56 protein-coding genes and 1 pseudogene (2 of these 57 cut by a window edge) are annotated in these 57671 nt (G+C 33.1%); 19 read left to right on the plus strand and 38 right to left on the minus strand.

The window, feature by feature from the left end; genetic code table 11:
* The 3 genes from RTX21_RS13695 to RTX21_RS13705 all read left to right on the plus strand — a co-directional run.
* On the plus strand, window positions 1–293 hold the 3' portion of the coding sequence (locus RTX21_RS13695; protein WP_002977301.1) for a hypothetical protein. 184 nt of this gene lie to the left of the window's left edge; the window shows 293 of its 477 coding nt (coding positions 185–477); its start codon lies off the left edge, out of view; the stop codon is at window positions 291–293.
* 109 nt (window positions 294–402) lie between these two features.
* The gene (locus RTX21_RS13700; RefSeq protein ID WP_002977302.1) at window positions 403–849 is read left to right on the plus strand and encodes a hypothetical protein; all 447 of its coding nucleotides are present in this window, start codon (window positions 403–405) and stop codon (window positions 847–849) included.
* A 433-nt stretch (window positions 850–1282) separates the two neighbouring features.
* On the plus strand, window positions 1283–2686 hold the full coding sequence (locus tag RTX21_RS13705; protein WP_002977303.1) for a hypothetical protein: 1404 nt from the start codon (window positions 1283–1285) through the stop codon (window positions 2684–2686).
* 654 nt (window positions 2687–3340) lie between these two features.
* Here RTX21_RS13705 and RTX21_RS13710 read toward each other — a convergent pair.
* From RTX21_RS13710 to RTX21_RS13820, 23 genes and pseudogenes are all read right to left on the minus strand, one after another.
* Complete coding sequence (locus RTX21_RS13710) at window positions 3341–4021, minus strand: hypothetical protein (protein WP_002977304.1); 681 nt, start codon at window positions 4019–4021, stop codon at window positions 3341–3343.
* Window positions 4022–4026: 5 nt separating this feature from the next.
* Window positions 4027–5391 carry a hypothetical protein gene (locus tag RTX21_RS13715; RefSeq protein ID WP_312768548.1) on the minus strand — a complete coding sequence of 455 codons (1365 nt, stop codon included), beginning with the start codon at window positions 5389–5391 and terminating at the stop codon, window positions 4027–4029.
* A 648-nt stretch (window positions 5392–6039) separates the two neighbouring features.
* Window positions 6040–7221 (minus strand): hypothetical protein, encoded by a 1182-nt coding sequence (locus RTX21_RS13720; protein ID WP_002977307.1) that lies wholly within the window; start codon window positions 7219–7221, stop codon window positions 6040–6042.
* Complete coding sequence (locus RTX21_RS13725) at window positions 7208–8023, minus strand: M23 family metallopeptidase (protein WP_002977308.1); 816 nt, start codon at window positions 8021–8023, stop codon at window positions 7208–7210. Before RTX21_RS13725 ends, RTX21_RS13720 begins: the two co-directional genes overlap by 14 nt.
* 26 nt (window positions 8024–8049) lie before the next feature.
* A complete protein-coding gene (locus RTX21_RS13730; protein WP_002977309.1) occupies window positions 8050–10032 on the minus strand; it encodes a type IV secretion system DNA-binding domain-containing protein in 1983 nt (660 codons plus the stop codon).
* An 80-nt stretch (window positions 10033–10112) separates the two neighbouring features.
* A complete protein-coding gene (traN, locus tag RTX21_RS13735; protein ID WP_002977310.1) occupies window positions 10113–11003 on the minus strand; it encodes a conjugative transposon protein TraN in 891 nt (296 codons plus the stop codon).
* A gap of 3 nt (window positions 11004–11006) precedes the next feature.
* Window positions 11007–12266, minus strand: coding sequence for a conjugative transposon protein TraM (traM, locus tag RTX21_RS13740; RefSeq protein WP_002977311.1), 1260 nt, complete (start codon window positions 12264–12266; stop codon window positions 11007–11009).
* On the minus strand, window positions 12263–12643 hold the full coding sequence (locus RTX21_RS13745; protein WP_002977312.1) for a hypothetical protein: 381 nt from the start codon (window positions 12641–12643) through the stop codon (window positions 12263–12265). Before RTX21_RS13745 ends, traM begins: the two co-directional genes overlap by 4 nt.
* Complete coding sequence (traK, locus tag RTX21_RS13750; RefSeq protein WP_002977313.1) at window positions 12643–13257, minus strand: conjugative transposon protein TraK; 615 nt, start codon at window positions 13255–13257, stop codon at window positions 12643–12645. Before traK ends, RTX21_RS13745 begins: the two co-directional genes overlap by 1 nt.
* A 2-nt stretch (window positions 13258–13259) precedes the next feature.
* On the minus strand, window positions 13260–14432 hold the full coding sequence (locus RTX21_RS13755; protein WP_002977314.1) for a hypothetical protein: 1173 nt from the start codon (window positions 14430–14432) through the stop codon (window positions 13260–13262).
* 11 nt (window positions 14433–14443) lie between these two features.
* Window positions 14444–15097: a hypothetical protein gene (locus RTX21_RS13760; protein WP_312768554.1), complete on the minus strand. Its 654-nt coding sequence runs from the start codon at window positions 15095–15097 to the stop codon at window positions 14444–14446.
* Between the two features lie 167 nt (window positions 15098–15264).
* Window positions 15265–15942 carry a hypothetical protein gene (locus RTX21_RS13765; RefSeq protein WP_050791097.1) on the minus strand — a complete coding sequence of 226 codons (678 nt, stop codon included), beginning with the start codon at window positions 15940–15942 and terminating at the stop codon, window positions 15265–15267.
* Between the two features lies 1 nt (window position 15943).
* The gene (locus tag RTX21_RS13770) at window positions 15944–16618 is read right to left on the minus strand and encodes a hypothetical protein (protein WP_002977317.1); all 675 of its coding nucleotides are present in this window, start codon (window positions 16616–16618) and stop codon (window positions 15944–15946) included.
* Window positions 16615–17274, minus strand: a complete 660-nt coding sequence (locus tag RTX21_RS13775) for a hypothetical protein (RefSeq protein WP_027383743.1) — start codon at window positions 17272–17274, stop codon at window positions 16615–16617. Before RTX21_RS13775 ends, RTX21_RS13770 begins: the two co-directional genes overlap by 4 nt.
* Window positions 17261–20321 (minus strand): annotated as a pseudogene (locus RTX21_RS13780) (TraG family conjugative transposon ATPase). The gene RTX21_RS13775 and the pseudogene RTX21_RS13780 overlap by 14 nt, the downstream one beginning before the upstream one ends.
* 12 nt (window positions 20322–20333) lie before the next feature.
* Window positions 20334–20639 carry a DUF4133 domain-containing protein gene (locus tag RTX21_RS13785; protein ID WP_002977321.1) on the minus strand — a complete coding sequence of 102 codons (306 nt, stop codon included), beginning with the start codon at window positions 20637–20639 and terminating at the stop codon, window positions 20334–20336.
* 3 nt (window positions 20640–20642) lie between these two features.
* The gene (locus tag RTX21_RS13790; RefSeq protein WP_002977322.1) at window positions 20643–20978 is read right to left on the minus strand and encodes a DUF4134 domain-containing protein; all 336 of its coding nucleotides are present in this window, start codon (window positions 20976–20978) and stop codon (window positions 20643–20645) included.
* A gap of 139 nt (window positions 20979–21117) precedes the next feature.
* Entirely contained in the window at window positions 21118–21654 is a 537-nt protein-coding gene (locus RTX21_RS13795) for a hypothetical protein (RefSeq protein WP_002977323.1), read from the minus strand.
* Window positions 21655–21660: 6 nt separating this feature from the next.
* Entirely contained in the window at window positions 21661–22047 is a 387-nt protein-coding gene (locus tag RTX21_RS13800) for a hypothetical protein (protein ID WP_002977324.1), read from the minus strand.
* The gene (locus RTX21_RS13805) at window positions 22035–22670 is read right to left on the minus strand and encodes a ParA family protein (protein ID WP_002977325.1); all 636 of its coding nucleotides are present in this window, start codon (window positions 22668–22670) and stop codon (window positions 22035–22037) included. Before RTX21_RS13805 ends, RTX21_RS13800 begins: the two co-directional genes overlap by 13 nt.
* Window positions 22667–24106 carry a relaxase/mobilization nuclease domain-containing protein gene (locus tag RTX21_RS13810; protein WP_002977326.1) on the minus strand — a complete coding sequence of 480 codons (1440 nt, stop codon included), beginning with the start codon at window positions 24104–24106 and terminating at the stop codon, window positions 22667–22669. The genes RTX21_RS13805 and RTX21_RS13810 overlap by 4 nt, the downstream gene beginning before the upstream one ends.
* Entirely contained in the window at window positions 24103–24477 is a 375-nt protein-coding gene (locus tag RTX21_RS13815) for a hypothetical protein (RefSeq protein WP_002977327.1), read from the minus strand. The genes RTX21_RS13810 and RTX21_RS13815 overlap by 4 nt, the downstream gene beginning before the upstream one ends.
* A 142-nt stretch (window positions 24478–24619) precedes the next feature.
* On the minus strand, window positions 24620–26269 hold the full coding sequence (locus tag RTX21_RS13820) for an AraC family transcriptional regulator (protein WP_164720332.1): 1650 nt from the start codon (window positions 26267–26269) through the stop codon (window positions 24620–24622).
* Window positions 26270–26612: 343 nt separating this feature from the next.
* On the opposite strand from RTX21_RS13820, the gene RTX21_RS13825 reads away from it, so the two are divergent.
* The 3 genes from RTX21_RS13825 (at window position 26613) to RTX21_RS13835 (ending at window position 28777) form a co-directional block, all read left to right on the plus strand.
* Entirely contained in the window at window positions 26613–26813 is a 201-nt protein-coding gene (locus RTX21_RS13825) for a hypothetical protein (protein ID WP_002977329.1), read from the plus strand.
* Between the two features lie 154 nt (window positions 26814–26967).
* Complete coding sequence (locus RTX21_RS13830) at window positions 26968–28479, plus strand: MauE/DoxX family redox-associated membrane protein (protein WP_002977330.1); 1512 nt, start codon at window positions 26968–26970, stop codon at window positions 28477–28479.
* Between the two features lie 28 nt (window positions 28480–28507).
* The gene (locus tag RTX21_RS13835) at window positions 28508–28777 is read left to right on the plus strand and encodes a DUF6520 family protein (RefSeq protein ID WP_312768567.1); all 270 of its coding nucleotides are present in this window, start codon (window positions 28508–28510) and stop codon (window positions 28775–28777) included.
* Window positions 28778–28787: 10 nt separating this feature from the next.
* On the opposite strand, the gene RTX21_RS13840 is transcribed toward RTX21_RS13835, so the two are convergent.
* From RTX21_RS13840 to RTX21_RS13850, 3 genes are read right to left on the minus strand one after another with little or no spacing between them, the layout of a single operon-like run.
* Window positions 28788–31280 (minus strand): prolyl oligopeptidase family serine peptidase, encoded by a 2493-nt coding sequence (locus tag RTX21_RS13840; protein WP_312768569.1) that lies wholly within the window; start codon window positions 31278–31280, stop codon window positions 28788–28790.
* On the minus strand, window positions 31280–32653 hold the full coding sequence (locus tag RTX21_RS13845) for a RagB/SusD family nutrient uptake outer membrane protein (protein ID WP_027383741.1): 1374 nt from the start codon (window positions 32651–32653) through the stop codon (window positions 31280–31282). Before RTX21_RS13845 ends, RTX21_RS13840 begins: the two co-directional genes overlap by 1 nt.
* 10 nt (window positions 32654–32663) lie before the next feature.
* Complete coding sequence (locus RTX21_RS13850; RefSeq protein ID WP_002977334.1) at window positions 32664–35672, minus strand: SusC/RagA family TonB-linked outer membrane protein; 3009 nt, start codon at window positions 35670–35672, stop codon at window positions 32664–32666.
* Between the two features lie 642 nt (window positions 35673–36314).
* Here RTX21_RS13850 and RTX21_RS13855 point away from each other — a divergent pair.
* A complete protein-coding gene (locus RTX21_RS13855) occupies window positions 36315–36575 on the plus strand; it encodes a helix-turn-helix domain-containing protein (protein ID WP_002977335.1) in 261 nt (86 codons plus the stop codon).
* 31 nt (window positions 36576–36606) lie between these two features.
* Here RTX21_RS13855 and RTX21_RS13860 read toward each other — a convergent pair whose 3' ends face one another.
* From RTX21_RS13860 to RTX21_RS13905, 10 genes are all read right to left on the minus strand, one after another.
* Window positions 36607–36756: a hypothetical protein gene (locus tag RTX21_RS13860; protein ID WP_002977336.1), complete on the minus strand. Its 150-nt coding sequence runs from the start codon at window positions 36754–36756 to the stop codon at window positions 36607–36609.
* A 28-nt stretch (window positions 36757–36784) separates the two neighbouring features.
* Window positions 36785–37339 carry a hypothetical protein gene (locus RTX21_RS13865; RefSeq protein ID WP_002977337.1) on the minus strand — a complete coding sequence of 185 codons (555 nt, stop codon included), beginning with the start codon at window positions 37337–37339 and terminating at the stop codon, window positions 36785–36787.
* 45 nt (window positions 37340–37384) lie between these two features.
* Complete coding sequence (locus tag RTX21_RS13870; RefSeq protein ID WP_002977338.1) at window positions 37385–37735, minus strand: hypothetical protein; 351 nt, start codon at window positions 37733–37735, stop codon at window positions 37385–37387.
* 24 nt (window positions 37736–37759) lie between these two features.
* Entirely contained in the window at window positions 37760–38110 is a 351-nt protein-coding gene (locus tag RTX21_RS13875; RefSeq protein WP_002977339.1) for a hypothetical protein, read from the minus strand.
* Window positions 38111–38114: 4 nt separating this feature from the next.
* Window positions 38115–38459: a hypothetical protein gene (locus tag RTX21_RS13880; protein WP_027383739.1), complete on the minus strand. Its 345-nt coding sequence runs from the start codon at window positions 38457–38459 to the stop codon at window positions 38115–38117.
* 48 nt (window positions 38460–38507) lie between these two features.
* Window positions 38508–38876 carry a hypothetical protein gene (locus RTX21_RS13885; RefSeq protein WP_002977341.1) on the minus strand — a complete coding sequence of 123 codons (369 nt, stop codon included), beginning with the start codon at window positions 38874–38876 and terminating at the stop codon, window positions 38508–38510.
* A 10-nt stretch (window positions 38877–38886) separates the two neighbouring features.
* Complete coding sequence (locus tag RTX21_RS13890; RefSeq protein ID WP_002977342.1) at window positions 38887–40002, minus strand: RHS repeat-associated core domain-containing protein; 1116 nt, start codon at window positions 40000–40002, stop codon at window positions 38887–38889.
* Window positions 40003–40010: 8 nt separating this feature from the next.
* On the minus strand, window positions 40011–41117 hold the full coding sequence (locus RTX21_RS13895; RefSeq protein ID WP_002977343.1) for a hypothetical protein: 1107 nt from the start codon (window positions 41115–41117) through the stop codon (window positions 40011–40013).
* Between the two features lie 10 nt (window positions 41118–41127).
* Window positions 41128–42561 (minus strand): transglutaminase family protein, encoded by a 1434-nt coding sequence (locus tag RTX21_RS13900; RefSeq protein ID WP_027383737.1) that lies wholly within the window; start codon window positions 42559–42561, stop codon window positions 41128–41130.
* Window positions 42562–43003: 442 nt separating this feature from the next.
* A complete protein-coding gene (locus RTX21_RS13905) occupies window positions 43004–43738 on the minus strand; it encodes a hypothetical protein (RefSeq protein WP_002977346.1) in 735 nt (244 codons plus the stop codon).
* A 305-nt stretch (window positions 43739–44043) separates the two neighbouring features.
* Here RTX21_RS13905 and RTX21_RS13910 point away from each other — a divergent pair, with 305 nt between their 5' ends.
* The 11 genes from RTX21_RS13910 to RTX21_RS13960 all read left to right on the plus strand — a co-directional run bounded on the left by RTX21_RS13910 (window position 44044) and on the right by RTX21_RS13960 (window position 53083).
* Entirely contained in the window at window positions 44044–44745 is a 702-nt protein-coding gene (locus RTX21_RS13910; protein WP_312768574.1) for a hypothetical protein, read from the plus strand.
* Window positions 44746–45019: 274 nt separating this feature from the next.
* Complete coding sequence (locus RTX21_RS13915; RefSeq protein WP_002977348.1) at window positions 45020–45703, plus strand: hypothetical protein; 684 nt, start codon at window positions 45020–45022, stop codon at window positions 45701–45703.
* A gap of 40 nt (window positions 45704–45743) precedes the next feature.
* The gene (locus RTX21_RS13920; protein WP_002977349.1) at window positions 45744–46733 is read left to right on the plus strand and encodes a hypothetical protein; all 990 of its coding nucleotides are present in this window, start codon (window positions 45744–45746) and stop codon (window positions 46731–46733) included.
* A gap of 61 nt (window positions 46734–46794) precedes the next feature.
* On the plus strand, window positions 46795–47496 hold the full coding sequence (locus tag RTX21_RS13925) for a hypothetical protein (RefSeq protein WP_002977350.1): 702 nt from the start codon (window positions 46795–46797) through the stop codon (window positions 47494–47496).
* Window positions 47497–47620: 124 nt separating this feature from the next.
* A complete protein-coding gene (locus tag RTX21_RS13930; protein WP_002977351.1) occupies window positions 47621–47743 on the plus strand; it encodes a hypothetical protein in 123 nt (40 codons plus the stop codon).
* A 79-nt stretch (window positions 47744–47822) separates the two neighbouring features.
* Window positions 47823–48353, plus strand: coding sequence for a hypothetical protein (locus RTX21_RS13935; RefSeq protein WP_002977352.1), 531 nt, complete (start codon window positions 47823–47825; stop codon window positions 48351–48353).
* 90 nt (window positions 48354–48443) lie between these two features.
* Entirely contained in the window at window positions 48444–49469 is a 1026-nt protein-coding gene (locus RTX21_RS13940) for a hypothetical protein (RefSeq protein ID WP_002977353.1), read from the plus strand.
* Between the two features lie 82 nt (window positions 49470–49551).
* A complete protein-coding gene (locus tag RTX21_RS13945) occupies window positions 49552–51297 on the plus strand; it encodes a DUF262 domain-containing protein (protein WP_002977354.1) in 1746 nt (581 codons plus the stop codon).
* Window positions 51298–51352: 55 nt separating this feature from the next.
* Window positions 51353–51802, plus strand: a complete 450-nt coding sequence (locus RTX21_RS13950) for a hypothetical protein (RefSeq protein ID WP_002977355.1) — start codon at window positions 51353–51355, stop codon at window positions 51800–51802.
* An 11-nt stretch (window positions 51803–51813) separates the two neighbouring features.
* On the plus strand, window positions 51814–52662 hold the full coding sequence (locus RTX21_RS13955) for a restriction endonuclease (RefSeq protein WP_002977356.1): 849 nt from the start codon (window positions 51814–51816) through the stop codon (window positions 52660–52662).
* Window positions 52663–52741: 79 nt separating this feature from the next.
* The gene (locus RTX21_RS13960; RefSeq protein ID WP_002977357.1) at window positions 52742–53083 is read left to right on the plus strand and encodes a DUF2511 domain-containing protein; all 342 of its coding nucleotides are present in this window, start codon (window positions 52742–52744) and stop codon (window positions 53081–53083) included.
* A gap of 16 nt (window positions 53084–53099) precedes the next feature.
* Here the strand turns inward: RTX21_RS13960 and RTX21_RS13965 are convergent, their stop codons facing one another.
* Together RTX21_RS13965 and dinB are read right to left on the minus strand one after the other, a co-directional pair.
* Entirely contained in the window at window positions 53100–56174 is a 3075-nt protein-coding gene (locus tag RTX21_RS13965) for a DNA polymerase III subunit alpha (protein WP_002977358.1), read from the minus strand.
* An 8-nt stretch (window positions 56175–56182) separates the two neighbouring features.
* Window positions 56183–57328 carry a DNA polymerase IV gene (gene dinB / locus RTX21_RS13970; RefSeq protein ID WP_027383735.1) on the minus strand — a complete coding sequence of 382 codons (1146 nt, stop codon included), beginning with the start codon at window positions 57326–57328 and terminating at the stop codon, window positions 56183–56185.
* 61 nt (window positions 57329–57389) lie between these two features.
* Between dinB and RTX21_RS13975 the strand changes: the two genes are divergently transcribed.
* On the plus strand, window positions 57390–57671 hold the start of the coding sequence (locus tag RTX21_RS13975) for a helix-turn-helix domain-containing protein (protein WP_027383734.1). It continues 495 nt past the right edge of the window; 282 of the gene's 777 nt are visible here — the first part of the coding sequence; its start codon is at window positions 57390–57392; the stop codon falls past the right edge of the window.

Here is a 57671-nt window from a genome sequence, read left to right on the forward strand (position 1 = left end):
AAGATGATTCTTTTGAAGGAAATGAATCATTTACCATTAAACTTAAAAATGACCCGGCTATTTTGAAAGATAAATTAGCGGACTGGATTAATTATGCTTCTCACAGGAAAATATATATTTTTACCTCTGACGAAGGATTGTATTATTCCAAGTTTATAAGAATTTATAATGGAAAATTACCCCTTTTCAGCCCTTCAAAAGAGTTGGCATATTATGTTTTCCAACGACAGAAAGCTGTTGAAATGGTTCAGAAACTTAAAAAAGACAAAATAAAATTGTCTATTGTGCTTTAAATAATTTGTAAAGCCGTAAAAATATGATTTATATTTTTCGGTTTTAGTTTTACATTTGTAATAATTTGTTGTCGTTGAATCGGCAAGTTGGCTAATAAATAAGCATTCTATGTGCGCAAAAAAAGCAACCAAAAACTTATTGGTAAAAACCGATAAGTCTTTAGTGGACAATTTTAAGATTTGCAGTTTTACTTATTACAAGGATAACGACCTGTTATCCCTATTTTCCTATAGACATTATTTATGTGTCACATTACTGAATGTTCAAAAGAGTTTTCAGCAAAAATATCATAAGGTTACCGCTCCTAATGAGCAGTATCTTGTTTTTTATAAAAAGAGAGGAACTAAGATTGAAAATACAAAAGAAGAAAGAATATTGGAAAGTATCAATTTTCTACTTCCACTAAAATATTCTGATCTTTATTATGAATTGATGCACACTTATTACATCAATGAAAAATCTGATTCTTCAAGCTATTCTATTTCCGCTTTTTTTGAATTTCTTGTTTCTTTTGTCAGCAAAACTCCTTTGGAATTTTTTTCTGTTGAATTATAACATTCTATATTTCTACATCAATTTAAATATATAATTGTATAAATACGGTAGTATGTATTTATTGAATTGTTGAATTATATGTTTATATAATTCAATAATACTGTCAATATATATTTATATAATTGTTCAATTGTAGGTTTACACATTATTGCAAATGTTGATTTCAACTTTTAAAAAATGGCTTTTGAAGATGATATTGTAAAAATAATTTGTTTTTTTTGTGGTGCAAGATGTCCTTTTGGACGTCCATTTATATAAAATGAGCCTACAAAAGAGTATCTTGCCTTTTTTCAAAAGGATTATTACTAACTCGGAACTCGTTGAAATTTTAACTTAAAATACTCAATTAATCATATTTTAAATGCTCATTCAGAATGATCTCAATCATTTTCAAATTTAAAGTATATTAGATATAAAATAGTAATTACTTAAAATGGTGAATATTTACATAAAAGAACCTTGGGCGATAGATGCAAAAAAAGCATTGAATTTTTTTGTGTCGAGAATGGGAGATGAAAGATGGTTGAAAAGACGAGACAAAGTTGTATCATATTTTCGTGAGGTTGAAGCTATTCAGTATGGATTTAAAAAAGCGGAAAGTAAAGATGGCAAACTCGTCATGCCAATTGCTTTTTATGATGACTGGATTGCATGGTATATGTATCTGGTAGAAAGTATCTTTGAAAGACCTTTATCTGGTGACGCTCTACAATCCGCTCGTATATTTCCGTTTTTTTCGATGATAGGGAAGAATCTTTCAACACTTCTTGAGATTGATGGGATAGAGAAAAAGATTGAGGAATTATTGAACGAAAAAAAGAATCACCCTGATACCATTTTTTTTGAACTGGCAGTTGCAAATTTATATTGTAAAAATGGATGGAAAGTATCCTTTATACCTGAAAGCACTTATTATAAATCTCCGGACTTGCAGATTAGAAAAGATGGACAACAATATTGGGTTGAATGTAAAAGAATGCAGAAAGTTCCGGATTATTCTGAAAGCGAAAGGTCAGAATGGCAAAACAGATCTTTACGATTGACTGCCATTTTGCAAGAATATAAATTGTCGTATTCCATTGATATTATTTTTAAGGTTCCAGTTTCAGAGACAGGCGAAAATATTTTAGTTGATTGTTTTAATGAATATCTTAAAATTCATAGTGGAGATAAAAGAGCACAAATTCAAACTTCTGAAATTGAAATTTCATTTAGACCGTTGAACTTGGCTTCTATAAATAGAGAATTAAAAGAAAGAGATATTAGAAACAATTCACCGGAATTAATTGAGGTTTGCATTGGAAAATATGAAAGTGGGGGTAATTATGTGACCGTATTTAACCACGATGAACTATATAAATTGGGTAAGGATAAAAATTTTGATATTCTAAATCTTTACATTGACAAAGTAGGAAGTATAAGTATTCTTAAATGGACAAGTGTCTCCGAACATTCTATAAATATGAAAGCAAAGGACGTAAAACGACTTCTTGTAAAAGCAGTAGATCAAATACCACTTGATGGTCCAGGAATTATTCATATCGGCTATGAAAATTTGGACGGACCATATGTAGAAAGAAAAAGATTTTTGAAGTCGGAGGAAATAATACAGGGATTTGATTATAAAGAAAAAGATATCCGAGCGATACATTGTAATAGTATTCAGCTGCTTGCTTCCAGTAATAATTTTGATTGGGCTGAAACTACCTGTTTTTATAAACAAAGCCATTATCCTGTTCTAAAAAATGATTTGCTTTTGGCTGATTCAGTAAGTGGCTTTAATAGACCTCACTGGGAAGATGATATAGAAAATTTAGAAGGTAATCAATATAATTAGTGAGCTTTTAAATATTTAGTGGGAGCTTCCATTGATAATTAGAATTGATTGGATAGAGCCATTGTATTGTCCTGAGACAAAGTATCATCTGATATTTTATACCTTTGCCGCGATTCTCAAGTTTAATTTGAGTTTTCATGGTTATTAGTTTTTATCCCCATCTTCTTGGGGATTTTTTTGTTTAAAACTTTTTCTTTGTATTGTCGAAGCAATATTTATCACTAAATTATTTGATTTTTTAAATATTTAATAACGTAATTTATAGTCATGATCAAAAAAAAGAGATCGAAATTGATGCTCAAAACCTATTTTACTTAACTTCACTAAAAGTTCTAAATAACAAACATTATTTTGTTCTTGAGTACAGCGAAAAAAGAAAATTTATTGTCTTCTACGCTAAGACAAACAAATCAAAAGTTACTCTTAAGCTTTCTCCTCCAGTCAAGTATAATAATTGCATTATTTTGACGGGGAAATTTTTTTCAAAACAGCGATACACTGTTTTTGATATTTTTATTTTGGATAAAAATGTGTTTTTATTTATAGAAGAGCAATTAATTGAAATTAAAGATTCAGATCAAGTGTTGATTAAACTTTCAAAAAAACGTACTTCAATCAAATAAAAAATCCCAAGCCAATTTGGCTTGGGATTTTTTATTTGGAATCAATATTTGTTTGATGATTATATTCAAAAATATCCGCAGCTTCTTTATCCCATCGTTTCCTAGGCAGCAATACGATTGTTGTGAATAAATCTCTTTTTTTATCATAGCTGTCAATTCTTTCAAGCCGTCCTCCATAGTCCTTGTCAGCAAGCGGATTAAGAGAATAGGGTAGAATAGTATCGGTTTTATTTAGATAGAAAATACTGTAGGTCTCTCTACTTATAATTTGGAATCTTTTAAAGTGTTTTTTTCCATAAAGTACAGTGTCATTTAGATTTTTCCGTTGCTGATAGTTGGATATAGGTAAGTCAATCCACATTGCTCCGTACCTTTTATTTTTGACATTTCTACCATTTTCAAATTTTTGATCTTTAAAAATCAAAGATTTTGACTGTAAAGTATTTCCAATGCTGAAATATAATGAATCACGGATATAATATACACTGTCAATTATTTCTGGAATTTGAATATTGGGGACTAATTCTATTAAGTCCTTATCCTGGTAGTTCATTTTGGACAAAATGATCTGTTGGTGCTCTTCAAGACCTTTTGAAGCACTGTAATAAATATTCGTGACTATATCAATTCCACCTCTTTTACTTTGAATTTTTTTTCCCTTATTACAAGAAACTAGAAATAAACAAAAGAATAATAAAGCAAAAACTCTCATAGATATTAAATTTTTCGGGAATGGCTCTGCTGATTCTTTACCTCATTAGTTTCCGAATTATCCTTTTGAAAGGCCTGCTCATTAGAGTTGAATCTTTTCATCTTATTATCATACAGATTCAGCATCTTGTATTGGGGGTTGAGAATTGCTTTTCCTTCGACTATATTATTTTTCAGATCTGAAAATTTTACCGAAACAATATTGCCTTTTTCAAGTGATTTGGTGGTAATTTCTCTGTGCTTATCGTTATCAAAATGAAGTTTTGCTTTATCAATGATCTTTTTAATGTCAATTCCGTAGTTTTTATTAAAAACCTGAAGCTTGAAATTTCCTTTTTCATTCTTTTCTTCATTCAATTGTAGCTTTACAAAAGCATCCTCTTTTGCATCCAAATGTTTATTATAAATCTCCGTTTTAACAGATCTGCCTTCTAAAAGATTGATCGCTTCTTTAGCCGTAAAGTTTCCATTAGCGGAAAATGTATGGTTTAAGTTGACATCCTTCTCATTGTTCTTAAGATTTGCAAGGAAAGAGTTTAAGTAGAAGTTTTCATTTTTTTCAGATTTTTGAAATTTCAGCTCAAAATTGATTTCATTGTTTTTGAAAGATGCTTTATCTGAAGAAATATTGATGATAAATTCTTTTTTATCTGAAGCTAAATTATCAGCCAGTTCCGTATGAACTTTTTGTTCTTCGCCAAAACCTAAATACTTGATCTGATCTTTTAAATCTTGTAGATTTCTATTTTCTTCAGGATGCCCGTTTTTTAGCCTGTTAACTTTATTGTATTCTGTTTCCAGGTTTTGAAGAATTTCTGGCTTCTCGGTTTGTTCTTTGGTGAGCACTAATGAAGTACCGTTCAAATTAACGCGTAGTGTCTCATTTGGATTTAATTTCTGCCCCGCTTTTTGCAGCATATTAACCAAATTATTAGGAGTGGACATTTTTTCAAAAAACGGTTTCTCTTGATTGGGCAGTTCGATTTTTACTTCTAAATCGGCTTTTTTGGATTGAAATACATTATTTTCCATGTTGTTAATATTATGATTGTTATGTAATTTGTTATCTAAATCATTTATTTGCTTGGATCGAAAATTTAGCAATCCCGAGAGTAGCTGCAGTCTTTCGCTGTCATTTTTTATAATTATTTTGAAGTCTGCTCCTGAGGAATTAAAAGGTGAAATAGTTAGATCAATTCCGGAAAACATTTTTCTCTTGTTTTGAAGATTTTCTATAAGAGAGTTATAGCTGTCAATTTCACTTGAGATTGAACCACGGAGCCCTTCTTTTAACCAAATACTGTTGTTTGTATTTCTAAAGTATTCAGATATAATCTCAACTTCTGATTTTAATGCGTCATCGCTTTTCATTATTGCTATATATTTGGATGTGAGGTTACCAATAGAGATTTCTATCACTCATTAAATGTGATAGATCATAATTGCGAATTTTAAAGATCTTATCATTTATACCTAACAGAAACAAAATTTTACTTTTCGTCTGCTGTTCTGTATCAAGTATAATCTGAATTGATTTATACTTTATCTTTAGATAATTTTGACCTTTTAGCTGAATGGTTTCAGAGACAACTCCTTTATCTAAAAGTTCAAGATAGAGTACAGTTAATTCAAAATTTCGCAGTGAATGAAATAAATGAATCTTTGGTACGACAAGATTTTTCTGAATGTATCGTCTAAATAAAAAGGATTTTATTTCTTTTTTATTTTTTGACGCGGTAATGATAATTAGCGAATTCCTTAGATAATCACAATGTTTATTTTGTAAAAAAAGCATTGCTTCCAAAATGTATCTGAAACAGTATATATTATGGATGATCAAATCACCAAAATGATTTATAATCTGGTAAAAAGACTTTGTCTCTAGTGATGAGCCATCTCTGTAAATAATAGTCCAGCTATTCTTTCTGAATCCTAAAAAGTAGAGATTTCCATTTTCACTGATTTTTCCCTGAAATATCTTTAGCGTTTCTAAGCTTAGGAGCATGATAATTATCATTATTACCGTCCTCTGGAATGAGATGTTGACCTTGATGCTTCTTCTGCATCTCGTTTCTCTTCCTCTTTCTTTTGATTAGCATCTTGATACATATCTGGATCGTTAACCTGAAGATTAATATTGCTCTTTTCTTTTTCCTTATTAGTATTTTCATTTAAAGAGGATTGAGAAGCAGAGATTTCTTTGCTGACAATATTAAGGTCAGTTATGATATTTTTATTATCAGGATATTGCTCTGATTTCGATTTCAGGTGTGCTTTTAGTTTTTGAAGCTCGACCTGATATCTTATACTTTCTTTTTGTAGTTGATTTTCTTCCTGCATTCTAGCAAGCTTCTGAATGCCTTTTATGATCAAGAAACTAAGACCGCCATCCGTCGCAAGGGATAGTATCAGGAGTGATTTTGAACTTGCGCTCAATTTAGCCTCATTTTTTGATGCCGGACTTATCTGTATGGTGGTTTCATCATCTAACTTAAGCTCTTTACCTTTTCGTAATTGCTGAAGCTGTTTTTCTGAGATATTGTGACCGTTAACATTTTTGAGCTCGTATTTTGTTGTATCCACATCTTTTATCGTATTGTCTTTTTTATCCAATTCAAAAATCCTGGACTGGAACTGCTTATTTTTTTCTTTGAACGGGTTTATTATAAAAACATTATCAAATTTTGCGAGTTCCTTTTCATCAGCATCATCTATTTTAAGAACCGTTTTTTCAACACCGGTCTGAATAATCTGAATTTTATCTCCAACTTTAAAATCTTTAAGACTATCTTCAAGCTTGTTTCCGAAAAAGATTGTTTTTCCCCTTTCGTTTTCTATTTCAACAAATGTGGTCATTTCGTTTTCCGGGTTCTTATTAAAGTACCCTGTTCCAATATGAGTGATGTTTCCATAGTCAGCCATCACTTTGTAAAGATTTCTATTGCTTGAAGAAATTTCAAAAAGTTCGGCAGTTGAAAGGTCTTTGTGATTGACTATATCTTTATTATAAACATTGACATCAAGCTTATCGTCATTTATTTTAAAAGTGAGCCTGTTTTTATCATTTTCGGCAATGAGAATTCCTCCTTTAAGAAAATCATCAATTTCTTTTTTTGAGAGTTTCTCGGAAAAATGATCCTGCTGATTCATGATTCCGAACTTTCTAAGTTCATCTGTAAGTAAGGTGCTAGTATTTTCCATAATTGTAATCTGAAATTGCGTTGTTTGTTTTTATTAAGTCATTTAAGAAATGAACCGGATCTATATATTTTCCTCTTTCTTTCACTGAAAAATGCAGATGCGGTGCAGTGCTTTTCCCGCTATTACCACTTATAGCGATAATATCACCGGCATAGACGAAGTCGCCCAATGAAAAAAAAGTTTTTTGCAGATGCAGATATATGGTCTCAAAATCGCCGTGCTGTACTTTGATGTAATTTCCTGCACCATTACTGTAACCTGTATCACTAATGATTCCATCCAATACTGCAAATACATAATCGCTGTTAGCCCGCAGGTCAACACCGGCATGAAATTTTTCAATTTTATCGATGGGATGAAAGCGATGCCCGAAATTCGAGGTGATCTTCATTTTTTCTAAAGGCATATAAATAATCTGTAGTTCTTCAGTTGGGTATTTTTCGTATTCTAATAATGAAAGTTTTTTATTTCTGTATTTTTTTTCGGATGGATGATTCTCTGACAATGAATCGTCTTCCGACGTCGCTTGAATATCATCATCTTTTTTAATTGAATTGGCTTGTGGAGTAGTTGTTTGCTCAGTTTCATTTGCTGCATTATTCAATGAATCTTTACTCTTCTCAAAATATTTTTTATTCAACTTCCCTGCAATATGGTAAGACAAAAAGCTGGTGGTGAATTGATTTTGTAAAGAGGAGTTCAATCGAATAGTATTGAGTTTTCCTTTATAGGAAGCCGTATTAAATTGAGGTAGGAAATTTGAAAAAATTAACAAATGCATCAGTATTACTGTTTTTTTCATTTTTTTTAAATTTTATGTTGTTAGAGTTACGGATTGAAGTCCTTAATGATCAACTCTACTTCTCTGTTGATTCGTAGAAAGTTCGACATCAGGATTTTCTCTTTATCATTTTTTCCTGACTTGTCTTTAAAGTTATAATACACGGGCATTTCAATATAGTTAGCTTCCTCATCCTCGATACTTTTCATATCAAGATTGATTCTGCCGTGTATGGCCGAAGTTTTATATTCTTCAGTTTGATTATTTTCATCACCTGCGATAATACCCACCATTTCTCCCGTTTTTAATCCTGCTATTTTACCGGCAGGAATGAGGTTATCCATCTTTTCCTGAATTGAAATGGTCGTTTGATTATTATTGATTGACATAGACTGGCTTTTTTGTTTTACTTTGCCAAATACTTTTTCAAGCCAATCCAGTGTACTTTTATCTCGAGCACTGCCACTGAGAATATTTCCGATGATTGCTGTAATCGTGTCTGCAACTTCTTTTTTATAAAATTGGCGGAACTGGGGAATTTCCTGCAGTCCAAGGAGTACAGCTACTTTATTGCTTCTTGCAGTAGCAATTAAATTATCTATCTTATGTATATAAATAGTCGGCAGCTCGTCGGCAATAATTCCGCTTGGTAAATTGCCTTTGGAATTAATCTGTTTTAATAGTCTATTTAATATGGTAGAATATAATGCAGAATTAATATCCTGTGTATTGGGATCAGACGCTAAGACAATGATTGTAGGGTTTTTTCTGTCAGAAATTTTAAGTTTGACATCATCACCTGAAAATACCCAGAAACTTTCCTTCGTTGCCAATCTGGATAGAAATATCTTAAGTGTTCCGATCTGTCCTTCCAGCTGGTCGAAAGCCCTGTTATCAAAAGCCGATTTAAAAGTTGATAATAGAGAATGCAGCTCTATATTGGTGAAAAGAGTATTGAAAATTTCCTCGTAACCACGGTTCATAAATGAAAGCAGATGCGGTAAGGTCGAAAATCTGCCCTCTTCATATTTTGCAAGAAAAGCGATGCATGATGCTAGAAAATTGATGGCTGACTGGGTGAAAAACTGATCACTTCCACCTCCTGACCCACCACCTTTTTGAAGTGAAGACACCATTGCTTCCGCCATTTCCTGAGCTTCTGCTAATGTAGCGAGATATTCTTTTCTTAAAGGATTGACTCTTTTTGATCTTTCAACTTCATTAAGATTAATTACCGCAAACTCGTGCTTATAGCTCTCGTCATGTTGCCTTTTCAATTGATAATGATAGTACGCTATCTTTCCCAAATCTGGAAATTTATAATCATAAATACAGAGACAAAATCCTTTGCCAATCAATTGCCTGATCGCCGGATTAATAATTCCAAAAGATTTACCACTACCGGGCGTTCCTATTACAAGTGTACCTCTGAATGGATTGATATTAATCCATCCGTGATTCATCCGTTTGTTATAATAAAATAAGTAAGGGATGTTGATTGAAAAGTCATTCGTAATTAATTCCTTGTTTTGATCGAATGATTCTTCTTCAATGTTCCAGCGGTCTTTACCAAGCTTGATTTTCATAATCTTGCTGATGTTGTCAGCACCTAAAAGGGTTATTAAAACACCTACGAATGAAAGTAATGCGTAAACAGCCTGATAGATATTAAAATAGGGAGTAAACTGCGGGATGTCTTTTCTAAATGTATCATCTATAAATGCCAATGAACCAAACATCATCAGTAATCCAACGACTATTGGTAAAAGGATTGATTTTGTAATATTAATATCTTGATTTTTTTTTGGCTTTGTACCAATTGCAATTAGTATGATTAACAGAAGTTCAGCAAGTTTGGCATGGTACGGAGGAAATAGAAATGGCATTTTCGCAAATGATTTCAATAGCTTTGGAAGTATCGGAATCTGAGTACCTCCAAAAAAGATAATGCTGCATTCAATCAAAACCAGCATATAGACTGCTTTCTGAAAGAATCCGTAGATTTTTTGTTGTTCTTTACTTTCCTGCATTGTTTCTCAAATTGAATTATATAAAAAGCAGACAGCCAGGAGTTCCCAGCTGTCTGCTATACTTTAGATGTAAATGAATATTAAAAAGTGTCAGCCTGTAAAATATCTGAGTATTTAATCTCCAGATTAATTGTTCTGCCGCTGATTTGATTTTCGATCAGCCTGATGTTTAGAACCTTGTTATTCGGATAAGTGAATTTCTTAAAAACGAAAATATTTCTGTAAGACTTTTTAAATGTCTTTAAGTCATACAGACGGAATACAGGCTCTATCTCAATAGACTGAACATTCGTGGCTTTGTAAACCTTTTTATCATCGATAGAAAACTTAAGTTTGTCAATATCATAGATGAGATTTGTATTGTTTTTAAAACTAATATCTAGAAATACATAATCACCAAAAGCGTATACATTATTAAGCTGCGATTCGATTCCCAAATCTCTGTTTCTACGTATTTTATTTGCTTCTTTTTTTCTGATAATCTCCACCGAATATTTTCTGAGTTCGGCACTGGACATCTGGTAATCCGGATATTCAAGAGCCTGCATGTCTTCAGGTAAAATTTCAATGTTGGTCATTATAGTCGCACTGCTGTCAACTTTATAGATCAGCTTGTACTGAGCCATAAAGGATTGTCCGACAATGGTAACAATTCCTAATTCCTGATTATCATAATAATAAATCGGAGTTTCCTCTTTTATTCTAATACTGTCGGTAGCGGAATGGCTTTCCTCTTCAAACTGTTGTATTTTAATTCTTACAACATTTTCTGTAGGAAGATCGCCTATAAGGTGTTTCGTACTTAAATCAACAAACTGAATAGGCTGGGGGCTCCTGAAATGAAGATTGACATTACCTGTAATATAGATTTCGGGAAGATTATTTTTATATACTCTCGATAGTACTGTATTCTGAGCGGATGTCTCCGTAGAAACAAGCATCAGCATAAGGATAATAATGAAATTTTTCATAGATTATGGATTGGTGTTTTTCTTATAAATGTTCTTTTTCTTTTTTTCAAGTTCTTTGTTGTCAATGAGGTAAACGAAAGAATTGTATTTAATTTTTGCCTTGTTTTTCCGTATTACGTCCGATATTGTTTTTGAGGTGGATTGATATACTGAGCTAAGCGTCGTGGTAAAAAAATCAGCGCTACCACTGGAAAGATTTTGACCTTGCACAATGTTTTCTCCCATAGATCTTGTCATTTCACGGAATGCCGAACTTGGGACATACAATCCTTCCATGCCATCAACATCATAGATATTGAGACTGATAGGAAGAATCTCGTTCTGATGCATTACCGATACGATGTTAAGGTTCACCCTTTGCAGTGAAAATCCACTGATCAATGCGTAAAGGGGAGTACCTTTCGATATTTTTGCATTTCCGACGTATACATCTTCGAGTAGGCGAATCCTTATTCTGCTTCCTGCAAAGCCCTTAATGTTTTCGTCGATCACAGCTTTGATAAAGTTATTTTCACGTTGTCTGAAGATCGAATTGAATTCTGTGCTTTTCGAGGCTTTTGTTACATCCAATGTAGAATTGAGAAAAAAATCCATCTCTTTCTCATTTTTCTTCATTTTCTCAATGGCTTTGGCTTGATTTTTAAGTTCAGGGTTGTTTGCTTTTTCGATACTATCCATTAACATCATCTGCTCTCTCATCAAGGTCATCTGATCCTTTTTCCAGTCGGAATTTTCAGCACTCCGAGTATCAGCTTTTCCTGAATTGTTTACCCCGTTATTGTCACCATTGAGCATTTTTAACATTTTCATACTTCTGTCGTACTGATCATCCTCACGTTCTTTCGACTGTTTAGCATCCATCGCGTTATAGTAGGACTGTCGATTGGCCTGTCGGGAAAGATTATTCAGACGTTCTTTTTCTCTGACATAATTCATACTGTCAATATGCCTTTTCTGTCGCTCTGAAAGATCATCATCAAATTTTTCAAGACTTTCATGCTCATCACCGAAACCGTCAATCATGGTTCTTCCATCGGTTCTTTTATCAAAGAAATCAGCATAAGCGTCGGCCTTTCCTTTAATTTCAGAGCGTTCTCCAACTTTTCCGAAATCGGTGGAAATGTCTTTACTCTCAGCCAGTTTATTTTTGTCTTTTCCTGAGTTTTCCGTGAATTGAACATAAAAATACCCTATCATTAAAACGAATGGCAGGGCGATGAGGGGAAGAACATATTTAGGTTGTTTTAAATTGAGTTTTTTCATCTTGAATTATTTATATTGTATTTATCGAGGAGATATTTAATTCTCGAACTATCGGAAGAACTCAATATCTTTTTTTTCCGATAGTAATCAAGTTCTTTCAGCGCTTCTCTTATACCCAGAATTTTTTCTGTCTCTGTAAACGGCGAGTTGAATGAGGTAGCAGCATCCTTTAGGACATTTTGCTTTTTCATCGTTTCGTATTCAGGAATGGAAACTTTTTGTATGTAAATCAAGCTTCCAATTGAGAATAGGGTGGACAAAAAAATCAATCCAAACATGAGATAAAATGTTCTCTTCGGCTGACGTTCTGCAAATTGTTCCACACTTTTCCATATGGTTGATGGATTTTTACTGATGATTTTATTTTGCTGTTCCATTATCTAAATTTTTCTTTTACGGAAATGTCCGAGTTATCTAATGTTTTCCATTTTTCGATCAGAACACCATGAGGATTATTGGGAGATCGGGGAAGATCTTGCAAAAAACCTTCAGTGATCAATTTTCTGACGATAAGCTGCGTCTTTCGGTTAATGGTCTGTTTGCCATAGTAAATAAATTTTAAGTTCTGCTCATCGAGTTTAATGCTGTCTGCTTTTATAGTCATCACACTATTGGAAGAAATGATCTGGTTGTAAAATCCCTTTTCCTTCAGATTCATATACTCCTTCATACCACTGTCATCGATCAGATACAATGCTTTTCGTGTCTGAGATTTTATATAATCGTCATCTGCTGAAAGTGTGAAAAATAAAGAATGAAACATATCGACTTGAGCTTTATATTCAACAGGTCTGTTTAGGAGCAAATCGGTCTGCTTGACTAAAACAGGAACCCCGTTATCTAAAATATAGATGGATTTTCTTGCATCTTTTATCTGTTTATATGAGAAAACAAATCCTGCAATAACGACGATGACTGATAAAATTATGCAGCCAATGGAAGTTACTTTATTGATCTTGATTTTTTTTTCAATGTTTTTTACAACTGCCATAATTATCCTTTTAATAATGAAACTCCTTTAGTGGCTATTGCCATTCCTGCTTTTTTCATCTTACTCATGGCTCCTGTATTACCACCGCCCGACGGAATGATATAATTGGCCAGGGTAGGAACACATAATATTCCTACGGCTGTAATTAAAAAACAGACGATGACCAATCCAAATGACATGATCCCACTGCTAGAATAGGTAAGCAGCAAATCCATGTTCTTTATACTGCCGTCTGTATTGATAATCTGATCATATCTCTCAATTTCTGCCTCAAAGGCAAATAGCTGAAGGAGGGTTCCGATTTTTAAAATAATAAATGCCACAAATCCGTAAAGATTGACATTGATGAATCTGGAAACCCATTGAGAAAGAAAACTTGAAAACGCAGGAAAAACTGATAACCCAACCGGTATAGGACCGATAATAATTAAGATGGTCGAAAATATCAGCTGGATAAAAAATATCCCATAGACACATATTCGAAGTATCCATAACCCAATCAATTCCAGCGCGCTCGATATGGCTAATTGTAAACCAACCTGTAATCTGAGATAAAGTTCATAGACAGGACTCATAAGACTTGTTAATCCATCTCCAACCATATCCAGTCCTTCTTCTATTAAAGATTGGTCTCCGGCTTCCTGTTGTTGGATTTCAGCTTGTGCTTTAGCTTGCTCTTCAACAATTCTGTCTACAACCTGCTGCTGTTTTTTAAAACGTACCCATCTTAAAGAATTCAATTCCTGCTGACTCTCAACAAAGCTGCTCTCTGAGACGTCCTGAAGCTTGATTAGAGGAGTACGGAGAATACCGACAAATGATACCCAATTCACAATAACCAGTCCAATGGCGAAGGGTTTTAGCATCGGTACTATTTCCCATTCACGATCTCCGCCTATCATCTGCCATCCTATATTCCCCAGATAGAGTAGTGCGCCTAAACCCGCTACAGCCTGTCCAAATAATATAAATTGTCCATATTCTGCGGTCATAAAGCTGTCGTAAAGCGGTAGGAACTTTTCAGTAAACCAGCCTTCCAATACGCCCTCACCCTGCAGAAAATCCATTGCTTTCTGGTAATATTCATCACTGTGTGTATCCTGTGAGAATGCAAAGCACGGAATGAATAAAAGCATTATTTTCATAATGCTTTTTAAAATCTTTTTTCGTTTCATAATTTTTTTAACTATAAATGCCCCGTCATTACATCCATGAATATCTCTGCATCTCTCCGTTCTTTTGTAATCTTTCCGGGATTTTTTGTTTTGTAACTTTCAAGTTTAACTTCGGCTCTAAACCTGTTCTCTCCCTGCTGGTTTAAGTACGCTAGGTATTTTTTCATTTTTCGCCATTCGATAAGGCAGTCATGGTAGGCAAGAATCCTTTTGCCTCTCGGCATATCTGCACTTTTAGCAAATTTGTATTTGTCCTGAATGACGTTGATCTTTCGCCTGCATTCTCCGATGATGCCGTAATTATTGAATCGTTCCCAGGCTTTCGAAGAAGTAAATCCCCACTGAGATAATGCCGAAGATCCGGTGTCAAAATTATCCAGACTGTTCAGTACATCTTTATAATAAAGCAGATAAAGAGGATCAGCCCCTGAGGTCGCACTGGAATAATGATAGAATTCTTTCAGGTTTTCTTCATATGTTGTCTTTGCTTCTTCCTGAATATCGCTTGTTTTGTCCTGCTGTACCAAGGTTGTTGCATATCTTTGGTTTTGCAATCCCGCCAGTCCTAAAGGTCTGATGTCATTTCCGCCTTTGTAATCACGGTTTCGACTTGGAGCCAGCCAGCCCCATACCATGGCATAGGCATAATTAGTCTGTATGCCCAAAAAGTATTTTGGTTCAGGCTGCCAGTCTCCCCATTGATAAAAGACCTGCCTTTTCTCCTGACCTACAATGTGTTTGTCCTTAACTCTTTTTATGGTCTGTCCCTTTACGAAAGATAAAAGGGGAAGAAATGATAGTATTAATAGTATGTTTTTCATAGATTATAATTTTACCAACCGTTTAAATTCTGGTTATAATTATTAATAATATTTTGGATTAAACCTTTGTCCCGTATATACCAGCTGTTGAAAACACCAATATGACGGAAGTATGGTTTTTTTTCAGCATTCCTCAGGTAATTGATAATGTGAACTGTCCAGCCATTCATAATTTTTATCTCATGCTGTATTTTTGAAAGAATTTTCTGCCGATCGTAGCTGTCCATAAGAAAATCATTTTCTTCATTGAGAACCGATTCGCTTATATTTTCATATGAGTTCATCGCATGCAGATAAAGCTTAGAATAATAATTCATAATCAATACGGCATACTGAGGTTTTTGAGCTGAAAGCTCCAGCATTTTCTCCATGTTTCCAATAAGTTTGGTAAAATCATAGTATATGGCTTCAAGCTGTTTTCCCTGCTTCAGTGCTGAATTGACATTACGAAGCTGATTATATATGTGATTTTTTATGACCACAACCTGCACAGCCTTTTCCTTGATATCATCGTAAGCTTTTCTTTGTTTCTCGTAAGAATTTTGGTAAAGCTTTTCAGAAGCTACTCTTGCAGCCTGGTTGGCCGTTACCTGAGCCTGCAGTTCTAAATTATAATAGAGCTGATAATAGGTTTGTGACTTTGCATTATTCAGTAAAAGCAGAAAAAATACAATTAGAAATGTTTTCATTTTAATAAAGATTTGCATTGTTAATGATATCCTGAATGATTTTCTTGTCCCTGTTCACCCAATTTTGAAGCAGGTTATTACGCAGTTTTATTTTTCTCTTGACATTGATGATTTTCTGAAGGGTAGAGTAGGACTGCTGCCGAAGAGTCTTGATTTCACTTTGAGCAAAATCCAGAAGAATTTTACGTTCGGCCTTTTCCATTTCGTTTATCGTCCCATACGATAAAACTATACCTGCCATCAGCCTGATATACAACTGCAGACTATTTATAAACTCATACTGACCATTGAGTGCGACAGGAATCCAGATTGGGGCATCAGATAATTCAGTATAAATTTTCGACTGTATCTCATAAATCTTATCAATTTCTCTGACGATGTTCACCGATGTCGGAATAGCCTGAACTGCAAACGAAAGGTTGTTAAGCCTTCCACGAATTTTTTCAGTCACATCCCTGTATTTGCTCCATTGTTCCTTATTGGCTGATTCCAGACTTAAATTGGTCAGCTGCTTATTTCTCATTTCTTTCTGCTTCTCATTTTCATCCATTGTTTTTTGAATTTCAGAGTTAATAAGGTAGTAGCAGATATAATTCCCTCCAGTAAGCTGACCTTTAAGTATATTTGAAAAAATCAGAATCAGGAAACAGACTTTAGTTTTTGATAAAGTTTTCATAGTCCCAATGTTCCTGCGTTGTTCAATATTTGCTGAAAAATATGCCTGTCAGTATTGACATACGTCTGAAATGGATTGATAGATTTCCAGAATCCTTTTCTTTTGGCTCTCCTTATCGTCATCTTTACGTTGATCAAATAGACATTCAGCAGACGGGTGTTATTTTCAATATTGTACAGAAGCCTTTTCCGATCTCCTGAAGTTGCAAGATTCAGCTCACCACTTGTCAGCAGATCAGCAACATCAGTATAAATGTCGGTCGCTTTGTTAGTTACCAGCTGTATTGATTTTGTCGCAAATATGCTGTACTCCGGTGCATCCTGCACTTCGTTATATATCCCATCAACATTCGTGATTATTTTGCTAAGGTTGTTGTAAATATTCTGAACTTGAATGCCGTTTTTCAAAGTACCATTTACCTCTTTTAATCCTTTGTACAATTTATTCTGCAGATCGTTGGCCAGAACCATCTGAGTTGAGACAACCGCCTGCGCCTGCTGCAGTTTATTCATCTCGTCGACTGTTTTCTCCTGCTCGCTTTTAATTTGATTGGCATATAAAATCATAGCAGGAGCTGTCAGTACATCTATATAGGGAGTTTGTGTTTTATAAAAACTCATGATAAAGACCATGAGTATGATGCTATATTTTTTCATAAGTCTGATTTTTGCTTTTAATAAATTCCTTTAGCGTTATATCTTGATCTATAAGTAGCCGTTTGATACTTTTGAAGAAATCTTTACTAGGGTTTTGCTTTTTGAATGAATGATAGTATTCGATTAACCCGTTGTCAATAGGTTTTTGGTAAATATTTACCAATGATACCAAGTTTGGTAGACCGTCTTTCAGATGATCAATATCTAGAACAAACTGCTCCAATGCATCCTGATAGTTTCGATATTCATTAACATAGTATTCGAGTGCAGATTTTTCAGGTTTTTCAGTAGTATAAGTCAAATATTGCTGTAGTGAAACTTCATTACCATATACTTCACCTTTGCTGCCCCGTTTAAGATAAAATTCTTTGAACCGGCTTCTACCGCTTTTATTATTTAGATTATTAATGGTGAAAATCTTACTCTGCTCAACCTCATTAAGTGAGAGCAATTTTGCAATCTTATCAAAATTATCGATGAATTTTGTCTGATCGAGAAGTATGAAGGTATCCGAATTATTAATAATACTGTCTTTTACGACAGCATTCCCGATAATATCATCCAGCTCCTGTGTAACAACAACGGCTTCACCCCAGAATTTTCTGACTGTTTTATACAGGTATAAAATATAACTTCCCATTAGTTTACTCGCAATTGCCTTCCAGGCTTCTTCAATAATGAGTGCTTTTCGCCTATCTTTTCTCAGACGCATTTTCTGGATAAACGTATCCATAATAATGAGGGTTACAATAGGAAACAGCTTAGGATTATCTTTAACATTATCAATCTCAAAGACGATAAAGGGCTCATAAAATAATGAGTTGTCTGCATCTTCATTTAAAGTCGTTCCATACCTACCTCCTTTGTAAAAATCAGCCAATACATAAAGGAATGTTCTCAGGTTGAATTCAGCTTCAGAAATTTTGAACTTTTTATTGGAAAGATAAATAGGAAGAAATTTTTCAGAATACTCATAAAAAGTGTTGAAAGAAAGTTCTTCCACGTCTAGCATTTCTTCAAGCTCTACCAGTTTTTTGATGAGTGATTTTCTGAAGGCATTTTCCCACTCCGCACTGTTGATTTTGGGTCTTTCAATTATTTTAGTATTTGAAAGGATCAGTTGGCTTTCATCGTAAGTCTTTCTTTTTTCGGTATTGACCAATGTTTCGTAAGCCTCGTGTATTTTGTCGAATATGGAATCATCAAAATCAGCTTTATCAAGATTTTTATCAGGATGATACTGTACCGCCAATTTTCGAAACGCCTTTTTAATGTCCGAGCTTTCAGCATCCATTGGTATTCCTAAAATTTGATAGTAATTTTCATTTTCACTGTATTGGCTCTCAAATTCATTATAAAGATCATCTTCGTAGATGTTGTATTTACTTAGGTATAGAATCAGCTCACGCGAGGTCTTTTGCTGATACCAATTGGTACCACCTTTGAAAAACTGATGGTAATACGCTAAGAGCAGATTATCAATAATGGATTTTTGTGTGGTGGTCATCGATGAATCTGCACCCTGCCATATCAGAAAAATAAGATTTCCTAGAAACTCAATTTTCTCAATATTAAATTCCGATTGGCTGACTACAAAGGGGTTCATTGTGATTGGCTTCTCTTCGGTGTACTGAATATACTTCCCATTCTTATATTTTGCCGTCCCGCTGTAACTGTCTCCGGTGTCCACAATTACAACATCATAATTGTAGGCTAAATATTGTTCAATGATATTATTCATCAAAAAAGATTTTCCGCTTCCTGACGGTCCAAGAACAAATTTGTTTCGATTATTGATTCTGCCGATCTGCATTGGCAGATCAGCGGTGTCGACCTTTAACGGAACTCCCTGTCTGTCCGTAAATCTCAGGTAAAAACTGGATGGTTCATCTACGGGGTAGCTCTCTTTAAAAAAAAAAGCACAGCGAGGCTTCACTCGTTGTGGTAAACAAATCGTATTCTTTTAGTTCATTGGCATTCCCCGGTAGTGATGCTCGAAACAACTCCAATTGATTGAAAGAATTTTTACTGGAAATTACTCCTTTTTGAAAGAGCTGGTTCTCAATCATCGACTGGATTTTTTCCAAATCCTCAATAGTTGGGCAGCTGGTGACAAGACTGTAATGTGCGTCAACAATAAGCTGACCGTCCTTAGCAATATTATCCAGCAAAATACCTATTTCTTCGGCGCAGATCCTATTCAAAGGTTCATTCTGAAATCCTTCGTGACGATTTTTTTTATTGGCTAAAAATTTAACTCTTTCCGTCTGATCAGGAATGACAATAATTTGGTTGTAAATAATGGTATTGTACAGTTCCAGGTCATTAATAAAAGAAAAATTGTCAACTGCGGTATCTTTGATAGCTCCGTTTCCACCCAACGTTGTGTAAGGGTAAATTTCATTGGGCAGTTCAATATTTTCAACATCTACTAAAGAAATGGTCTTCACATAGGAATTACCAATCTGGAGATTACTGTCAAGTGACCTTATATTGTCAAAAGCTTTTGTTGATCTGCCAAAGTTCATGGAAAGAATAGAGGAGATGTAATACTCAAAATTCTTTTCAAAGAAAAAATGGGGCTCAAAATCATTTTCCTTCAGAAGCATAAAGATTTTTTCTGCTTTGTCTCGCAATTCCTTATACTTTTTATCTGAATATTTGTACTGGTTTTTCTTTTTGCTTTGATCGATCCTGTGGGTAAATACCAGAATGCTATCGATTGTTTTGTAAATTCTTCCCGCAAAATGTTCTGAATATTTTTGCTGTAAATATTCTTCATGTGCTTCCGCCTGGTAGATCTTTTTATCGAAAATGTCCAGCTTCTGAACGATATATCCTTCTCCAATAATACTGATAATATTAAGTAGTATTGAATGATACTTCAGATACAAGGCACGGTCTGCCGAATACTGTGTGACAATATTTTTAATTTGGATGGCAATGATCGGGTTTCCAAATTCACCGATAAGAACATCATAATTAACATTAAATTCTGAACCGTAGTCGTAGCCAATAAATGGCAGACTAAAGCTTTTCTTTTTCATTGTGTGTATTTCCTAACGTTTGTACTTCTGCTTCAGTTTTATTTTTACAGGAATCATAAAAATCTCATTTTTGTTAAGCGTTTTGTTAAAAAGACCTTTGGTTTTCTGTAATCTGAAGACATTCCAAATCAATCCTGCACCAATACCTAAAGCAAGAACTATCCCTATAAAGAATCCTATAACTTTGCTTAGAATGATGCCTAAAACCATTGTGCCGGCAAATGAACCACCGGCATAATAGATATACTTTCCTTTCAGACCTTTAAACACAAGGGGCTTCTTTAGCCCCTTGTATAGAAAGAAACTCTTTTCTTCCATTTCTTATATTCCAAAAAATGCCTGAATTACTGTGGGAACGAGAAGCAGGAAGATACAGGCACCTCCCCAGCCAATCAGTTCTTTATTGACGTCTTGGTCACCATTGTTCCATTTGTTGTAAATTCGGACACCTCCGACAATGCCTACGATCGCACCTATCATTTGAACTAAGTTTGAGACTGGCTCAACGTACTCTTCGATATCCGATGTTGCCGAAGATATAGCTCCGGCGCCTCCTGTCTGAGCAAAAAGTAAATTTGTGCATAATACCAAGATTGCGGAGAACAGCGCTTTTTTAATTTTATGGTGTTTATTAATGCTTGTAATATTATTTTTCATTTGATTTTTAAAATTTTAATTGAACAATAATTGAATTGTTTCATTTGAAACCGTCTGGTAAAAAAAGATTCCAAAGCTCCATAAAGTGCTTTGGAATCGAAACAGATACGGCGTTTTCCGTATCATTGACTGAATGTAATTAAAAAACTAAACTTGATTTGTAAAAACTCTGACCGCTTTCAGAGCCGACAACGATATGTCTTGATGCTTTTTCAAAGAAATTTCGAAACATCTCATCCGAAATAACTGACGGAATTATTTCCTTCTGATGAGGTATTGCCTCCGAATTTTTGCTTCCGATCACTGAACTTAAATTTGAAAGAAATGATTGACGCACTTCTTTTTCATCTTTGCCCTGTTGATTGTCGCCATAGAAGTTTTCAATTTCCCGCTCTTCCTCAAAACGTCGATGGTTAAAAGGTTCGCCGTTTTCTTCGGAGGATAATTCTGTCTCTTCATAATCATAGGAACTTGGTAAGTTTAAATTCTCTACGTCATCTTCATAAATATTTATTATTTCTCCTGGAGTTTCTTCAATAAAGTTCTCAAGGCTGATCAATTCGCCATCATTTTCATTTCTATTTACGATCTGTTTTTTTATAAATAAGTCATAAACTGCAATGCCGGTATAATATAGAATGTATAGTAAACCAGTAATCATTAGGACTTTTCCCATAAATTTTCACTTTTTTAAAATGTTTAAGAAATTTTCATAATCGTCAGATTTTAGAGCGAGATGCACCGCAAAACTTACAAATTCGCTTACAGATATCCCGTCAGCACGAAGGCCCACCAACTTTCTGTAATGATGATCCTGTATCCTTATCATTCTGCTGGTTTTGTCATTACTCTTGTAAGAGTCAACAAATTCATTAATTATGCATAAGGTTTTATCATCAAGTTCGGTTAGATTGGTTGGTTTTTTCTTTGTCCGAGTGTTTTTTGCTGCATCTGCTGTTTTGTGTTTAATGCCCTTTTTCGATAAGACTGCCTCGTCACTCAGAATATTGAGATTCTTTGCTAATTCCTCTTTATCTTCATCGGTCGTATAGCGGTCTAAAATTCCCATAGATGATAAATTAATTCATCGAATGTTTCTTTGACAGCTAACTTTTGTTCATATGTCAGTCCTTTTGTGTTGATGCTAAGCATACATTTTCTGGTTAGAACTGATCCGCCAATTACTTTCCCTATCGTATTGAATTCAGCATCCATTACAGGTTTCAATTCGTAGCTGTCGTCTTTGCGCATATTATTTCTGATGAAATATATTTTTGCCTTGACTTTGATAAGCTTAAGAAGATTGAGAAACAGTACTGTAGACATCATTGTAACACTGGAGTATCCATAAGGAATTATTATGGCATCACTGTATTGTAATACCTGCGTGTAATTATTCTGAATATTTCCGGCGGTATCAAAAAGAATAACCTCCTGACTTTCCTTTAACTGCATTAAAACTTTTTCATTCTGCGTGAGATGAATATTTTCTTCCGAAATTTTCTCTACTTCATAAAGATAATCTGCTTTTAATTCTTTGTCTTCTGACCATTGCCTGTAAAATGAACGCTGAAAATCAAAGTCGATGACATTTACCTTTTTATCGGTAAACATAGAAAGATAGTTGGCAAATGCAATGGCTAAAGTGGTCTTGCCAACTCCGCCCTTCTGATTTGCAAACGTAATAATCATCTCTTTTTTTTCTTTTTTCTTCTTCTATTTTCTAGTTCTTCGCTTGATGGCGGAGAAGCTGCTGAAATATCAAATAGGGAAGTGCGTTTTAACATTTCTTCTAAACTTGATGCTTCTGCAGCTTGCACGCCATTGACAATAGACTGGTGTCCTGGATTTTGAGGATTTAGTAATTGAGATAAATAAAGGTTGTAATAGTAATCTCCGACCAATTCTTTTACGGTAAAGACAACATTGTCAATCTTATTAATGACGAATGCCTCATTTGAGAAACTGACGATCTTTATTTTATCCTGCGAATTATTACTTACTTTCCTTAAGTTTAGGATGTGATCTATTGTTGAATTTCGTGTGTCTTTCCAGATATTATAATTTGTCTTTTTCGATTGTTTCAAAAAAAGCATATAATCCTGGATTTCGCATTTGTACTCTTGTTCCAAATGCTTTTTAAAAACGTTCTTCGTTTCGATTGTCAAATTTGAATTGGCCAGAATGTCAAAGATCTTTTTGTCTAATACTTGGGAGCTGATAATGAATAGGTCACTCATTTTCATTATATCACTGCCTTTGTAAATCGTATTGGTTTTGTGGTCGATGATGGAATAGCCGAAAGGCTGTTTATCATCTTTGAATGAAAGAACAACATCAATCCCAAATTTTTTCTTCAGATGGTATTGAAGCTCTGATTGGTAGGAGGCATGGTTTTTATCCGATACTCTGAAAACCGAGTTGGAAAATACCTCTTTGTATTTTTTGAATAGAGCAAATATCTGTTTTTTTCTTTTCTCGTCAAAACTTTTTTTTGAAAAATTTAAATCATTGACATTTAAAACTTTGATAAAAGCGCCGTTTTTTGTAATATTTAACTTATCATTTTTTTCATAATAGCCGTATCCATTAAGTTCCAGCAGTGTCTTAAACTGATGTAACGTACTATAATTATAATCAATCAATTTTTCTAAATTTTGATGTACGTCAGTACCGTACAACTCTTTAATTGTTTCCTGTAAAGCAGTTTGACTTTTATATTTTTCGAAATCTCTCTCAATACGCTTTGAGCTGTCTTTATTAACCCTTGTACTTACAATATGAATGTGGTTGTTGGCAGTATCATTATGAAAAACAACAATGTACGGTTGTTCACCATAGCCCATTTTATCCATGAATTTATCTGCTGTAAGCGCCAATTGTTCCTTAGAATATTCGCGTCCTTTTGCGGATATTGTAGCGTGAAACTGCGGATTTTTTATTCTTGAATTATTTTTGGAAACTGCTTTCAGATAGTTTTTTATGTCTGGAGCTCCCGAAGAGTGATTAAGATGAGCCGGGAAATTTTTAATTGATAAAAGTTCTCCCTTTCCTTTTTCAATTTTCTTGTCATTATAAATCACACCATTGAACTCACTGGATGATTTGTTTAATATTTTAACAATCATTTTGCAAGTTCAATATAGATTTTTTTGATTATTCTGTTTTGCTCAATTTTCAGACTGTTGAGAATTTCAAGCTTTGAATTATAATCAGATAAAAGGGTAGTGGGTAAGTGCTTGTTGGTGTTGATATGTTTTGCAATCTGATTGATATTATTCTCAATTTTAGAGAATAAATTAACCTGATTTTCGATGAAATTCATGATTTCTTTCCTGTCATTATCAAGTAGCTTTCCTTCGACGCCGCTAATGATATAATCGGAAAGATGAAGGTTGTATTTATTACAGTGATTCAGCCATTTTTCTTTTACTTCGTCATGTAGCCTTAAAGTAATTCGTGCAGTCTTTGATCTGCCTGAGGTTTTTAAATCTTTCATTTGGCAATTTTTTAAAATAGTTAAGGCAATCCTAATTAGGATTCGCACATTTCAATTTGCAAACGAGAAGATTCTTCTCCTGATTAGATCATCAAAATTATGTAAAATTCACTTGAAAATTATAGATTAGTATTTTCGATTTCTATTTACCGTTATTATTTTTTTGCTCTTCTTTCTTTTTTTTGATAAAATCTGTTGGACGCATCCCATTAATTTCATAAAAAAGATCTGAAAAATTCTGACGGGATGCTATACCGCATTTTTCAGCTAATGCTTCAATTGTGTATTTCAAGTAATTTTTATCAGTATTCATTAGATTGGTAATGTAATCAATTCTAAGATTGTTTAGGTAATTTTTAAAATTAACGCCTTTTGATTCGTTGATAAAAGTTGATAAATATGTTGTATTAGTATTGAATTGAGCCGCCAACTGATTTAATGTTAATCCTATTTGAGTATATTCTTGTCTATCCTCAAATGATTTTATTTTTAATAGTAAATCTTGGTAAATCTCCTTACTAATTATCGATGTCTTCTCATCCTCGTAAATGGTATCGGGACTATGTTGATGTAGCATTTTTTCAAGCTGACGATTGTCAAGCTTTATCTGCAGTATCCTGTAATTCAGCATGATCTTCTTATTCTTCCTATATTTAAAAATGTATAGTGTGATAAAAAGCAGCGAAAGACATATAAAAAATATTACCATTAAGGAAGTGAGAAGATTTCTCTTCTCTAAAGCTTCTTTGTTATCTAACAATCGCTTCGTGTCGTATTCTTTGTGAATTCTTGAGGTCAAATAGTAAAACTCTTTTCCTAATAAGCTGTCAACTGATAAGAGCTGTTTAGTGTAGTACAGCTCTTTCTTTGTGTTGTTCAGGTTATTAAAATGGTTTATTAAAATTTCGTAGCTATCACGTGTCTCCGGTAAAACAAAATTTTTATGAACGAAAATTGAATCTACCATCTCAAAATAATGGAGTGCTTTTTCCTTATCAGAATGATAGTAGCTCTTTCCTAAGTAAGAGTAAATTAATGATGCAGTCGCAAAATCATCTACCTTCAATATTTTTGGTAAAGATTTATTTAAGATATCGATTGCATGCTTATAATTTTGACGGTTATATGCTGAAATGCCTTTGCACTTTAAAAAATAACTCTTTTCCAAAGAAAATTCATCAATCCCCTCAATTTCTTTTAGCCCAACATTTATTAAACTATCAGCAGCAGCAAAATTTTTTAGATTTCTCTGACAGATTATTAACTGGTGAAGAGAGTTAAAATATCCCCTTTTATTATTGAAAACTTCATTTGGATGAAGTTGTTTAACTGATTCATTATTAAAAAATTTAATGCATTCTTCGAAATTTTCTTTAGATTCTGAATAATAGCCTAGGTAGCTTTTGACGACTCCCATATGATAGACGACCTTATATTTCAAATACTCGTCTTTAGTATTTTTTAAATAGTTATAAGCTTTTAAATATTCATCTAAAGCCGGATCAAATTTTTTATAGTTAAAGTAATAGATAATCCCTTTTCCCAAATAAGCTAAACCTATCAAATCTTTATCTCGTGATTTTAAAGCGGCATAGATCATACTATCGGAATATACTAATTTTTGCTTTTCATTTTTAGTAAAGAAAACGGCATCCCGATATCCTTGGGTTAAATGTTCAAAATCATTTTCATTTTTCGATTTTTGAATATAAGTCTTTACATAAGGAATTGCTCTTTTATCATTTTTAGGAAGATTCTCATAATTTTTTCGGATAATCTCATATTCGCTCATCTTCTGCGCATTTAACAGCAGAAAAAAGGGGAATAATATCAAAATGAATGAAAATCCTTTAAGCATGGTTAGTAGGCTTCAATTAAGAACCGCCAAATTTATGTAAAATCTCCATAAAACAGGGCTTTTCCCAATATTCTATTAAGATATTTAATTATTATTAAAAACAATTGATAATGAAGCGGTTTCATTGTTTTTTGTTGTCGTGCTTTATAAAACACGACGTCGTGCTTTGTAAAGCACACCCACATATGCTTGTTTGGACGGTCTTTTCGACAATACCTTTGACTCCAAGAATTCTGAGAAAAACCGGCCGGGATAATCCTTAATAAATTTTACTATTATGAAAAAAGTTATCCCATTTTTAATTCTTATTGTGGGTTTATGTGCGCAAAGTTGCAGACAAGTTGATGAGCAAGTAGATAATGATTTTGCACTATCTAGAGTTGCAAAGGAAAGTAATAAAACATCTGATTCAACTAGAATGAAAATTGAATTAGAAAAAGATCCCCCTGTAAAGGATGGTCAAGATTGGAAACACTAAATGAAATGATATAAAGATTCCCTATACCTCAAAAATATAATATCCAGCCAACGACGTTAGATCGGGTATAGGGAAATCTTTCAAAAATTGACGAAGAAGATAATAATGAAAGGGCAGATTTTGATTTTAAAGTTTTTTAATAAATTTTTTAGCCATGAAAAAATCAGTCTTCCTTCAAGTGCCGCTAATAACGGCCTGTTTTTTTATTCTTTTATTCTGCTACGCTAGCGCAAGCAAAATAATGGATTTTGGAAATTTCCAGGTTCAGATCGCACAATCACCACTTTTAAGTGCTTATGCTGGATTTATTTCTTATGCAACAATAATTGTTGAGCTTCTTATTGTAGTTACTCTTATAGTTCCCAAATTTCGATTAATTGGGCTTTATAGCTCTATGGGAATTATGATAGCCTTTACAATCTATATTTATCTTATCCTAAATTTTAGCGACTTTGTTCCCTGTTCTTGCGGCGGGATACTTGAGAAAATGGATTGGACAGAACATCTATTATTTAATCTTGGATGTATTTTACTTTCTTTTATTTCCGTAATTCTAGTTGAGGTTATTAATAGACAAAAATTCATCATCTATTTTGTGAAAATTTTTGTAGTCTTTGTCGCGAGTACTTCTCTTGTTGTTTATCTATTTTATTCTTCAGAATACATTATAAAAAAAGAGAATAATTTTGTTAGAAGATTTCTAATACATCCAGTACTAGAAGATAAATCAATAGATTTAAAGCTGGATTCATACTATATTGCAGGCTCAGATAGTAAAAAAATATATCTTGGAAATATAACAGCTCCATTATTATTTTCTGAAATTAATTATGATTTATCAAATTTAAGCCAACAAAGGATAGAGCTGGATGAGAAAGACTATTCCTTTAAAAATCTATGGCTTCAGACCTTTAAAAACGATTATTTTCTTTACGATGGAAGTGTCCCAATAATTTACAGAGGTAAAATTGGTGACCAATATGCAGAAACAATAAGTTATCAGAACGCATACTTTACTCAATTATCCGTTTTAGATTCGGCTAGATTTGCACTAAGAACGCAGAGTAAAAGTACACAGCAATACACTTTGGGTAGCCTTGATTTAAATCGAAATCCAAAAGTTGTATTGAATCCAGATATTCTTCAAAAACAAATTGACGGAGTATTTGACAGTGACGGAAAATTGTTGCTCAACCAAAATTTTAAAAATCTTATATACATATATAATTACAGAAATGAATATATGATCATGGATGAGGATCTTGAATTGAAATCTCGCTTAAAAACAATTGACACCATAAGCCGAGCTAGATTTAATGTGGTTAAAATTCCAGACGGTCGACATAAAATGAATGTTCCAAGTTTAAAAAACAATCAAAATCCTACAACTAATCAAAACCTCCTTTTTGTGGAATCAAAGCTTATTGGCAAGTATGAGTCTAAGAAAGCATGGAAGAAAAATTCAATCATTGATATCTACAGGATTGACCGACAGGAATATGTAGGAAGCTTTTATATTCCTAAAAAGGATGATAAAGCGCTAACACAGATGTATGCAACCGACATGTATCTTTTTGTTTTAATTGACAAAGAATTGAAAAGATACAAGTTTACTAGACTGATTCTTAATTTATATGAAAAGGGGAATGCCGAAAACCTAAAATAGAGTAGGCAATAATTCAAATTTCTTTAATATGAAAAAATTAATGATTCCTGTAGTCACAGTATTACTTGGCACAGGCGCAGCATTTGCAACTAGTGCTGCAAAAAGCAATTCAGCAAAAGCAATTGTTGACGCTTACAGAATTGATGCCGTTACTGGCGAATGTCTAAACGCACAACAACAGTGTAACACAGTGGGCACAGCCCCATGTGTTTGGTCGGGCGACAGCAGTTCGTCTTTGCACGAGAAAATTTCGGACAACCCGACAATTTGCGGAGAGGAACTTTTCAGACTGCAGTAAAAAAGGGATGCTATAAAGCATCCTTTTTCATTTGTTTGTTAATCCAATCTATGTTTGTTTTATCTTTTAAAAAATAATCCCACCATTCTAATGTTCGATAATAAAGATCTTTTCTATCCTCTGAATTAAAACTTGGATTATGCCCCTGATTTGGATAAAACAGAGCTATAACATGTTTATTATTCCTTTTTAACCCAATATAAAATTCCATGACCTGATCCCATTTTATGTTTTCGTCTTTTTTACCAGCCCATAAAAGAATGGGCGCATTCACTTTCTCAACATTATAAATGGGGTTGTTGTCAAAGTACAATTTTTTGTTTTCACTGAAAGGAAATTTCAATTCATATTGTCCATTTTCATATTGCCAGTAAAATGGGCTGTGGAAATTATAATTGTAAGAAAAATAGGAACGTACAATATCACTATTACCAGCACCAGATAAATACGCTGCAAAACGGTTTGAATGTGTAGCAATAAAGTTTGTCTCATATCCCCCATGGGAATGCCCTGTTAATCCGATTTTCGACTGATCAATATACGGTCTGTTCTGAATTGTATCCAATGCTTTATTGACGCAGTCTAATGCTGAAAGACCTGTTCCTTTTGGACCAAATACAATATCGGGTAAATAAACGAAATAGCCTTGGTCAAGTAAAGTTCTCAAATCAAAAGAAGCAGGATTATTATAGCCTATAATATCATATTGATTTGCCGAATCATTCTGAATTTGATAAATTCTTACAATCATAGGATATTTTTTTTTAGGCTCAAAGTTAGTTGGGTAATATAAAATACCCTTCAACTTCTGATAATCCGAATTAATATAATTTATTATTTCAATTTTAAGATTCTTTACTGCAGCATCTCGATTTTCATTGGTTAAAAGAATTATTGGTTCTTTTTTATGATCATCAACGTAATATAAAGACATCGGTTTGTTGTAATTTTCTAATGTATAAGCAAAAAAATTTGCGTTTCTGTTGTAGTAGAAATCTCTAATATAATTTTCTGAGGATTTTATTATTGATTTTAAATCTTTATTTACAATGGTATAATATGACGTTTTGTTTTCTTCGTCATCTCTGACTTTTATTAAAACTGAATTATCATTCTTTAGGTACGATCTGTAAATCTTGAAATAGCTCCCAATTAATGGTAGACTCTCTTTATTCAAAATTTTAACTTTTTTACTTAGATTTTCGCTAATTTTGATCAGTCTATCCTTCTGAATATTATAAACGAAAATACCTTTTTGAGAATCAAAGTAAATTAATGACGCGTCTTTACTAAAAACAGGATTTTGCAGACTGTGATCTTGAATATATCCTTTTTTCATCGTAGAAAGATTACATAACACCCATTTATCCTGCAAGTCTCTGTAAATACTAAATTCTCCATCTTTGGATAGAGTGAAATATGCACTTTTTACAATATCAAAGGGTTTGGCTGTATTATTCTGAGTATCTAAAATCTGTAAATCAATATTTTGATTATCTACTGTATAATTTTGAAGTTTTCCTCTTTTAAAAGCGAAAAGATATTTATCACTGCCAGATAAAAAAATCTTTTTCGAATCTTTATTATCAATTGCGCTTACATGATTATTGTTTGTAATTATCCAATATTTGTCAATTGGATCAAAACCAGTGTCATGCTTGCTTAAATCACCATCATTTCCATACCATATTTCGACATTTTTGTTTTTTGGTATCTTCGTTTGGCCATTTACAAAATACTTTCCTTCTTCATTCATTTCACTAACTACAATGTAATCTCCAGTATCTATATCTTGTAAAATTGGTTTTGAGATATTGCCAGATTTGATATCTAATAAAACTAAACTTTCCGTTTTATCAGTACTGTTTTGTTCAATTATATAAAGTGTTTTCTTTGAATCACTTATTTCAATTCTCTTGATAAGCACAGGGCTCTCGTAGATCTTTTTTTTATTTTGGGAAGAAGTGTCGTAGATTTCGTATTTATTTTCACCCTTTCTTACGACAAAAATTTTACTTACATTATCTTTCGTAATATTGACTACACTATCTATTTCGTAGTATGATGCCCCTTTGTTATTATAGACAGACAATTTATCGGCAGTGTTTAGTAATGCAAAAGTTCCTGTGTCTGAAGACGCAAAAACTCTTTTAATATTGTCAAAAACCTTCTGTCTTCTATCATTCAGACTAACTAAGACAGCTTTATCTTTTGCCAATGCTACCACAGCTTCTTCTTGTAAAAAAATTGGAATATCTAAGGTTTTCGTTAACAGATGAGGTTTTTGAATTTTATTCTTTGTTGAAAAAATTTCAATAGTATCTTTGTTAATATCATAATGTTTTCCTGCTATAACCCAGTTTCCCTTTGGAGACATCGCAAGAATTTTTATTCGATATTGCTGAGCCATTTTTTTTTCTAATGTGCCTCTCAACGTTTGACCTTGACAAAAAGAAATCCCTACAAGTAACAGTAAAATTATTATATTTTTAAATGATCTCATTAGTAACCTGGATTTTGGGGATTTAAATTTGAATTTAGTTCAAGATCTTTTTGAGGAATTGGCCACAGTTGATGATTAGTCTGCCAATTAGGTTTTGAGGAAATAAGAGAATTTAAATTGTTATTCCTTTTGAGATCAAAGAAACGATGCCCCATCTCTGTAAAGAATTCTCTACGGTTCTCACTTGCGATTTCAGTAATTAAATCAGACTGTGAAATGCCTGAAGTTACCGCCGAAAGTCCAGCACGTTGTCTTGTAGCATTTAAATATAGCAGTGCTTCATTGAGTTTGTTTTGTTTTGCCAAGCTTTCGGATAATAGTAGGTAAACTTCTTCAAGCCTGAAAACAATGGAGTACTCTGTGGTATTATTTGAGCGATTTTTATATTTATCGGCTCTATACCAAGTGTTTGCGCCCACAGTAATTACTGCCATCCAGTTCGATTTTCTGAAATCCGATGATGCAAAGGAGGACATAAGAGATGTCGATAGTGCGTAGCTCGAAGGTGCTGCACCTGTGAAATAATATAAACTTGCCTCTTTTGTTGCATCTCCTGAATTTTTAGGTTTTAATTGCCACAAAATATGTTTTCCTGACTTTTGAAAGACTTTAGCAATGTCAGTTTCGAAAGTATAAAGAGAACTTTGAGCTATTGATTTTAATTTAGCTTCCGCATCGGCTGGTCTCTGCTCTGCAAAATATACCTTTGCCATCATCAGTTCTGCAACTTTACGATTGACAAAAATTCTTTCGGAGTTACTGTATTCGTCTGCTAATAATATATAACATTCGTTCAAATCGTTTTCAAGTCGAACAAGAACATCATCAGAACTCAATTTTGATGAGGTGTTGTTAGCAGTGTAATCAGTTGTAGTTAAATAAGGAATATCTCCATATATTTGCTGTAAATAGAAATATAAAATACAGCGTATCAGTAATGCTTCACCTTTCATTCTTCTTTTGTCTGTGTTTGAAATTCCTGATGATTTTTCAAGACCTTCTAAGATAGAATTGGAGAAATAGATTTGTTGATATGTATTTGACCACAGTGAATAAACTGCAGCATTGCTGGAAATGAGTTGATTTTGTGAAATTTCATAGATTCCATTTGTTGCGGTAGTTGCATAACAAGTGAGATCATCTGTATAATTGCTCAAAAATAATCCCATCTTATCACCTGCCAGTAGAGAATTATCTCGTAAACTCGAATATAATGCCGATAATGCGGAATTTGCTGTTTGAGTGTCCTGAAAAACATTGTTTTTATCAATTTGATTTTCCGGTACATCAACTTCCAGCATCTCTTCACAAGAAATCAGATTGAGTAGTAATAGTGAGAATAATAATATAGTAATGTTTGTAATTGTTTTCATTTCAAATTTTTTAAAGATTGAACTGTAACCCAAAAGAGTATGTTTTCAGAGGTGGCAGATAGCCCAGTGCTAAAAACTCAGGATCAACACCAAAATATTTGGTTACCGTGAGAAGATTTTGTCCTTGAATGTATATTTTGACATTTCTGAAGACGCTGTTTTTTAATGGAATCTGATATCCCAATTGTACATTTTTTAATCTGATAAATGATGCGTCCGACACTGATGCTGTACTGTTTTGAAAAAATGTGTGAAGCGTGTTTACTCCGGAAGTATATGGCATATATGTACCAGTAGGGTTGTCCGTTGACCAGACATCTAAAACTTCGACTGGCTGATTATTCATACTGCCAGGAACAGTTATAATACTGTTGTAATTTCTGTTTTTTTGCTTAACGAACTGAAACAAAAATGAAACGTCCCAATTTTTATATCTGAAACTGTTCGACCACCCACCGAAGAACTTTACACTTATGTCCTGAGCAACTTTGTTATCTTCAGGTGAAGATATCTTTCCATCTCCATTGAAATCAGTAAAACTGTATTTTCCTGTTTTAGGATCGATACCTTCAAGTTGATACAATTTGATAATTGAAGTAGATTGCCCAATGATAAATTGATTGGCATACGTTGAACCTTCCAGTCCCGGAAATGAAACTAATTTGTTTGTTGGAAAACTAATGTTGAAATTAGTATCCCATTTAAGAGACCCTGTTTTTAGTGGCTGAGCTGCCAACTCAAATTCCCATCCTTTGTTTTCGACCGTAGCATCAAGATTTGCCAATACACTTGTAAAGCCAGTGATTGAAGGCAGCTGGTAGCCCACCAATTGATTTGAAGAAAGATTTCTATACCAAGCTGTCGTAATATTAATATGGTCTTTGAAGAGCCCAAGTTCTAAAGCAACTTCTAGCTTTTTAGTTTTTTCCCAACTATAGTTACCATTATAGAGTCTTGACGGAATCAATCCTGTAACTGAATTATAGATATATGATGATGAGACAGTATAAGTATCTAAATATTGATAGTCTCCAATGTTGTCACTACCTGCAGTACCATAACTTCCGCGAAGCTTTCCAAAACTTAACCATTCTAGATTTTCGGCAAATTTTTCTTTTTTAAATAACCAAGCTCCTCCAACTGCTGCAAAATTGGCAAACTTTTTATTTGGACCAAAGCGACTGCTTCCATCACGTCTGCCAGTCAGATTAATTATATATTTATTTAAATATTGATAATTAAGCCTCCCAAAAAATGCGGCGTATCTGTATTCATTTGTGATTTGGTCTGAAACTGTTTTTGTTCTTGCAGCACCGATATTTGTTATAAAAGCATTACTTTCAAAGCCTACACCTACAATTGACCCTTGTTCGTTTGTCTCTCTTTGAAATGTTCCTCCCGCCAAAGCATCGATTTTATGATGTTCAGATTGGTAATTCCAGTTAATTTGTGGTTCAATGATGAAAGAAAATCTGTCCTGATTATTCTTAGATGCTGTCGAAGTTGCGCTTGACTGACCCGCAGCATAAGCCGGATTATAAATTGTATTGGGCTGTAACGAAAGTTCTTCAAATGTCTGGTAGTTAAATCCACCATTAAGCTTTAGCAATAAGTTTTTATAAACCTCATACTGTGTTGTAATACTATTAAGAAATTGCTTGTTTTCATTTGTATAGGTGCTATTGTAGGCTGCCACAGGATTGGCAAATGTATTATTCTGCCAGTTTAATCCACCTTCAGAATTGTAAAGCTCAGGTGCATTTGGAACTAAATTGTACGCCTGCCTCGTAATATCTGTTCTAATGACATTGTTTTTCTGAATTGAAAAACTATTGGCAATATTCATCTGAAATTTATTGTCTGCAGATCGATGCGAGATATGGCTGGAAATGTTTTTGCTTTTGTATTTAAAGTCTTCCCCAAAAACAGTGGTCTGCTCATTATTTGAAAGGCTCAATAAAAAATTGGTTGTTTCTCCACCGCCATTTAATGATAATTGTGTGTTTGACAAAGCTGCTGTGTTCCCAACTAATTTATCCGGCCAGTTTGTATATCTATCTTGATTCCAAGTTCCATTGATATCATAAGCCGTTGCAGGATAAGTACTGATTCCATCATTTTCAAATGCTTTTTTTCTCATAGATAAATATTCTGATGTATTAATCAAATTGAGATTAGAAATCACTGTACTTAATCCATAGGATGTATTAAAATTTAAATTCAGTCGTTTTGACTTTCCTCTTTTAGTAGTTACCAAAACAACACCATTAGCACCACGGGAGCCATATATTGCTGTTGCATCAGCATCTTTTAAAATTTCAATTTTTTCAATGTCGTTTGGATTGATGCTGTTGAGAGGATTAAGACTTCTTCCGGGTAGAATAACAGTCGAATAGAGTGATGTCATTTCTCCACCCATCGGAACACCATCGATCACATAAAGTGGCTGATTTCCATCAATTGTGCTGTTGTCCTTGTTTCTTAAACTGTTTCTACCTCTTATTTGAATATCATAACCACCTCCGGGAACTCCTGAATTTTGAGTGATAGTAACACCCGCAAGTCGTCCCTGAACACTAGATAGAACATTAGTCACAGGCTGATTTTCTATATCCTTCGCTGAAACTTTTGCAATACTACCGGTACTTTCTTTCTCTTTTACTTTATAATATCCGGCATTGACAACAACTTCTTCAATGCCCTGTACTTTCTGATCTAATGAAAGATTAATAACAGCTTTACCATTTACGGTAATTCTTTTTTCTGCATACTCAGGATGTCGGAAAATTATGATGGGATTTTCACCGTTTATTTGTAAGATGTAAAATCCTTTCGAATTGGTCTGTGTAACTTGATCACTGCCTTCCTGAGATACATTGACTCCAGAAAGTGGTGTCTGATTCTCGCCGACAGTAACTGTTCCGGTCACTGTCTTGGTTTGTGCTTTTGCATTACTGCATAATGCAGTTAACAAAAAGACAATACCAATGCTTCCTATTTTAGAATAGGATTTTTTCATAGTTTTGTATGGGTTTTTTGATTAAACTCCTTGATAAACCTAGCTCTTTCCTGAAGTCTGCAAACTGAATAGGGAAGGGCTTTCTTATTTATAAGGATTATTTTTTATTTCATTTTTTAGTTATTATTACTTCTGGATTCAGGTATTTGAAAACAAAACTTTCTTAGTGCCTTTTGGATAGGGGATAGTCGTTAGTTAACCGCAAGGCACCTAAAAGCCATTTAATATGAATGAAATTGTGTCCCGAGAAAGCTTTAAAAGCCGCAATGAGTTGTACACCTCATTGTATCATATAATCTGATACTATTTTTGGAAGGTGCTTAGAAGTAGAAAAGCGAACAGCATTGGAAAAAGACGGCGTGGAACTCTACATTATCCAATTCGGGGTACTGGTATACCTTGTATACAGATAAGAGAGCCCACGCCTAGGTCGTGAGCTTCCTGCTTATCGTCTCGTATACTAAAATTACCAGTTTTCGAATTGAGATTCTAAGCAATAGCTTCTATTATTCTTTGAAGTATCGCAAAATTACATATTCTGTAACTTATTTTACAAATATAGTAATTTTATTTATTGTATGGTAATATATTACCACGAATTTTCAAATCAAAAATCCAAAATTGCCCATAAATACATTATTTATGGATAGCAAAGAAGTCTTAAGATTATTTATGCTTGAGTTTTCAGAAAATTTGAAAAAGATTCGAGCTACAAAATATAACTCAATGGATGAGGTTGCGCAGAATTCAAATTTCGATTCAAGCAATTACAATAAATTTGAAAATGGAAAGGGCAATCCAACTATAGAAACGATGTTGAAAATGTCATCAGCTTTTGGTATTACCCCAAAAGAACTTTTTGACTTTGATTTCGATATTAATAAATATAAGATTGACGAATAAAAAAATCCTAACTAATTTGTTAGGATTTCTTTTACTTATTAATTTCCTGATAATACCGATCAGAGCATTGATCAAGAACTTCTTCTGTTTCTTTTAATTCTTTTTTAGTTGAGTAAACCCAGACTGAAAGTCCAACTATTACCAATGTTGCTACAATACTGTAGATTTTTATTGCTTTCATATTTATGCTTTTTGTAAATATATGAAATTTATCGCATCGGAGGAGGTGGTAATGACTTGCTTGGAAGATAATTATCAATTTGGTTCTGTGTAATGATTTCTTTTTCTACTTTTTTGAAATCTATAGGAGATGCTTCAGTTCTTTGAGATTCGTCCTGCAAATAAATTTTGTCTTCCAGCGAATCTATTACCTTCTTAAAATCAGAATCCATAAAAGGTAAAATAAAACATATTTTGTCTTCCTTTCCATTTACCTTAAAACTTAAGTAATTTCTACTGCCTGCATAACCTTGATTTGCATCCAGCGCTTTTTTTATTACATATTTATCCAAATTTTTATCTGATAAGCTATTGATTTCATCAAGTTCACTCTGGCTTAATTTATATTGATAATATACTTTATCTCTTTCTCTATCAAGATAAACATTTAGAACTCCATCTTTGTCCAAAGTGGTATAAGCACTAATGGACAGTTCGTTGTTTGATTTTATATCATAGCTTACGAGCTTAAAATCAGTAACCTTTTTTTGACAGCTAACAAATATAATTTGTATTAGTAGCAAGAAAAGAAGTTTTGTTTTCATAGTTATTTTATTGTTGATGATTGAAATTAATTAAAAGTTATAAGATTATACATCCAACAAACTTTCATCATACCAAATATCCTCGTAGCCGTTACTATCTATTAAAAAACGATTACCAGCCGGAAGCCCGAGATATTGAATTATAAAAGAAGCATCTTCCAACAAATGATAGGCGTGAGAAGGCTGAAAAAAATCATCTGCATAAGAAAACTCACCTGACCAAATATACCAACCAGTTAAACCTTTTGTTCGGGGATGTCTAAGTCCATTTATTTGAATGTTGGGATTAAAATTTCGACCCAATGCAATTACGGTATTTAACTCTACTACATCAGAAATTTGAGAATTCTTTTCACAAATTTTCAATTGGTCTTGTAAATAATCTTGAGTATCCATTCTTTTTGAGATTCTATAATTATTTTATATAAATGTTAGATTTCCTTTTTTCCACTCGTCTAAAGTAATTTCAGCTGTTGAACCAATTATTCCCGATTGCTTTATTATTTCTTTTAAAACTTTGACCGCTTTCTTTTCATCAAGATGTAAGATATAACAGGCAGACCATAATCGCGGACCTTTATGCTGATGGTTTAAAAACTGAAATAAACTTTCTATTGAATTTTGGTTTTTAAGAAATGAAGCTGCATTCATTACCTTCTCGTAATTTTTATTTCCTACTTTAAAATTACCATTTTCTGTAGATTCTACTTGAATAATTGAAGCCTCCTCAAACATTTTTAATGCAGTTTCAATGTCTACTATTTTCTTCATAATCTCATAATAATAGTTCTAATTTTCCTTCTTTCCACAAATGAAGAGTCGCAGAGGCTGTCATTTTTACTTTCGAATTTGTAGATAATTTTTTTAGGATGTTCTCAGCTATATCAGGTTTTGATTTTAAAGTAAAAATGGCCGCCCACAATTTTACATATTCGTCAGGATTATCCAACATTTCACTAAAAAGCTCTTCTTCACGTTGCTCCTTTGCATGGTTATAAAGGTTATGTAATTCTTTGTGAAGTTTATTTGCTTTTTTATAATCTCCGTTTACATAAAGTACTCCGTGTTGAACTGAATGTTGTAAAAATTTCTCTTCTATTTCTGTTCTGCTTATTTCCAATCTTTTAGTCAAAAATATTATAAGACATTTTCAATAATGTCATTGGGATTAATACTCGATATTTTCTTCGATAATTTTAACCGACTTTCCTTCGAGATAATACTTATAAACTAATTCAAACCAATCCTTACCATTTGATGTATTGTAAATAATAATAACATCGCCGATTTCTTTAATTTTAGCATCTACGCAAACTGCTCCAAACTCAGTGTTACCCTCATTAAAATCTTCTATAATAGTACTAATTAAAAAATTTTTCATTTGATCCGATGTAAGGTTTTCGTCATATGCGCCAAGATCAATCCATTCATTATTTTTAAATATTAAACCAAATGGAGCAAACTCTTTAAATTCATTTAAAAATGCTTGAGCAGTTTTGACAACTTGTTTTATGCCTGTAATATATTTGTCTTCCATAATATTTTAATTAAATACAACCTGGTATTCCTGCACAAGGATCTTTTTTTACTGGGACAGGTTTAATTTTTGGAGCTGGGTTGTTATTTACTCTAATGTTATCTGTTTTTGCAGGAGCTGGTCCTGTTAGGTTATAAGGTTGAATTTCAATCCCTGAATCTTTTAAAGGATTTGATAAATTTGCATCCTTGTTTATCCTCAAAATTAGCCTTTTTCCATCAACTAAATTGTCCTGAAATCTTAATTGTCTTGTAAGAGATTGATTTTTTACATTTTTTATTTCCACAGGATTTCCTTCTTTGGTGAATCCATCAGGTCTCGTTCCTCCTGTTTTACCTGTTTTCGAATCTGTTGCTTCAAAATTTTTAGTATTCTTTGTAACATTTTGTCCTTCTTCATTCATTCTGTTTATTTGCTCTGGTTCCATCTGCCTACCTCTGTTAAAATGTTCCTGAGATTTTGTAGTTGCTTCACTAGTTTTTGTCATTGTTTCAACAACAGGATTAGGCCTCACATTTGAGCCACCTTCAAAGATTGGCATAAATCTCACTAATCCACTTATACCAAAAAGACAACATTGTTCTGATTCTTCAACTGCATCTTCGGTAGACCTTCCATCCGGATCAATAAATCGCAATGGATTGTTCATTGCGTAGTTATATGGTGACCAACGTCTGTATTCTTCGCTTAGTGGATCAGGAGAAAACCAGCGACCTGCAGTATCAAGATATGGTTGTGAGTCAGCATTTTCTATGTTGATATCTAATAATTCAACAATTTCATTGGTTCTTGCATTGTAACGGACTGATCCAATGCTTACAATACTGTCTAAGTCGTGAGCTTCTAAATATTTACCTTTGCTTAATGTAGCAATTTTAGGATAGAAGCCATATTTCTTAAAAGGATTTCCTGCTTCAATGTTTTGTCTTCTCCGCTCTGCTTCGGCTGGTGTTAAAGTATCCCTCGTTTTTAGAACTTCGTCCATATAAGGACGCAATCTTTCTTCTTTGGTAAGTTTTACGGGATTTACGTAAATCTTTTCAGGATTGTTTGAAACATTCTTTTCTACTTGAGCATTGAGAAAAACTGCGATTATCAAAAAGAATACATAAAATAGTTTTTTCATTTTCGTGGTTATTTGAAGTTGTTTTTTAATTTTTTATTTTCATATTTATTTCTTTCTGTTTTCAGAGATACAAGCCAATCCAAATACATTCCTTCAGGCATTTGTCTGTAACCAAGCTTGTAAAGCGTACTGTATTCCTGAACCATCAGATCATATATTTCTTTTGCTTTCGGATTTTCTAAAGCCAGTTTGATATTATTTGAAGACCCACTCTTTAGATCTTGTCTATCCATTAATTTTTGAAATCTGGCTTTATACGTTTCAGCTTTTAGAATGCGTGCTTTTGCGAAATTTGGATAAACTTCGAGAGCTTTATTGAGGACTTTTAGGAGAAATTCGCCATCGTTGGAAGGAAAGCTTCTGTTGTAAGCTTGTGCTAGATCAAATAGGCATAATGCTAAACTTTCTTTGTTATCCAAAGCTTTCATAAACATACCGTTTCTGATGGCGTCCAGATGGATATATCCAGATGCCATTAACCAACCATCTTCAGGGAAAATTCCACTCGTCAATTCGGTATTAAACCATCCTAAAGACTTTACATTATGCTTGATGTAGACGTGATTAGGGGCTAAAGCCAGATTGGCATCAACTCCCAATTCTTCAGCAAGGATTTTGTACAAATAGGGCATCGAGTTGCAATTTCCTTTTTTTGTTGCAAGTAATTTGGAAACAAAGAGATTGGGTAAATCATCGTGACCAAAGACGTCGGTAAAATCGTAAGAGAAAGGTTTGTATTGAATGGTAGAGTCTTTCACAATCACTGGTATCGGTTGGCAGATGATCGAGTAAAGAGCCGCATATTTGCTGACTTTATCTTTATCATTTCCCTGATAGGTCAGTTCTCTGCTTTTAACTATTTGCTCTGCAAATGATTTCAGGAATTTGAGTTCATTATTAATCGCTATCGTGTCAATCTTTCCCTGGTAATAAGACTGCTCAACACTTAAGACAGCTTTCTTAAAACTATACTTTTCCTTGCCACTTAGCATATTGTCAATGTGTGCATAGGCCTCCTCGTAAAATTGATTACGCTGAGCTTTGACAGTAATAACCATTGAGACTATTACAAGCAAAGCAAATTGCATTGATTTTCTAAAATATTGATTTTTCATCTTGATGTTTTTATGTTAGAAGAGGTTTAGGTTTATTTTTTTCCTCCTCTCTTTTTTTCTCTTTTGCTTTTCTACGCTCTTCCTCCAATTTCTTTTGTTCTTCTTCCTTCTTTTTTCTCTGTTTTTCTAAATTGGTAAGACGAATTTTCTCGGCAAGCTCTTCGCTCCTTTGTTTGTTGGCTTCACGGTTCATATTGCTCAACCATTCTGAATAAGCTCCATCTGGCATAAATTTGAATCCGAGCTGGTCGATATTGTTGAACTGCATCTTTGTTTCTTTTAAAAGTTCCAGACCTTTCGGGAAATATTTTATATTTTCAAGTTCTGCAGGATTTTCTACATTTTGAATTCCTAATTCTGCTGCTACATATTCAAATCGCGCCTGCTGATACATTGATTTAAGTAAATTAGCATACATATTATTGGGATAAAGTTCAAGAGATTTATCCAATGCTTTTCCGACAAATTCATCCATTCCGTACTTATGAATATAGCCATTGGCTAAGTCTGCATATAACAATGACATAAGCTGTTTTTTACTTAAACTATTCATATAGACATCATTCAGTAAGGCTTCGGAGCCAATGTAACCGGATTCTAAAATCATAGCATTTGTACTAAGGATTCCATTAGTCAATTCTATATTCTGCCATTGATTATCATCGTCTTTGAAACGGATATACGTATGATTGGGAGCCATAGCCAATGAAGCATCTGCCCCGATTGATTCTGCTACCATCAAATAAAGTAGAGGCATTGAGTGACATTGTCCTTTTCCTGTTTTTAGTAATTTGGAAACAAACATTTTGTTCCATTCTTTCTTTCCCATAAAATCATCAAAATCATATTTGTAATTCTTTGAGAAATGCTTAAACAAAGCAATGTTTTTCAGAGTATTATCGACTGGGGTCACCTTTCCGGATTTCATTTTTTGCAAAACCTGAGAAGCTATTTTTGAAATGTTGGCTTTGAAATTAGAATAGTGTAGCTTCCTTTCAGAATAAGCATTTTCAACAATGAAATTCGCTTCAGCTAATGAATAATTGCTTTGATCTAAATTATTAAGTTGAGACAAGGCATCATAATAGAAGTTAGTTCCTGAATTAGCTGATAGTGATGGCAGATTATAACCGGAAATTTCTAGATTATTTACTTTTTGTTCAAACTGTTTTTGCTCTTTCTCTCGATTTTCTTTCTCTACGATTTTAAAATCGTTTTGCTGCATTTCCCAGTTTCTTCTTTCAATTTCTGACTTTCTTGAAGAATTATTAACTGAGGGAATGGATACCGTATTTTTTGACGTAGAATTGTTTCTGAAAGATATTTCAGAATAATTTTGAATTGGGGAAGTCGATGCACTTGGTCCTGTCGGCAGATTTGGAATCTGAGCGGATAATCCTGTACTAAAATACAGCAGTATAATAGAAATTGTACTGTTTCGCATAATTTGTGTTTTGTTTTTTTATTGCAATATTACTGGATGTCATTTTAAATTGATACCGTAGTATTACGGTGATTCCGTCCAATATTACTTCAGGGATTTTCATTATATTTTTAGTTTTTGGTTGTAGTTTTTGGGCATAAAAAAAGAGCGTGAATTAACTGACACTCTAAACTCAGGATACTGGTATAATCCCTCTAAGAAATGCAGCAAAACACGCCCCAGAAGGGCGAATCTTGCAGTTACATTTTCTTAGAATTCTTATAGTACCAGTATTTGAGTTTAGAAAATAACTGCTTAACGCAATGTTTTTATATGTATTTAAGATTTATTTATTCTTATACTTTTTTTATTTTTTGTTTACCACAAATATATTAAGAATACTTCATGGAGCAAAGTCTTAAGTGGATCAAAAAAATCCGAAGGACTGACAATTACATTAATACTATCTGGTTAGTGGTACAACAACTGTTTCTTCCTGAGTTGATATTGAATATCCAAATATTTTATTTTCTTTTTCATCTTTTATAAAATAGTAATTAGAAGTCTTATAAAGATAGAACCTTGTACTACTTTCCTCCGTAAGAATTGGTTGCTCCGAGTGTTGCTTTAAGTATATTGTAAATTTTGGTTTTTCTTTTAATATATACTTTGCTTCCTGTGCAGCGGTTGCGTACATATAGATAAATGCGAATGCTAAATGCATCCAAAATCCAAGATTTCGACTTTCAAAAAAGTAAACATAGCTGGAAATAGTGATAATTGTTATAAAAACAATATTTACTGGCGTAGCAAATTTGTACATATTGATTAGTACACCGAAACCACAAATTAATAATACGATAATTACAATTAATGTAATTATTGATAAACCTTTGCTTCTTGACTTTAAGTCAGTCAGCAACAAACAGACGATTCCTGGTGAGAATAACACTCCAATTAAAATCATTAACATTAGGTTTTCATATAGTACAGCAATTGCGTCCGACAGATTGAAATATCGATAGTAGCTAATTCCTAATAAATCAAAATAATGCCACAAATAAAATAATCCAAGTGCAGGCAATATAGCTGTTAATTCGGCAATTTTCACAAACGGCTTATCCTCTACTGGAATGTATTTTTTATTCAACTTATGATTAATAATTCTTAATTTTCGGATTAATCTTTGTCTGTTCATGTTTATTTCGTTTTAAAATTGTTTTGTATTTGTAATTTATTAGTTTAAAAGTAGAAATATTTTAATTTTAATAACATTAAGTTAGTTCGTAATTTGGATATGAAAATTTCTCTATTTTGAGAACTTATATTTGTATATTTACCTCATAACCAAAAAACTAATAAAACATGAAAACAATTATTCTGGGATTGTTTATGCTTTTCAGCATGATCACTTTTTTACATTCACAAACTAGCAGCTACAGACTCAAATTTCGTTATCACATTTCTAAAGAAAAATTGAAAGATTTAAATGATCAAGGGTATGTGATTACTGACGGTACTACGACTAATTACAGTTTTTGTCCTGCCTTAAATAAATCTTTTAAATGTTTAGTAACCAATAAGGATGGAGAATTATTTATTGACCCTTGGCAAATAGAGCATGATAAAGGAGGCTCTGATGCTAAAGGCGCAGTAGATCCCTGTTACGGTCAGGAAAGAATTATTAATGCAGCTACTCCTAATAAACTTAAACTTGTGAAATTGAGTAGAGATAAAGTGGGCGATCCTACAAGAAGCATTACTCTGCATTACCAGACCGTTATTGTCGGAATTAACGCTATAGGTGTAAAAGTTAGACCTTCAGTTGTCGACTATAATAATAATCAGTACTCTGCTAATGTCGTAACTGGGAATATTAATTTGGGTTTTTCTGTTGGATATTCATGGGGTTGGACAACTTTTTCACACAGGTCAAGTACCAGCTGGTCGGTAACTCCCGGAGCTTCATTCGGATTCTCATCAGCAAGCTTGGGAAAAGAACCGCTGAAGAAAAAAGTTGTTACTACTTATAATCCAAGTAATCTTGTTCTTTCTCCTTCAGCAGGTTTAACGATTGCAAGAAATGATATAGGAATTATTTTTAGTTATGGATATGATTTTATGACAGGAAGTAATGCAGATGCTTGGGCATATCAAGGAAAAAGATTCTTTGGATTAGGTATTGCAGCTGGACTAAAATTGTAAAAAAATTCTTTAATACTGTAACAAATCTATAACTAAACCTTAAAGATTATCAACCTAGATAATAATAAAATAAAAATATAAATCTTACAGAAGATCAACTGGAAACAGTTGCAAAAATTGTTAACCAAGAAATTAAAGATTACGCGGGGGTCTTGCATGAAGTCATTTGCGGAAAAGATCTGGATGATACTCGATTTAATGAGCTGAAAAAGCTTGTCTACACGGATGTAAATGTTTGGAGAAACAACTAAAAACAATTTTTTATATTAGTTTAATGAAAAATATTTTTACAAAAGATGAGCTGAATAGCTTTATGCAGTATTTCCAAATTATGATTCGTGATCTAGTTATCTGCACTTCAAATATTGACGAGATTATTGAGCAAAATAATGAAAGCAGAGAAAAAATTGCTCCTTTTAGTTATTTTTTAGGGCATTATGTAGCACTAGCTTATTCCTTTGCAACACTAACATTGTCTAAACTGTTTGTTCAGGATGAAAAACGCAGCCTGAAAAAATTGATGAATAAGTTAGAAAACAGCGATTTTGACGAAGAACTCAAAGAGATGCTGACTAAAAATCGTAAGCTTTCTGAAAATGGTAGTGAAGGTGAATATGACTATCTGTTTAAACATAAAGCAGATATTAAAAATGCTATTGCTATTTCCAGAGAAGAGATTAATCAGGCGGAGTTTTTGGTTGAGAAAATTAAAGCAAGACGAGACTCTTATTATGCTCACTTCGATCCTGATAAACTTGGTGAGATAGAAGTTGAAAGCCTCGCTGAAATAAAGCAACTTTCTGATATTGCGGAGGGAATCTATAACCGCTTTAATTCTGGATTTAATAATTCCACTTTTATGTTTACAAACCTTTGGAATATGAAAGATTTATTTGCCATAATTAATGACCATCATGACGAACAGGTTAAAAAAAGAAATGACTTAGATAAAGAATAACCAAATTATTGTAAAAACTAAAAACTAAAAACTAATTACTATGAGTGATATTTTATATTACCCTTATATCAATGTACCGGATAATGACTGGACTATAAGAACTCTTCTTTATTACAAGGATATTGCTGCGATTGTACCTCAGGAATATCTTTGGCAACCAGAACGGAATTATGACCCGTTTATGATGGAGCTTGTTAGAATGTCTCTGATAGTTCCTATAAATCCTATTGAGATATTTGATGAACCTTGGGAAGTAACAAAACCTTTCGTTACCGAGATTGAGAAGAATAAAAATTCACTTGAAAAAGCACAAAATCGATTCTATAATAGTCAAAGGAATTTAGTGCATTCTCAGAAGTTTTCTTCTGCCAGAATACACGCTGATAAGTTTGATGATAATGTCTTCTATAGTCTTGAAAATTTAGGGCTTGCCAGTAGAGCAGAGGGAAATTGGTATGCAGTGGAAACAAAAACGGCAGATCAATTAATGAAGTTCGTAGCTACCATAATTGGAGCTAAGACGAACAGAATTCCTATGACTGATAATTTAAGGTCAAGGTTTTACAGTATTAAAAATCTAAAAAACCAAAAAAAAAGGCAGACGATTTTAGAAAGTTTGATCCCATTTCCACAAAATATAAAGTTAGATAAAATGTTGCGCTTCAAGGAGAAGCATGGTGATCTGTTAGATGCTTTTACAAGCAGAGTTGAATTACTTGTGCTTGATCCCACAGTAATAGAGGGGACAGATTTATTTAACGAAAAGATCAGAGAATTGGTGATTAGAAAAGGTGAGCTAACCGCAAAAATGGGAGAGAGTCAAATAGGAAATATTATTTTCGGATCAGTATGTGGGATTATTGGTGCCACGCAAGGAATTGTAGCCACCGGAGATTTAAAATCTATGCTTTGGGGATTACCAGGATTTGCAAATGCTGTATATTCCGCGATGAAAATTGAAAAAACGGAAAATGTCTTTGACCAATCAGGAATGAAATATCTTGCTTTAGTAGACAAAAAACTCAGATAACTTTCGTATTTGAAGTAAAGCGGATTGAAATAAATAAAATATAAAAATTAAAAAACTATCTATGGAATTTGACGAAAAGATTGAACTAGTATCGAAATTACTAAATTTTGCATCTTCTAATAATAATCACGGTGATCTGGAAGATGTTAGAAACATAACAATGGATGCTATTGCATCAAGCATTCAAAATTACCTGATTGCTCTTAAATTATCGACACACTTAAGTGATATTAAATATCTTCAAGAAAATATTTGGGAAGGATTTGTAGAAAATGATCTGGTTGATCTAGATCATAATTTTAATGGATTCATTAAAGATGCCTTTTATAATGCTCTGTTTATTTCCATTGAAACCAACTTTAGAGCTATAGCAAAGCACTTTGAGGCAAGGGCTAATACAATTAATAAAACTTCTATAAAGGAGACTTTTGAAAAGTTATTAAGTATGATTTCCTTTTTTGCAGGTATTACAGCTTATGAAAGAGATGTGATTATCTATTTTTTCTATTTGCGAAATACAATGCACAATTTTGGAATTCACACTAAGCCGAATCATAGTTTAGAAATTGAAGATAACACTTCCGTAATAAATAAGTCAAAAGTTAAATTAGAATTGATTCAAAACCAACCTAATAATATTACTGGTAAAGAACAACTTCTTCTAATTGAGCAGGTAATTAAAGTTATAATAAGATTCAATTCTCTAATTCCGACCGCTGAAAGAGTAAAACATCCATTGGCTGATTTTGATTATAATGGATAGCTCCTAAAATAATTTCTTATTTTAACTTTTTTTAACATTTGGCACGTATTTCGATTACATGATCATGTCAAAACTAGCCCAACATCGACGTTAAAAGTAGTAGGCACTAAAACAAATTAAAATAATGAGTAATTCAAACAAAAACTGGCCAAGTAAAACAGGAAATCCTTCTGGAGGAAATAGGGGAAACAATCCTGCTAAAACTTCAAGTGGAGGAAGTAGTAAGCCTTCTACACCTAAAAAATAACTCTGTTTAAAACATTCTAAAGTCTGAATATCTATTCAGGCTTTTTTTGTAAATTTATAAAAAACTAATAATTTACGTTATGCAACATTCCATTATTGAATTCTTGAGAAGAAATAATTTAAAAATTGATCAGGATTTCAATTGTTTTTGCTCAGTTATCAAGAAACATGATTCTATAAAGCAAGTAGAGAAAAGCCCATTCAGAATCATTTTCCAAGAAAAGTCAGTCGTTCTTTTAAGGATTAATGCTCCAAAGCCAAAAGAATATCGTTTTGGGTACGAACATATTATAGATCATTCTTTGCATGGTAATAAACTTAGACTCTCAGTAAAAGATTGGTTCTACGATAATATGTACTTTGAATTTGACTTTCTATTTATTTTTAATAAATATATTCTTGATCCCTTTAGTGTAAAAAAAGCTGATTTTGAAACTGTTGTTGGTAAAGAATTATATGTAGTTTATTCAACTTCTTGGTATGACGATAAGAAAGAAATGGAAGGTGTTTTAACAAGAGTTGGTGATTTGAGAATATATATTGATGATATTAATAATCAAAAACAAGAAATTGAAATCTTTGATCTTGCATATTTCTTTGCGAGACTTTAGCAAACTAAGTCATTCACTCTAAATCTAAGAGTCACTTTCCCAGTGATTCTAAAAGTTATTTTCTTAAAATCCAAAACTAATTGCCACTTCATGAGAGAAGAATTTAATGAATTAAATGTACCGGATGGTCATTACCTTAAAATTGCAAAAAATTCCGGAAATATTTATTTTGATGAATTTATTGAATCTGTTTCAAAAATTAAACAGTTTATATCCAATAGAGATTTCAAGGATCTCTGGGGAAATAAGTTACAGCTAAAAAAAGCAAAATTTGACGAAAAAGCTTATATTCAAAGTGCCTGTGAGCTGGCAGTTGCAAATTATTTTTGTGAGAAAAATGGTTTCAGGGTCGAAGCTAAAGTAAACCCTAAAAATCAAAAAGATGTAGACGTTAAATTTCAGTCTAACAATTTCACATACAATATTGAAGTAAAATGTGCGGCTTTTACTAATAGAGAGAAGGTACAAAATACAGAATCTTTCAAATATCAAACTTATGGTCGACTTGACAATAGGCTAGACATAATGTCAATACTTTCCAATGCGATAGATGAAGGTTTAATAAAGCAAGGTAAATCTCTGAAAGAACATTCTGAGTTAAAAAGTATGGATAATAATCTTAAAGATTTTCTGATTAACGCGCACGAAAAATTTAATGATTTATCAAAAGAAAATGAGATCAATATTTTATTAATATGCTGTGGTGATAGAGAGGATATGCAGAGCTGGGTAGGTTATCTTAACGGCCCCGAAGGTCTGTTTACTAATGGTTCTTTTTGCGACCCTGCTGATTACAATAATGTAGACTTAGTGATTTTAACTAACTTATATTACAAGCACAAAGATTTCTATAATAAAAATATTGAGAATTCCTGGAACTTGAATGAAACCTTAAATCTAAGTATTATAAATCCTTACTGTAGATTACGTAAACCAAAAGGGATTGAAAATTTTGATAGTGAAATGATTAATTATAATTCAGAGATTAATCAATTTAAAGTGCCTGGACTAGCACCAGAAGTCCTGAAGGATGCCAGAAAAGTTGTGCATTTTGTAATCGACTATCTCGAAATACAAGAAGGCAAATATTTGTTTGATAAAAAGAGTAGTAATTGATATTCTCTTTGTTATCTCGACCTTTATAAGTGATCAACATAAAGTTCTTAAAGCTAAAAACATTAAAATTAAAAAATAAATTATGTCATTTTTTCCTCCGCTTTCAATTGCAGATGCAATCGATAAAATAGATTACAATCAATATTTACTTCCTGCAATTCAACGAGATTTTGTTTGGTCATCTGGAAAAATAGAGATGTTATTTGACTCACTTATGCAACAATATCCAATTGGTTCAATGTTGCTTTGGAGAGTTGAAGGTAATAACACACAAAACCAACGATTTTATGGGATCTTAAAAAAATATAGAGAAAGATTCCTCAATAGATCAGAAGAAGTTGATACAAAAAAACTTCCTAGCTTCGAAGTCGTTTTAGACGGGCAGCAGCGCCTTACTGCACTTTATCTGGGGTTGAAAGGTTCTTATGCTTATCACGAATATAATCTGGCTTGGAAAGATAATGAACACTCTATTCCTACAAGATATCTTTATTTAAATCTTAAATATAAAAAGGATTCTAGCAAGGACTTAAACGATAGTGACGATGATAGAAAATATGAATTCTTGTTTTTAAAACCTTCAGAAGCAAAAAATGAAGATGGAAATAAATGGTTCAAAGTCGGAGATATTTTGGGTATTCGCGGAATGGCACAGCTGAATTCTTATTGTAAGAAACACGAAATAGAAGATCAGGATGCTCAGGAGATATTGAGTCGGCTTCACGATATTGTTCATCTTGAGAAACTTATTCACTACTATCTTGAAAAAGGTTCTGATTTTACCAGAGCATTAGATATTTTTATACGAATAAATTCAGGCGGTATTAACTTAAGTTATTCGGATTTAGTAATGTCAACAACTATTTCAGGTTGGATGATTCTAGATGCCCGCAAAGAAATTAATGGATTAGTTGATGAAATTGTAAAGGAATACGGCTTTGCCGTAAACAAAGATTTGATTTTGCGTACCTATCTGATTTTGTACAACGATGATATTAAATTTAGAGTAACCAATTTCAGTATTAAGAATGCTAAAGATTTTGAAAGTAAATGGGAAAATATTAGGAAAGCAATTAAAGAAGTCTTTCAACTTATTGTAGACTTTGGATATGCTCCAAAAACACTGACATCATTAAATGCTGTTCTTCCGATTATATATTATTTATACAAAACTGATAAAGTAAAAGATTTTCATAAGAAAGTTGCATATAAAGATGATAGAGCAATTATTAAAAAATGGCTTCATGTTGTTTTGCTACATCAAATATTTGGCGGGCAAGCTGAAGGTGTATTAAAAGCTATCAGAGATACTTTGAAAAAAGAAATTGCTAAGTCTCCGGCAGTTTTCCCTGCTGCCGCTATTGCAAAGAGGCTTTCTAAAACCAATAAAAGTATAAACGTCGATAAAGAGTTTGTAGAAAATCTTTTATATACTCAGAAAGAAAATAGATACGCTTTTCCCATACTCGCATTACTTTATCCTAACTTAAAATATAAGGATGGAGATTTTAATCTTGATCATTGTCATCCGATATCAAATTTCAATGAAAAAAAGCTAAAATTAAATAATATCCAATTGACTGATTCTAATAGAGAATACTTTACAGATCCGGAGTATTTTAATTCCATTATTAATCTCCAAATGTTAGATGGTAATGAAAACAAGTCAAAAGGTGCAAAGCAACTTGCAGATTGGGTTTCTACAAATAAAATTAATAAGAAAAAGTACTATTTTCCCAATGATTTAAATTTTTCATCATTTGATAAATTTGCAAAACAGCGTCAAGTTATTTTGACAGTAAAACTAATGGAGGAACTTAAATTCTAATTTTTTTTGTTTAGTTAACAGTTTGATAATCTTATTTTTTAATAAAATGTACACTATGATATTAGAGATTAATGAATCCAGAAAGTTTATTTTTATAAGTACTAAAAATAATGTGACTTATCAATTTACTTCTAGATGTACTTATATGTTTAATGAGACATATAACGGTTTTACTTATGTATTTGAAGTGTATGAAGAGTCAAAGGAAAGTGATGATTCTTTTAGTCTCATTTTATTAGAGATGGAAAATGAAACTGATTTAAAAGTAGTTGACTTATATCCTGACAGTAGTAAGTACTATTTGGGGAAAGGAATTTCGATCAGCCTTCTTCTAAAGTGTAGAGAAATTTTTGGAAAGAGGATAATTTCCAGTAGTAATTTGAAAAAATCTGATAATTATTGTGAGTGGAATACGCCAGAAGCAATTGATAAAGTTTGGAATCCTTTGGTAAAATCAGGGAAGGCTATATATGATCAAGATGAAGACCTATATGTTGTAATTTGATGTGAAATACGATGGATGAATTAAACAGTCTTGATTGGAAGATTTATGAATCTCTGACAAAATATATTTATGATACTTTAAAAAAAGAATATCATATTCCAGTGGAGGGTTATGGGCAGAATTGTAAAATAAAAGGTAATTCAGGGGTTATGCATCAAATTGATGTGCTGACCGCTGAGTTTGATGGTTGCCAAACTTACAAAACGGCTATCGAATGTAAATACTGGAAAAAAAAAGTAACTAAAGATACAGTTATGAAGCTTCTTTCTATCATCAATGATACCGATATACAAAGAGGAATTATTGTGTCAAGGAATGGATTTACTCGGGATGCACAAATGTTTGCAGAACATCATAATATAAAGATAGTGCAGCTGAGAGAATCTGAAAATAATGATAATGAACAGAAGGAAGTTGAATTTGGAATTTTAGATTTATTTTTCAAGATCAATGTGAGCAGACCAGAGGTCACAAGAATAGTTGTTAAAACAAATGACGATAATGAAATTATACTTCCTGAAACACAGCAATATTTGGTTTATATTGAAAATAAAGATGGCACAAAAATAAGATTGTATGATTCTGTAATGGTTTTTAAAAAAAATCTACACACTCAAAAACCTTTTGAAATGGTTTTGAAATCTTACGATTTTACAGATCATAGACTGTTTTTTAATGGAAATTATCAAAAGATAAAAAGCATTACCTACACAGGTTTACTAACTATTATTAATAAGGACCATCAAAAAACATTTTCTCTAGTGGATAAAGTATGGATGATTATGAACCAAATCTTTGAACAAAAGACATTTCTTATAACCCAGCTTGGTATTGTTGTGAATAAAGAAGATTTGTCATAAATACTATTTATGTTCTTAGTAATACGGTTTCCCGTAATGTCAATTTAGTTTTCAAATCTATCTTTGACAAAATTAAAAAATGAAAGCTATTTACAGTTTATTACTTTTAGTATTAATATTATCGTGTTCTAACCCAGTCCAGCGAAATACAATAAAATTTTCAAAGCTGGAGTATGGAGAAAAATGGCCATTTTCAGTTGATGAAGTTGAAGTTTATTGTTCTGGATATAAAGAAATTTACTGCAAGGCCAGCAATGGAAAGACATATGCTTTAAATGGAACTGCTAAAGGTGTTTCACATAATAATGCTGCTATCAGTAAAGTTGATGAAATATGGTTGGATGATCCCAAATGGGCTGGATTAAAAATTTCATACGGAGATTTTATCACTAAAGGTCTGGAACTTTGTGAAAATAAATAACAAGAATACTAAAGAATCAGTTTATCTTTTTTCTTGGTAATCCAATTTCATGTTCCTGTGGATAGGGATTTCGGTGAGTCATACTAACGTCTTCCCGTAGACTTCTTTCCATTTCTTTAGATTTTTCATCATCCATCGAATATCGCGGATCGGCAATCAAAGGCATTTTTGCCATTTTAGTAATGGTAATAGTAGGAAAATGATAATCTACTTCAACAGTTCCTAATAAAAGGTAGACTCCTCCTTCCTTAAAGGGAAATTGTTTTAAACTGTCGGGAAAATGTGCCGTGTCAAAATACTCACCTTCAGCATCGATCCATGTTCCGAAATACATATCGTCTTTCTTTCCAGGATGATTTCTCATCTTGATAGGAACGTGTTTCCTGGAAATTAAATATGCCAGCATTTTAACCTGTTTTTTATGATACTTCAAGAGATCTTTAACCAAAACGTGACCTCTGTATTTAGTCTTGAGTAAATCAAAGATCGAATAGGAAACTGGAAATCCTAAAATTTCAATTTCATCAAAAGCGTCTTCAAAAGGGTTTCTATCTATTGTCGGTAGCTTATAATCTTTTTGAGGTTCCTCAAATAATGATATGATCTTGCTTTTATATTGATTCTTTGAAAGTAGGAATCTTGCTTCAATTAAAAGTTCGTGTTTCTGCTTTCCGGTAAATCTGAAAGCCCCGACAAAAATTAATATCTGTAAAGTTTCAATACCAATGTTGACTCTTTTTATAAAATCTTCTAATGATCCGTAATCGCCGTTTTCTTTCCTTTCTTCCGGGATATTTACTTTGATAGAAGCTTCAAGTTTTTCAATATGCATTAGACCTAAGTACACATCTGTTCCATATAATGTTGTATGAAATTCGCTTAGGTTAATGCAGGGGTTATGAATTTTAGCACCTGACATCTTCGCCTCGTGTACATAAACTTCTGTTCGGTAAAAACCACCGCCATTATTAATAGCAGATACCATAAATTCGATAGGGTAATAGGCTTTCAGAAACAGACTCTGATAGCTCTCCACGGCATAAGAAGCAGAGTGTGCTTTACAAAAGGAGTAGCCGGCAAAAGATTCAATCTGTCGATATACTTCCTGAGAAAGCTGCTCAGGATGTCCTTTCCTTTTGCAGGATTCAAAGAAATCATCTTTTAATTTTTGTAAAGCTGAAAGTGATCGTCCTTTACCACTCATAGCTCTTCGAAGAACATCTCCATTAGCTGCAGAAACTCCACCAAAGTGCATCGCAATTTTAATGACATCTTCTTGATAAACCATAATGCCATAGGTTTCGCCTAATTCTTTTTCAAATACATCGTGGAAGTATTCAAATTGACCGGGATGATTGTGTCGGAAAATGTACTCCCGCATCATTCCACTCTGTGCAACTCCTGGACGAATAATTGATGATGCAGCAACCAATACTTTGTAATTATCACATTTTAATCTTCTCAAAAGTCCACGCATAGCTGGAGATTCAATGTAGAAACAACCAATGGTCTTTCCAATGCTCAAAAATTCATTGCACTTGACTTCATCCTTAGAGATTCTGGTATCTTCAATATCTACATTGATTCCCTTTTTTTCTTTAATTAGATTAACGGTATCTTTAATCGTTCCCAATCCTCTTTGTGAAAGAATGTCAAACTTTTCCAGACCAATATCCTCAGCTGTATGCATATCAAACTGAACAATTGGAAATTCTTTTGGAGGAAATTCTAAAACTGAATAATTTGTAATAGGTTCTTCGGAAATAAGAATCCCACAAGAATGCATACTTCTTTGATTGGGAAATCCAACTAACAACTGTTCATACTTATAAATCTCTTGAACAATTGAATTTTGATCGTGTAGTTCTCTCGGTTTTTTTGAAAGCTGATCTAGTTCATCTTTCGGCAGTCCAAAGACTTTTCCCAGTTCTCTGAATCTCGATTTTCTCTTGAACTCCACATTAGTTCCACAAAAAGCAACGTGATTTTTTCCATATTTATCAAAAATGTATTCCAAAATAGTGTCACGATTCTTCCAACTCCAATCGATGTCGAAGTCGGGAGGACTTTTACGGTTTAAGTTTAGAAAACGCTCAAAGTACAAATCTAGCTCTAGAGGACATATGTCGGAAATGCCTAAACAATAAGCTATAATACTGTTAGCGCCACTTCCTCTTCCGACGTGCATAAAACCCATACGCTTACTGTATTGAATAATATCCCAAGTAATCAAGAAGTAGCCGCAAAAATTAAGTTGATGAATAACTGTTAATTCTTTTTCAGCTCTCTCAATAGCCTGTCTGTTATTATCAGGATATCTATGAGATAAACCTTCATAAGCAAGCTGGGATAACAATTTAAAGTCATTTTCCTTGCTGTCAGTATAATATTTTTTATTCTTCGGGGTTTTAAATTCAAAATCAAAACTGCATTGACTGACGATAAATTTCGTGTTTTCAACGATTTCTGGGTAATGCTTAAACTGATCGAGAAGAGTTTTCTTACTCATAAACAACTCATCTTTTCTACAATAATCTTTTTCAGCCAGTTTTGTAAAAAGAATATTACCATCTATGGCTCGTAATATTTTATGAAGTTCGTATTCGTCATCAGTCTTAAACGTTACCGGATGAAGGATAACCATTTTATGAGTGAGGGATTTGAATTCAGAATTGATTAAAAGGTTTAACTCATCTTGTCTGATTCCGATAAACTCGTGTTCCAATAATATATCAGGTTTATTTTGTAAAGTATAAATCACAAAGCAGTTTTCTAATTGAGGATTAGATTTTGGAATTTCAATATTTTCACAATTATAATCGGTCAAAAGCCTGTTGACTTCAGCTATTCCTTTCGGGTTCTTCGCTAAGCATATATAATACTGCTCATTTTCAACTCTGACATCAACGCCTACAATAGGTTTAATGCCTTTATCTTCACACAGTTTATAAAACTGATAGATTCCCGTTACGGTATTGATATCAGTTAGCGCAAGAACTTTCAGCTTATAATCCATAGCCAGATCAACTAATTCTTCAACAGAAATAGTCCCATAACGAAGGCTATGATAGGTATGACAATTGAGGAACATAATTTTATTTATTGAGTCAAAAAACCGGAAGCCCTTCCAAGGCTTTTAGCACCAAAACGGTCTTTCATTTTATCCATGGTCTGATATAATGAGATCAGCTCTTCGGTATCTTCAAAAAGATTCATCTGATGGCTTCCGTGAACCAGTCCTGTAAACTTGACACCTACAAGACGAATTCTCATTCTTCGGGTATAAACTTTCTTGAAGAGTTCCAGAATATATTTCAGCAATGTGTGGTCTGCTGAGGTATAAGCCACCTTACATTGTTTAGTCTCTGTATCAAAGTTGGCATATCTTATTCTTACTGATACCGTTGAGGTCAGCCATTTTTCCTGTCTTAACTGGTAGCATAACTGTTCAACCATTCCGGAAAGAATACTTCTGATATTCGGAATATCGATGGTGTCTTCGGAAAAAGTTGTTTCAGTTGATATGGATTTACGCTCTGAATATTGAATCACAGGATTTAAATCAATGCCATTGGCTTTTTTCCATAACTCAGTTCCATTTTTTCCAATTAATTCCTGAAGCACATCCACTGGCATTTTAGCAAGTGTTTCAATCTTTCTTACACCTAATCTTGAAAGGAGTTCAAAGGTCACATCACCAACCATAGGAATCTTTCTGACGGATAAAGGATTTAAAAAAGGCTGTATTGCGAGCGGTTTTAATTCTAATTTACCGGCTGGCTTTGCTTCACCTGTTCCAATCTTTGAAACTGTTTTATTGGTAGACAATGCAAAACTAATAGGTAGACCTGTATTTTTCTTTACCGCTTCCGCAATTTCGGTTGTCCATTGATAGCAGCCGAAGAACTTATCCATGCCCGACAGATCAAGATAGAACTCGTCTACACTTGCTTTTTCCATAACAGGAACTTTTTCCTGAATGATTTCAGTCACCAAATGTGACATTTTGGAATAATACTCCATATCACCTTTGATAACCTGCGCTTCGGGACATAAGCGTAAAGCCATTCGCAAAGGCATCGCAGAACGAACCCCAAATTTCCTGGCTTCATAGGAACAAGATGCTACTACACCACGATCTCCGCCACCTATGATCACGGGCTGATTCTCCAATACAGAGTCTCTCAGCCGTTCACAGGAAACAAAGAATGTATCCAGATCCATATGTGCAATCGCTCGTTCCATTTGACAAAATTATCACGATTTGTAGCAAAAAATTGTATATTTGTTGCTATAATTTATAGCAATGTCAATTTTATCAGAAAACATGCGGTATTTAAGAGGTAAGCTCAATCTGTCTCAACAAAAGGTTGCCGATGATCTTTTAATTACCCGAGGCCGATATAGTAAGTATGAAGATGATGCCGCAGCGCCACCCCTTGATATTTTAGTGAAAATTTCAAGATATTATAATATCAGCATCGATTTACTTTTGACCATCAACGTCAGCAAATATTCGATTGATGAGATTATGGAGCTCCCTGACAATAGGATTGTTCTGCCTATCAGGGTTGATCAGGATGGAAAC

It is taken from the genome of Epilithonimonas sp., from assembly GCF_032054305.1.
Classification (GTDB): domain Bacteria; phylum Bacteroidota; class Bacteroidia; order Flavobacteriales; family Weeksellaceae; genus Epilithonimonas.

Excerpts from the sequence above, each read along its gene's own strand:
- RTX21_RS13785 (WP_002977321.1), bottom strand. The coding sequence starts at position 20,639 with ATGGAAGAAAAGAGTTTCTTTCTATACAAGGGGCTAAAGAAGCCCCTT.
- RTX21_RS13820 (WP_164720332.1), bottom strand. The coding sequence starts at position 26,269 with ATGAGCGAATATGAGATTATCCGAAAAAATTATGAGAATCTTCCTAAA.
- RTX21_RS13825 (WP_002977329.1), top strand. The coding sequence starts at position 26,613 with ATGAAAAAAGTTATCCCATTTTTAATTCTTATTGTGGGTTTATGTGCG.
- RTX21_RS13700 (WP_002977302.1), top strand. The coding sequence starts at position 403 with ATGTGCGCAAAAAAAGCAACCAAAAACTTATTGGTAAAAACCGATAAG.
- RTX21_RS13925 (WP_002977350.1), top strand. The coding sequence starts at position 46,795 with ATGGAATTTGACGAAAAGATTGAACTAGTATCGAAATTACTAAATTTT.
- RTX21_RS13755 (WP_002977314.1), bottom strand. The coding sequence starts at position 14,432 with ATGAAACGAAAAAAGATTTTAAAAAGCATTATGAAAATAATGCTTTTA.
- dinB (WP_027383735.1), bottom strand. The coding sequence starts at position 57,328 with ATGGAACGAGCGATTGCACATATGGATCTGGATACATTCTTTGTTTCC.
- RTX21_RS13805 (WP_002977325.1), bottom strand. The coding sequence starts at position 22,670 with ATGATTATTACGTTTGCAAATCAGAAGGGCGGAGTTGGCAAGACCACT.
- RTX21_RS13830 (WP_002977330.1), top strand. The coding sequence starts at position 26,968 with ATGAAAAAATCAGTCTTCCTTCAAGTGCCGCTAATAACGGCCTGTTTT.
- RTX21_RS13865 (WP_002977337.1), bottom strand. The coding sequence starts at position 37,339 with ATGAAAACAAAACTTCTTTTCTTGCTACTAATACAAATTATATTTGTT.
- RTX21_RS13730 (WP_002977309.1), bottom strand. The coding sequence starts at position 10,032 with ATGCAGGAAAGTAAAGAACAACAAAAAATCTACGGATTCTTTCAGAAA.
- RTX21_RS13840 (WP_312768569.1), bottom strand. The coding sequence starts at position 31,280 with ATGAGATCATTTAAAAATATAATAATTTTACTGTTACTTGTAGGGATT.
- RTX21_RS13850 (WP_002977334.1), bottom strand. The coding sequence starts at position 35,672 with ATGAAAAAATCCTATTCTAAAATAGGAAGCATTGGTATTGTCTTTTTG.
- RTX21_RS13715 (WP_312768548.1), bottom strand. The coding sequence starts at position 5,391 with ATGAAAAGCGATGACGCATTAAAATCAGAAGTTGAGATTATATCTGAA.
- RTX21_RS13800 (WP_002977324.1), bottom strand. The coding sequence starts at position 22,047 with ATGGGAATTTTAGACCGCTATACGACCGATGAAGATAAAGAGGAATTA.
- RTX21_RS13815 (WP_002977327.1), bottom strand. The coding sequence starts at position 24,477 with ATGAAAGATTTAAAAACCTCAGGCAGATCAAAGACTGCACGAATTACT.
- RTX21_RS13965 (WP_002977358.1), bottom strand. The coding sequence starts at position 56,174 with ATGTTCCTCAATTGTCATACCTATCATAGCCTTCGTTATGGGACTATT.
- RTX21_RS13725 (WP_002977308.1), bottom strand. The coding sequence starts at position 8,023 with ATGAAAAAAACAGTAATACTGATGCATTTGTTAATTTTTTCAAATTTC.
- RTX21_RS13875 (WP_002977339.1), bottom strand. The coding sequence starts at position 38,110 with ATGAAGAAAATAGTAGACATTGAAACTGCATTAAAAATGTTTGAGGAG.
- RTX21_RS13855 (WP_002977335.1), top strand. The coding sequence starts at position 36,315 with ATGGATAGCAAAGAAGTCTTAAGATTATTTATGCTTGAGTTTTCAGAA.
- RTX21_RS13810 (WP_002977326.1), bottom strand. The coding sequence starts at position 24,106 with ATGATTGTTAAAATATTAAACAAATCATCCAGTGAGTTCAATGGTGTG.
- RTX21_RS13710 (WP_002977304.1), bottom strand. The coding sequence starts at position 4,021 with ATGAGAGTTTTTGCTTTATTATTCTTTTGTTTATTTCTAGTTTCTTGT.
- RTX21_RS13950 (WP_002977355.1), top strand. The coding sequence starts at position 51,353 with ATGATATTAGAGATTAATGAATCCAGAAAGTTTATTTTTATAAGTACT.
- RTX21_RS13890 (WP_002977342.1), bottom strand. The coding sequence starts at position 40,002 with ATGAAAAAACTATTTTATGTATTCTTTTTGATAATCGCAGTTTTTCTC.
- RTX21_RS13790 (WP_002977322.1), bottom strand. The coding sequence starts at position 20,978 with ATGAAAAATAATATTACAAGCATTAATAAACACCATAAAATTAAAAAA.
- RTX21_RS13745 (WP_002977312.1), bottom strand. The coding sequence starts at position 12,643 with ATGGAACAGCAAAATAAAATCATCAGTAAAAATCCATCAACCATATGG.
- traN (WP_002977310.1), bottom strand. The coding sequence starts at position 11,003 with ATGAAAAATTTCATTATTATCCTTATGCTGATGCTTGTTTCTACGGAG.
- RTX21_RS13720 (WP_002977307.1), bottom strand. The coding sequence starts at position 7,221 with ATGGAAAATACTAGCACCTTACTTACAGATGAACTTAGAAAGTTCGGA.
- RTX21_RS13920 (WP_002977349.1), top strand. The coding sequence starts at position 45,744 with ATGAGTGATATTTTATATTACCCTTATATCAATGTACCGGATAATGAC.
- RTX21_RS13770 (WP_002977317.1), bottom strand. The coding sequence starts at position 16,618 with ATGAAAACTTTATCAAAAACTAAAGTCTGTTTCCTGATTCTGATTTTT.
- RTX21_RS13960 (WP_002977357.1), top strand. The coding sequence starts at position 52,742 with ATGAAAGCTATTTACAGTTTATTACTTTTAGTATTAATATTATCGTGT.
- RTX21_RS13945 (WP_002977354.1), top strand. The coding sequence starts at position 49,552 with ATGTCATTTTTTCCTCCGCTTTCAATTGCAGATGCAATCGATAAAATA.
- RTX21_RS13940 (WP_002977353.1), top strand. The coding sequence starts at position 48,444 with ATGAGAGAAGAATTTAATGAATTAAATGTACCGGATGGTCATTACCTT.
- RTX21_RS13900 (WP_027383737.1), bottom strand. The coding sequence starts at position 42,561 with ATGCGAAACAGTACAATTTCTATTATACTGCTGTATTTTAGTACAGGA.
- RTX21_RS13845 (WP_027383741.1), bottom strand. The coding sequence starts at position 32,653 with ATGAAAACAATTACAAACATTACTATATTATTATTCTCACTATTACTA.
- RTX21_RS13955 (WP_002977356.1), top strand. The coding sequence starts at position 51,814 with ATGGATGAATTAAACAGTCTTGATTGGAAGATTTATGAATCTCTGACA.
- RTX21_RS13705 (WP_002977303.1), top strand. The coding sequence starts at position 1,283 with ATGGTGAATATTTACATAAAAGAACCTTGGGCGATAGATGCAAAAAAA.
- RTX21_RS13860 (WP_002977336.1), bottom strand. The coding sequence starts at position 36,756 with ATGAAAGCAATAAAAATCTACAGTATTGTAGCAACATTGGTAATAGTT.
- RTX21_RS13895 (WP_002977343.1), bottom strand. The coding sequence starts at position 41,117 with ATGAAAAATCAATATTTTAGAAAATCAATGCAATTTGCTTTGCTTGTA.
- RTX21_RS13905 (WP_002977346.1), bottom strand. The coding sequence starts at position 43,738 with ATGAACAGACAAAGATTAATCCGAAAATTAAGAATTATTAATCATAAG.
- RTX21_RS13835 (WP_312768567.1), top strand. The coding sequence starts at position 28,508 with ATGAAAAAATTAATGATTCCTGTAGTCACAGTATTACTTGGCACAGGC.
- traM (WP_002977311.1), bottom strand. The coding sequence starts at position 12,266 with ATGAAAAAACTCAATTTAAAACAACCTAAATATGTTCTTCCCCTCATC.
- RTX21_RS13885 (WP_002977341.1), bottom strand. The coding sequence starts at position 38,876 with ATGGAAGACAAATATATTACAGGCATAAAACAAGTTGTCAAAACTGCT.
- RTX21_RS13765 (WP_050791097.1), bottom strand. The coding sequence starts at position 15,942 with ATGAAAACATTTCTAATTGTATTTTTTCTGCTTTTACTGAATAATGCA.
- RTX21_RS13915 (WP_002977348.1), top strand. The coding sequence starts at position 45,020 with ATGAAAAATATTTTTACAAAAGATGAGCTGAATAGCTTTATGCAGTAT.
- RTX21_RS13935 (WP_002977352.1), top strand. The coding sequence starts at position 47,823 with ATGCAACATTCCATTATTGAATTCTTGAGAAGAAATAATTTAAAAATT.
- RTX21_RS13930 (WP_002977351.1), top strand. The coding sequence starts at position 47,621 with ATGAGTAATTCAAACAAAAACTGGCCAAGTAAAACAGGAAATCCTTCT.
- RTX21_RS13775 (WP_027383743.1), bottom strand. The coding sequence starts at position 17,274 with ATGAAAAAATATAGCATCATACTCATGGTCTTTATCATGAGTTTTTAT.
- traK (WP_002977313.1), bottom strand. The coding sequence starts at position 13,257 with ATGGCAGTTGTAAAAAACATTGAAAAAAAAATCAAGATCAATAAAGTA.
- RTX21_RS13795 (WP_002977323.1), bottom strand. The coding sequence starts at position 21,654 with ATGGGAAAAGTCCTAATGATTACTGGTTTACTATACATTCTATATTAT.
- RTX21_RS13870 (WP_002977338.1), bottom strand. The coding sequence starts at position 37,735 with ATGGATACTCAAGATTATTTACAAGACCAATTGAAAATTTGTGAAAAG.